This window comes from Pantoea sp. B9002, from assembly GCF_013385945.1.
In the GTDB taxonomy this organism is placed as follows: domain Bacteria; phylum Pseudomonadota; class Gammaproteobacteria; order Enterobacterales; family Enterobacteriaceae; genus Pantoea.
This window is the reverse complement of record NZ_JACAPA010000011.1, coordinates 57,672-115,342: the sequence shown is the minus strand read 5'-3', so window position 1 is coordinate 115,342 and position 57,671 is coordinate 57,672. Positions and strand designations below refer to the sequence as shown.

At 55.2% G+C, this 57,671-nt stretch carries 52 protein-coding genes (2 of these 52 cut by a window edge); 24 read left to right on the top strand and 28 right to left on the bottom strand.

Annotated features, from left to right (window positions below):
* From lon to bolA, 5 genes are all read right to left on the bottom strand, one after another.
* Nucleotides 1-758 carry the start of an endopeptidase La gene (gene lon / locus HX773_RS09150; protein WP_101762422.1) on the bottom strand. It extends 1,597 nt beyond the left edge of the window, so 758 of the gene's 2,355 nt are visible here — the first part of the coding sequence; its start codon is at nt 756-758; its stop codon lies off the left edge, out of view.
* 188 nt (nt 759-946) lie between these two features.
* Nucleotides 947-2,218 carry an ATP-dependent protease ATP-binding subunit ClpX gene (gene clpX, locus HX773_RS09145; protein ID WP_008103932.1) on the bottom strand — a complete coding sequence of 424 codons (1,272 nt, stop codon included), beginning with the start codon at nt 2,216-2,218 and terminating at the stop codon, nt 947-949.
* A 129-nt stretch (nt 2,219-2,347) separates the two neighbouring features.
* Nucleotides 2,348-2,971: an ATP-dependent Clp endopeptidase proteolytic subunit ClpP gene (gene clpP, locus HX773_RS09140; RefSeq protein ID WP_007886971.1), complete on the bottom strand. Its 624-nt coding sequence runs from the start codon at nt 2,969-2,971 to the stop codon at nt 2,348-2,350.
* Nucleotides 2,972-3,306: 335 nt separating this feature from the next.
* The gene (gene tig, locus HX773_RS09135; RefSeq protein WP_008103935.1) at nt 3,307-4,611 is read right to left on the bottom strand and encodes a trigger factor; all 1,305 of its coding nucleotides are present in this window, start codon (nt 4,609-4,611) and stop codon (nt 3,307-3,309) included.
* Nucleotides 4,612-4,913: 302 nt separating this feature from the next.
* Nucleotides 4,914-5,228, bottom strand: a complete 315-nt coding sequence (gene bolA, locus HX773_RS09130) for a transcriptional regulator BolA (RefSeq protein WP_008103937.1) — start codon at nt 5,226-5,228, stop codon at nt 4,914-4,916.
* Between the two features lie 267 nt (nt 5,229-5,495).
* Here bolA and HX773_RS09125 point away from each other — a divergent pair, with 267 nt between their 5' ends.
* From HX773_RS09125 to HX773_RS09090, 8 genes are all read left to right on the top strand, one after another.
* Nucleotides 5,496-6,074 (top strand): lipoprotein, encoded by a 579-nt coding sequence (locus HX773_RS09125; protein ID WP_007886975.1) that lies wholly within the window; start codon nt 5,496-5,498, stop codon nt 6,072-6,074.
* Nucleotides 6,075-6,128: 54 nt separating this feature from the next.
* Nucleotides 6,129-7,619, top strand: coding sequence for a muropeptide MFS transporter AmpG (ampG, locus tag HX773_RS09120; RefSeq protein WP_176971268.1), 1,491 nt, complete (start codon nt 6,129-6,131; stop codon nt 7,617-7,619).
* 431 nt (nt 7,620-8,050) lie between these two features.
* Complete coding sequence (gene cyoA / locus HX773_RS09115) at nt 8,051-8,977, top strand: cytochrome o ubiquinol oxidase subunit II (RefSeq protein ID WP_008103941.1); 927 nt, start codon at nt 8,051-8,053, stop codon at nt 8,975-8,977.
* A 4-nt stretch (nt 8,978-8,981) separates the two neighbouring features.
* The gene (cyoB, locus tag HX773_RS09110; protein ID WP_176971267.1) at nt 8,982-10,964 is read left to right on the top strand and encodes a cytochrome o ubiquinol oxidase subunit I; all 1,983 of its coding nucleotides are present in this window, start codon (nt 8,982-8,984) and stop codon (nt 10,962-10,964) included.
* Nucleotides 10,964-11,578, top strand: coding sequence for a cytochrome o ubiquinol oxidase subunit III (locus HX773_RS09105; RefSeq protein WP_007886985.1), 615 nt, complete (start codon nt 10,964-10,966; stop codon nt 11,576-11,578). The genes cyoB and HX773_RS09105 overlap by 1 nt, the downstream gene beginning before the upstream one ends.
* A complete protein-coding gene (locus tag HX773_RS09100; RefSeq protein WP_007886986.1) occupies nt 11,578-11,907 on the top strand; it encodes a cytochrome o ubiquinol oxidase subunit IV in 330 nt (109 codons plus the stop codon). The genes HX773_RS09105 and HX773_RS09100 overlap by 1 nt, the downstream gene beginning before the upstream one ends.
* 11 nt (nt 11,908-11,918) lie before the next feature.
* Nucleotides 11,919-12,806 carry a heme o synthase gene (gene cyoE / locus HX773_RS09095; RefSeq protein WP_008103945.1) on the top strand — a complete coding sequence of 296 codons (888 nt, stop codon included), beginning with the start codon at nt 11,919-11,921 and terminating at the stop codon, nt 12,804-12,806.
* Between the two features lie 130 nt (nt 12,807-12,936).
* Complete coding sequence (locus tag HX773_RS09090; RefSeq protein WP_176971266.1) at nt 12,937-14,301, top strand: MFS transporter; 1,365 nt, start codon at nt 12,937-12,939, stop codon at nt 14,299-14,301.
* A gap of 33 nt (nt 14,302-14,334) precedes the next feature.
* Here the strand turns inward: HX773_RS09090 and adhP are convergent, their stop codons facing one another.
* Together adhP and HX773_RS09080 are read right to left on the bottom strand one after the other, a co-directional pair.
* Complete coding sequence (gene adhP, locus HX773_RS09085) at nt 14,335-15,375, bottom strand: alcohol dehydrogenase AdhP (RefSeq protein WP_370463593.1); 1,041 nt, start codon at nt 15,373-15,375, stop codon at nt 14,335-14,337.
* Between the two features lie 30 nt (nt 15,376-15,405).
* Nucleotides 15,406-16,926, bottom strand: coding sequence for an aldehyde dehydrogenase family protein (locus HX773_RS09080; RefSeq protein WP_176971265.1), 1,521 nt, complete (start codon nt 16,924-16,926; stop codon nt 15,406-15,408).
* A gap of 275 nt (nt 16,927-17,201) precedes the next feature.
* On the opposite strand from HX773_RS09080, the gene HX773_RS09075 reads away from it, so the two are divergent.
* A complete protein-coding gene (locus HX773_RS09075) occupies nt 17,202-18,974 on the top strand; it encodes a sigma-54-dependent Fis family transcriptional regulator (protein ID WP_176971264.1) in 1,773 nt (590 codons plus the stop codon).
* On the opposite strand, the gene HX773_RS09070 is transcribed toward HX773_RS09075, so the two are convergent.
* Nucleotides 18,971-19,462, bottom strand: coding sequence for a YajQ family cyclic di-GMP-binding protein (locus tag HX773_RS09070; RefSeq protein ID WP_008103954.1), 492 nt, complete (start codon nt 19,460-19,462; stop codon nt 18,971-18,973). The genes HX773_RS09075 and HX773_RS09070 overlap by 4 nt on opposite strands.
* Nucleotides 19,463-19,587: 125 nt before the next feature.
* On the opposite strand from HX773_RS09070, the gene panE reads away from it, so the two are divergent.
* Both panE and yajL read left to right on the top strand, forming a co-directional pair.
* On the top strand, nt 19,588-20,508 hold the full coding sequence (gene panE / locus HX773_RS09065; RefSeq protein ID WP_176971263.1) for a 2-dehydropantoate 2-reductase: 921 nt from the start codon (nt 19,588-19,590) through the stop codon (nt 20,506-20,508).
* Nucleotides 20,462-21,070 carry a protein deglycase YajL gene (gene yajL / locus HX773_RS09060; protein ID WP_154191751.1) on the top strand — a complete coding sequence of 203 codons (609 nt, stop codon included), beginning with the start codon at nt 20,462-20,464 and terminating at the stop codon, nt 21,068-21,070. Before panE ends, yajL begins: the two co-directional genes overlap by 47 nt.
* A 114-nt stretch (nt 21,071-21,184) precedes the next feature.
* Here the strand turns inward: yajL and thiI are convergent, their stop codons facing one another.
* Nucleotides 21,185-22,633: a tRNA uracil 4-sulfurtransferase ThiI gene (gene thiI, locus HX773_RS09055; RefSeq protein WP_176971262.1), complete on the bottom strand. Its 1,449-nt coding sequence runs from the start codon at nt 22,631-22,633 to the stop codon at nt 21,185-21,187.
* Between the two features lie 236 nt (nt 22,634-22,869).
* Here thiI and xseB point away from each other — a divergent pair, with 236 nt between their 5' ends.
* The 4 genes from xseB (at nt 22,870) to HX773_RS09035 (ending at nt 26,962) form a co-directional block, all read left to right on the top strand.
* The gene (gene xseB / locus HX773_RS09050; protein WP_176971261.1) at nt 22,870-23,112 is read left to right on the top strand and encodes an exodeoxyribonuclease VII small subunit; all 243 of its coding nucleotides are present in this window, start codon (nt 22,870-22,872) and stop codon (nt 23,110-23,112) included.
* A complete protein-coding gene (gene ispA, locus HX773_RS09045) occupies nt 23,112-24,011 on the top strand; it encodes a (2E,6E)-farnesyl diphosphate synthase (protein WP_176971260.1) in 900 nt (299 codons plus the stop codon). Before xseB ends, ispA begins: the two co-directional genes overlap by 1 nt.
* A 19-nt stretch (nt 24,012-24,030) precedes the next feature.
* Nucleotides 24,031-25,896: a 1-deoxy-D-xylulose-5-phosphate synthase gene (gene dxs / locus HX773_RS09040; RefSeq protein ID WP_176971259.1), complete on the top strand. Its 1,866-nt coding sequence runs from the start codon at nt 24,031-24,033 to the stop codon at nt 25,894-25,896.
* A 91-nt stretch (nt 25,897-25,987) separates the two neighbouring features.
* Nucleotides 25,988-26,962 carry an aldo/keto reductase gene (locus HX773_RS09035; protein WP_176971258.1) on the top strand — a complete coding sequence of 325 codons (975 nt, stop codon included), beginning with the start codon at nt 25,988-25,990 and terminating at the stop codon, nt 26,960-26,962.
* 71 nt (nt 26,963-27,033) lie between these two features.
* Here HX773_RS09035 and thiL read toward each other — a convergent pair whose 3' ends face one another.
* From thiL to nrdR, 5 genes are all read right to left on the bottom strand, one after another.
* The gene (gene thiL, locus HX773_RS09030; RefSeq protein WP_061717466.1) at nt 27,034-28,011 is read right to left on the bottom strand and encodes a thiamine-phosphate kinase; all 978 of its coding nucleotides are present in this window, start codon (nt 28,009-28,011) and stop codon (nt 27,034-27,036) included.
* A 46-nt stretch (nt 28,012-28,057) separates the two neighbouring features.
* A complete protein-coding gene (gene nusB, locus HX773_RS09025; protein WP_007887007.1) occupies nt 28,058-28,477 on the bottom strand; it encodes a transcription antitermination factor NusB in 420 nt (139 codons plus the stop codon).
* A gap of 19 nt (nt 28,478-28,496) precedes the next feature.
* A complete protein-coding gene (ribE, locus tag HX773_RS09020) occupies nt 28,497-28,967 on the bottom strand; it encodes a 6,7-dimethyl-8-ribityllumazine synthase (protein ID WP_007887008.1) in 471 nt (156 codons plus the stop codon).
* Nucleotides 28,968-29,057: 90 nt separating this feature from the next.
* Entirely contained in the window at nt 29,058-30,161 is a 1,104-nt protein-coding gene (gene ribD / locus HX773_RS09015) for a bifunctional diaminohydroxyphosphoribosylaminopyrimidine deaminase/5-amino-6-(5-phosphoribosylamino)uracil reductase RibD (RefSeq protein WP_176971257.1), read from the bottom strand.
* A 3-nt stretch (nt 30,162-30,164) separates the two neighbouring features.
* Entirely contained in the window at nt 30,165-30,614 is a 450-nt protein-coding gene (nrdR, locus tag HX773_RS09010) for a transcriptional regulator NrdR (protein WP_008103978.1), read from the bottom strand.
* Nucleotides 30,615-30,821: 207 nt separating this feature from the next.
* On the opposite strand from nrdR, the gene lysM reads away from it, so the two are divergent.
* Together lysM and HX773_RS09000 are read left to right on the top strand one after the other, a co-directional pair.
* The gene (gene lysM / locus HX773_RS09005) at nt 30,822-31,262 is read left to right on the top strand and encodes a peptidoglycan-binding protein LysM (RefSeq protein WP_176971256.1); all 441 of its coding nucleotides are present in this window, start codon (nt 30,822-30,824) and stop codon (nt 31,260-31,262) included.
* Between the two features lie 14 nt (nt 31,263-31,276).
* Nucleotides 31,277-31,840, top strand: a complete 564-nt coding sequence (locus HX773_RS09000; RefSeq protein ID WP_176971255.1) for a DUF3251 domain-containing protein — start codon at nt 31,277-31,279, stop codon at nt 31,838-31,840.
* Between the two features lie 122 nt (nt 31,841-31,962).
* On the opposite strand, the gene secF is transcribed toward HX773_RS09000, so the two are convergent.
* Genes secF through queA form a run of 5 tightly spaced genes read right to left on the bottom strand, consistent with a single transcriptional unit; the run spans nt 31,963 to nt 37,401 of the window.
* Nucleotides 31,963-32,931, bottom strand: coding sequence for a protein translocase subunit SecF (gene secF / locus HX773_RS08995; RefSeq protein WP_176971254.1), 969 nt, complete (start codon nt 32,929-32,931; stop codon nt 31,963-31,965).
* Between the two features lie 10 nt (nt 32,932-32,941).
* Nucleotides 32,942-34,789, bottom strand: coding sequence for a protein translocase subunit SecD (gene secD / locus HX773_RS08990; RefSeq protein WP_176971253.1), 1,848 nt, complete (start codon nt 34,787-34,789; stop codon nt 32,942-32,944).
* Between the two features lie 25 nt (nt 34,790-34,814).
* Nucleotides 34,815-35,147: a preprotein translocase subunit YajC gene (yajC, locus tag HX773_RS08985; protein ID WP_008103990.1), complete on the bottom strand. Its 333-nt coding sequence runs from the start codon at nt 35,145-35,147 to the stop codon at nt 34,815-34,817.
* Between the two features lie 24 nt (nt 35,148-35,171).
* Nucleotides 35,172-36,296: a tRNA guanosine(34) transglycosylase Tgt gene (gene tgt, locus HX773_RS08980; RefSeq protein ID WP_176971252.1), complete on the bottom strand. Its 1,125-nt coding sequence runs from the start codon at nt 36,294-36,296 to the stop codon at nt 35,172-35,174.
* A 34-nt stretch (nt 36,297-36,330) separates the two neighbouring features.
* A complete protein-coding gene (gene queA / locus HX773_RS08975; RefSeq protein WP_176971251.1) occupies nt 36,331-37,401 on the bottom strand; it encodes a tRNA preQ1(34) S-adenosylmethionine ribosyltransferase-isomerase QueA in 1,071 nt (356 codons plus the stop codon).
* Nucleotides 37,402-37,584: 183 nt separating this feature from the next.
* Between queA and HX773_RS08970 the strand changes: the two genes are divergently transcribed.
* The 4 genes from HX773_RS08970 to HX773_RS08955 all read left to right on the top strand — a co-directional run bounded on the left by HX773_RS08970 (nt 37,585) and on the right by HX773_RS08955 (nt 42,731).
* The gene (locus HX773_RS08970; RefSeq protein WP_176971250.1) at nt 37,585-38,166 is read left to right on the top strand and encodes an ACP phosphodiesterase; all 582 of its coding nucleotides are present in this window, start codon (nt 37,585-37,587) and stop codon (nt 38,164-38,166) included.
* A gap of 84 nt (nt 38,167-38,250) precedes the next feature.
* Nucleotides 38,251-39,501, top strand: coding sequence for a mechanosensitive ion channel family protein (locus tag HX773_RS08965; protein ID WP_176971249.1), 1,251 nt, complete (start codon nt 38,251-38,253; stop codon nt 39,499-39,501).
* 190 nt (nt 39,502-39,691) lie between these two features.
* Nucleotides 39,692-40,501: an inositol monophosphatase gene (locus HX773_RS08960; RefSeq protein WP_176971248.1), complete on the top strand. Its 810-nt coding sequence runs from the start codon at nt 39,692-39,694 to the stop codon at nt 40,499-40,501.
* A 283-nt stretch (nt 40,502-40,784) separates the two neighbouring features.
* Nucleotides 40,785-42,731, top strand: a complete 1,947-nt coding sequence (locus HX773_RS08955) for an acyltransferase family protein (protein WP_176971247.1) — start codon at nt 40,785-40,787, stop codon at nt 42,729-42,731.
* A 46-nt stretch (nt 42,732-42,777) separates the two neighbouring features.
* Here HX773_RS08955 and proY read toward each other — a convergent pair whose 3' ends face one another.
* The 6 genes from proY to phoB all read right to left on the bottom strand — a co-directional run bounded on the left by proY (nt 42,778) and on the right by phoB (nt 50,411).
* A complete protein-coding gene (proY, locus tag HX773_RS08950; RefSeq protein ID WP_176971246.1) occupies nt 42,778-44,133 on the bottom strand; it encodes a proline-specific permease ProY in 1,356 nt (451 codons plus the stop codon).
* 67 nt (nt 44,134-44,200) lie between these two features.
* A complete protein-coding gene (gene brnQ / locus HX773_RS08945) occupies nt 44,201-45,520 on the bottom strand; it encodes a branched-chain amino acid transporter carrier protein BrnQ (protein ID WP_061717476.1) in 1,320 nt (439 codons plus the stop codon).
* A gap of 402 nt (nt 45,521-45,922) precedes the next feature.
* On the bottom strand, nt 45,923-47,026 hold the full coding sequence (locus HX773_RS08940; protein ID WP_176971245.1) for a cobalamin-independent methionine synthase II family protein: 1,104 nt from the start codon (nt 47,024-47,026) through the stop codon (nt 45,923-45,925).
* Between the two features lie 166 nt (nt 47,027-47,192).
* On the bottom strand, nt 47,193-48,119 hold the full coding sequence (locus tag HX773_RS08935) for a PstS family phosphate ABC transporter substrate-binding protein (RefSeq protein WP_176971244.1): 927 nt from the start codon (nt 48,117-48,119) through the stop codon (nt 47,193-47,195).
* A gap of 271 nt (nt 48,120-48,390) precedes the next feature.
* Nucleotides 48,391-49,701, bottom strand: coding sequence for a phosphate regulon sensor histidine kinase PhoR (phoR, locus tag HX773_RS08930; protein ID WP_176971243.1), 1,311 nt, complete (start codon nt 49,699-49,701; stop codon nt 48,391-48,393).
* A gap of 20 nt (nt 49,702-49,721) precedes the next feature.
* Complete coding sequence (phoB, locus tag HX773_RS08925; protein ID WP_007887040.1) at nt 49,722-50,411, bottom strand: phosphate response regulator transcription factor PhoB; 690 nt, start codon at nt 50,409-50,411, stop codon at nt 49,722-49,724.
* Between the two features lie 197 nt (nt 50,412-50,608).
* Between phoB and sbcD the strand changes: the two genes are divergently transcribed.
* Together sbcD and HX773_RS08915 are read left to right on the top strand one after the other, a co-directional pair.
* Nucleotides 50,609-51,826, top strand: coding sequence for an exonuclease subunit SbcD (gene sbcD / locus HX773_RS08920; RefSeq protein WP_176971242.1), 1,218 nt, complete (start codon nt 50,609-50,611; stop codon nt 51,824-51,826).
* The gene (locus tag HX773_RS08915; protein WP_176971241.1) at nt 51,823-55,506 is read left to right on the top strand and encodes an AAA family ATPase; all 3,684 of its coding nucleotides are present in this window, start codon (nt 51,823-51,825) and stop codon (nt 55,504-55,506) included. The genes sbcD and HX773_RS08915 overlap by 4 nt, the downstream gene beginning before the upstream one ends.
* Before the next feature lie 101 nt (nt 55,507-55,607).
* Here HX773_RS08915 and HX773_RS08910 read toward each other — a convergent pair whose 3' ends face one another.
* The 3 genes from HX773_RS08910 to HX773_RS08900 are packed head-to-tail and all read right to left on the bottom strand — an operon-like array spanning nt 55,608 to nt 57,306.
* Complete coding sequence (locus tag HX773_RS08910) at nt 55,608-56,261, bottom strand: DUF799 domain-containing protein (protein WP_176971240.1); 654 nt, start codon at nt 56,259-56,261, stop codon at nt 55,608-55,610.
* Complete coding sequence (locus tag HX773_RS08905; RefSeq protein ID WP_176971239.1) at nt 56,258-56,617, bottom strand: DUF4810 domain-containing protein; 360 nt, start codon at nt 56,615-56,617, stop codon at nt 56,258-56,260. The genes HX773_RS08910 and HX773_RS08905 overlap by 4 nt, the downstream gene beginning before the upstream one ends.
* Nucleotides 56,618-56,628: 11 nt before the next feature.
* The gene (locus HX773_RS08900; RefSeq protein WP_101762459.1) at nt 56,629-57,306 is read right to left on the bottom strand and encodes a CsgG/HfaB family protein; all 678 of its coding nucleotides are present in this window, start codon (nt 57,304-57,306) and stop codon (nt 56,629-56,631) included.
* A 154-nt stretch (nt 57,307-57,460) separates the two neighbouring features.
* On the opposite strand from HX773_RS08900, the gene HX773_RS08895 reads away from it, so the two are divergent.
* On the top strand, nt 57,461-57,671 hold the 5' portion of the coding sequence (locus HX773_RS08895) for a cell envelope integrity TolA C-terminal domain-containing protein (protein ID WP_176971238.1). The gene runs 209 nt beyond the window's last position; the window shows 211 of its 420 coding nt (coding positions 1-211); its start codon is at nt 57,461-57,463; its stop codon lies beyond the right edge, outside the window.

Below are 57,671 nucleotides of genomic sequence, written 5' to 3'. Positions count from 1 at the left end.
GCCTCGTACTCATCCGGCGCATCATCCATTTCGCCCAGCTCTTTCTGAATGGCTTTCATTTGCTCGTTCAGATAGTACTCACGCTGGCTTTTCTCCATCTGCTTTTTAACGCGATTGCGAATACGCTTCTCAACCTGCAGCAGATCGATTTCTGATTCCATCATCGCCATCAGATATTCCAGACGTTCGTTGACGTCGGACATCTCCAGCACGGACTGTTTATCAGCCAGTTTCAGCGGCATATGCGCTGCGACGGTATCGGCCAGGCGGGCCGCATCGTCGATGCTGTTGAGGGAGGTTAAGACCTCAGGTGGGATTTTTTTATTGAGCTTGATGTAGCCTTCAAACTGGTTGATGGCCGTGCGCACCAGCACTTCCTGCTCGCGCTCTTCAATTTCTGGCGAGACAAGGTATTCGGCTTGGGCAACAAAATGGTCGCCATTATCAGCCAGCGTGGTGATGTGTGCGCGTTGTAAACCTTCAACCAGCACTTTTACCGTGCCGTCTGGAAGTTTCAGCATCTGCAATACAGAAGCGACGGTCCCTACTGAGAAGAGATCGTTAATGCCAGGTTCATCCGTTGAAGCCTCTTTCTGTGCAACCAGCATGATCTTTTTATCATGATCCATCGCGGCTTCGAGGCACCGAATCGATTTTTCCCGACCAACAAACAACGGAATTACCATGTGCGGATAAACCACCACGTCGCGCAACGGCAACACGGGGATTTCAATGCGTTCAGAACGCTCAGGATTCATAGAGCTCTCTCTTAGTTTAATGTCCGCCAGGTGATGGGTACCGCGCAATAGAGGTTTTGCAGTTAAACCCACAGGATATTGAGTATATGGGGATGCTTGTACGACATTCAATGTCACTGGCGAGAGAAAAACAAAAGGGGAAAGATTTTTCCCCTTTTTTAAGATAACAACGTGGTGCGATTGTTTATTTATTCACCAGAAGCCTGGGCTTCATGCTTTCCATAAATCAACATCGGCTCGGATTGACCTTCAATCACTGACTCATCAATCACTACTTTTTCAACGTCATCCATTGAAGGCAGGTCATACATGGTTTCAAGTAACGCACCTTCAACGATAGAACGCAGACCGCGCGCACCAGTTTTACGTGACATCGCTTTTTTAGCGATCGCCGTTAAGGCTTCGTCACGGAATTCCAGTTCTACGCCTTCCAGATTGAACAGCGCCTGATACTGTTTGGTCAGCGCGTTCTTCGGCTCACGCAGGATCTGAATCAGCGCTTCTTCACTCAGTTCGCTCAGCGTTGCCACAACCGGCAGACGACCGATGAACTCAGGAATCAGGCCAAACTTGATCAAATCTTCCGGCTCAACCTGCGACAGCAATTCGCCTTCGCTCGCCTTCTGGGATTTGCCCTTCACGGTTGCGCCGAAGCCGATGCCGGAGCCGGTTTCAACACGCTGGGAAATCACCTTATCGAGACCGGCGAATGCGCCACCACAGATGAACAGAATCTTGGAGGTATCAACCTGCAAGAACTCCTGCTGAGGATGTTTACGTCCGCCCTGCGGCGGTACGGCAGCAACGGTGCCTTCAATCAGTTTCAACAGCGCTTGCTGTACGCCTTCGCCCGATACGTCACGGGTGATCGACGGGTTGTCAGACTTACGAGAAATCTTGTCGATTTCATCGATGTAGACTATACCGCGCTGCGCTTTCTGCACGTCGTAATCACACTTCTGCAGCAGCTTCTGGATGATGTTTTCAACGTCTTCACCCACGTAACCGGCTTCGGTCAGCGTGGTGGCATCCGCCATCGTGAAGGGCACATCCAGCAAGCGCGCCAGCGTTTCTGCCAGTAGTGTTTTACCGCTACCGGTTGGACCGATCAGCAAAATGTTACTTTTGCCCAGTTCAATGCCGTTGCTGGTATCGCCATTGCGCAAGCGTTTGTAGTGGTTATACACCGCTACTGCCAGCACTTTCTTCGCCCTTTCCTGACCAATAACATAGTCATCAAGGTGATGGCGGATTTCATGCGGCGTCGGCAGTGAGCTACGCTCGCGATGCGGCGCAACTTCCTTAATCTCTTCGCGAATGATGTCGTTGCAAAGATCAACGCACTCATCGCAAATGTACACTGACGGCCCGGCAATTAGCTTACGGACTTCATGCTGGCTTTTGCCGCAGAAAGAGCAGTACAGCAACTTACCTGAACCGTCTTTGCGCTTATCTGTCATCAGCTAACCTCTTTTCTTTCTCAGACCAAATTTGTTGTACGGCGCTGGCCGTACATCAACGGCCGATATGCATTCAACCCATCTGCCTGCTCCCCGTTAACTATAGCGTAAGGGGCAGACAGATGTGTCTTATTGGCGATGCGTCAGGATTGAGTCAACCAAACCGTACTCAACCGCTTCGCCCGCAGAGAGGAAACGATCGCGCTCGGTGTCGCGTTCAATCTCTTCCAGCGATTTGCCGGTGTGCTCAGCCATCAACTCATTCATGCGCTGCTTCACTTTCAGAATTTCGCGCGCATGGATTTCGATATCCGTCGCCTGGCCCTGATAGCCGCCCAACGGCTGATGAATCATCACACGTGAATTAGGCAGGCAGAAGCGTTTGCCTTTGGTGCCTGCTGTCAGCAGGAACGCACCCATTGAACAAGCCTGACCCATACAGATGGTGCTGACATCCGGCTTGATAAACTTCATTGTGTCATAAATCGACATCCCAGCAGTAATCACGCCGCCTGGCGAGTTAATGTAGAGGTAAATGTCTTTTTCAGGATTCTCAGCTTCCAGAAACAGCATCTGCGCCACGATCAGGTTAGCCATATGATCTTCAACCTGACCGGTCAGGAAGATCACACGCTCTTTGAGCAGGCGAGAGTAGATGTCGTAAGAACGCTCGCCGCGCGAGGTTTGTTCGACCACCATTGGCACCAGCGCCATGTGCGGTGCAGTAAATTCACGATCGCCACTGTATGACATTACCGTCTCCTGATAAATTTCATTGGCAACATTCTGTACCGATTTTACGTAAGCCGAGGCGCAAACACTACGCGCCACGGTCTCAAACCGAAATAACAACCCGGTTAATCAGTCAGTCTCACTGTTTTCATGCATTCTCCCTGTATCTGGGGATGCTGCCCAGTTGTTTCAAGCATAACAACCTTTTGCCCATTCGCTAACACGGAAAAAGAGCTTAGCGGATAATTTGCCGATTAATTAAGCAAATAGAGGACAAATCTGTGTACTTCGCGCCAGAAACGAAAAAGCCCGCGACTTTTCAGTCACGGGCTTAGCACTAACGGTTAACGAATGAATCAGGCCGCAGAGGTCTGGTTCATCAGTTCCTGGAAGTTAGTGGCTTTATCGGTCACTTTCGCTTTCGCCAGAACCGCTTCAACCGCTTGCTCTTCCAGAGCCACGTTGCGCATGTTGTTCATCAGCTCGCTGTTCTTGCTGTAGAACTCGATCACTTCCTGCGGATCTTCGTACGCAGAAGCCATCTCTTCGATCAGCGTTTTAACGCGATCTTCGTCAGCCTGCAGTTCGTTGATGCGAATCACTTCGCCCAACAGCAGACCCACAACTACGCGACGTTTAGCCTGTTCTTCGAACAGTTCACGTGGCAGTTCCAGCGCTTGCTTCTCGTTGCCACCAAAACGCTGTGCAGCCTGACGACGCAGAACGTCGATTTCGCTGTCGATCAGCGCAACCGGAACGTCGATGTCGTTGGCATTAACCAGACCGTCGATTGCCTGGGTCTTCACGCGGTTACGGATAGCACCTTTCAGCTCGCGATCCATGTTCTTACGCACTTCTGCACGCAGACCGGCAACTGAACCATCTTCCACGCCAAAGCGCTTGATGAACTCTTCAGTCAGCTCTGGCAGCTCGCGAGTTTCAACTTTCTTCAGTACGATTTCGAACTTCGCATCTTTCCCTTTCAGGTTTTCTGCGTGGTAATCGTCTGGGAATTTCACGTCGATAGTGAAGGTTTCGCCGGCTTTGTGGCCAACAACGCCCTCTTCGAAGCCTGGGATCATACGACCCTGGCCCATTGCCAGCACGAAGTCAGAGGCTTTGCCGCCTTCAAACTCTTCGCCGTCAACAGAACCGCTGAAGTCGATGGTCGCGCGATCTTCAGCCGTCGCAGCAGCATCGCTCTCTTTCCAGGTCGCCTGCTGCTTCTGCAGGGTTTCCAGCATGGTATCGACGTCAGCGTCAGTCACTTCTACTACTGGCTTCTCAACTTCGATTGCGTCCAGGCCTTTCAGCTCAACTTCTGGATACACTTCGAACTCAACCGCGTAGGTGAAGTCTTCGCCTTCTTTATATTCGCCCGGCACATAGTTTGGTGCGCCAGCCGGATTGATTTTCTCTTTGATGATGGCGTCAACGAAGTTGCGCGTCATCAGTTCGCCCAGCACGTCCTGGCGAACAGAAGCACCGTAGCGCTGAGAAATGATGTGTGCCGGCACTTTGCCTTTACGGAAACCGTCGATACGGACTTTCTTAGCCACTTCCACCAGTTCTTTCTTCACTGCGCTTTCGATACTGTCAGCTGCAACAGTAATCGAAATGCGACGGCCCAGACCCTGAGTGGTTTCTACTGAAACTGTCATCTTGTTACCTCAAAAAATCACGTGCTCGGTCAACTTCAGACACCACACATAAAATGCGCCGTATCCAACAACCGGGACGGCCTCTGCAGGCAGAACCTAATCCCTGTCACCAGAAGCGTCCCGAAGACATTCCGGAAAAATAGACGCAGCATTATAGCGGCATCGCTGGAATGAGTCGAGGCTGCAAACTCACCACTTTTTAGCGGTTTTGCTGCTTTTTTGCGCCGTAGATCGCGTTTGAGTGTAATAAATGAAAAGAAAACGGCCCGCAGGCCGTTTTTGAGGATAAGGAAGAGGGGAATTCAGGCGAGCGTTCCCGCACCGCGACAATTCGGGGAGGCCAAAACCGTATCCTGCAATCCATCCCACTCTTTTTGCGTGTAAGTATGCAGTGCCAGCGCGTGTACGCTGCCCGCTAATTCGGTTGCCAGTTCGCCATAAATAGCGCGATGACGTTGCAGAAAGCGCTGACCGGTAAATCGATCGCTGACAATCACCACTTTAAAGTGACTTTCAGAACCGGCGGGCACGTTATGACGGTAGCTTTCGTCATGCACTTCAAGATGTGCAGGCTCGAAAGCGTTACGCAACTTTTCTTCTATTTGTTCGCGAATCATGATTAACACTCCTTTCCGGCGAGCGCTGTGCCCATCTGTTTAAATATTAGTAGGTTTTTCACCGCTTCCGCAGGTTGGCCGTAAATAAATCCGCCAGCGCTGCGCATAGTAACTCGCTTATCTCTCAGGTCAACTGGCTGGCGTTTCATCCTGTCCGAAAAAAGCCTTTACAATCAATTTCCATTGGCCCGGGGCTTTTTTCACCGCTGCGCAATGCTATGATGGCCGCAGTTTTGCAAACCAACCCATATGCTAACGAGAATGAGTATGTTGAAAAAACTGTTATTCCCTCTGCTGGCTGCTTTTATTTTGGCCGGCTGTGCCAGCAACAACACCACGTTGGATATTCAACCGAAGATTCAACTACCGCAGCAAGATCCAAGCCTGATGGGCGTCACCATCAGCGTTAACGGTGCCGATCAACGTTCCGATCAGGCGCTGGCCAAAGTAAACCGCGATGGTCAGTTGATCACGCTGACACCATCACGCGATCTGCGTTTCCTGCTGCAGGAAGTGTTAGAGAAGCAGATGACATCACGCGGCTACATGATCGGCCCGAGCGGTGCCGTTGATCTGCAGATCGTGGTGAATGGTCTGTATGCGGATGTGACACAAGGCAACGTGCGCTACAGCATTACCACCAAGGCGGATATCTCCATTATCGCCACCGCGAAAAACGGTAACAAGCAGGTGAAAAACTATCGCCAGACTTACAGCGTAGAAGGCGCGTTCACCGCCACTAACGCGAAGATCACCAACGCGGTTAACTCAACTCTGAGTGACGTGATTGCTGATATGGCGCAGGACACCAGCGTTCACAACTTCATCAAGCAGAACGCCCGCTAATTTCCGCAGTAATTTGCCCGGCTACTCTCAGCCGGGCTTCATTTCAGGTTGGCTATGACATCTCACTATCTACGTATTTTTACCCAACGTAATGCGGCGGTATTGCTGCTGCTGGGTTTTGCCTCAGGCTTACCGCTGGCGTTAACTGCGGGGACGTTACAGGCGTGGATGACGGTAGAGAATGTTGACCTGAAAACCATCGGTTTCTTCTCCCTTGTCGGTCAGGCTTACGTGTTTAAGTTCCTGTGGTCGCCGATGATGGATCGCTATACGCCACCGTTTCTTGGCCGCCGTCGCGGCTGGCTGCTGGTCACGCAGCTGGCGCTGATTGGTGGCATTATCGCCATGGGTTTTATGCAGCCTTCGCGTGACTTAACGCTGCTGGCCGCGCTTGCAGTGTTAGTTGCCTTTTGCTCGGCTTCGCAGGACATCGTGTTTGATGCCTGGAAAACCGATGTGCTGCCGCCGGAAGAGCGCGGCAGCGGCGCGGCGATCACCGTGCTGGGCTATCGTCTGGCGATGTTGATTTCAGGCGGACTGGCGCTGTGGATAGCGGATCGCTATCTCGGCTGGCAAGCCACTTACTGGCTGATGGCGCTGCTGATGGTGCCGGGCCTGATCGCCACGTTGCTGGCGAAAGAACCGGTGACGCCGGCGCGCGAACCGCACTCGCTTCGCCAGGCCGTGACATTCCCGCTGAAAGACTTCTTCCAGCGTAACAATGCCTGGCTGCTGATCACGCTGATTATCCTTTATAAGCTTGGCGATGCATTTGCCGCCTCGCTCACCACCACCTTCCTGATTCGCGGCGTCGGCTTTAGCGCGGGCGATGTCGGCCTGGTGAACAAAACGCTCGGTTTGTTAGCGACCATTATTGGTGCGCTGTATGGCGGCGTGCTGATGCAGCGCCTGAGTTTGTTCCGCGCTTTGATGATTTTCGGCGTGCTGCAAGCGGTGTCGAATTTTGCTTACTGGTTGCTGGCGGTAACGCCACCGCACTTGTGGAGCATGGCCAGCGCGGTCTTCATTGAAAACCTGTGCGGTGGTATGGGCACCGCGGCCTTTGTCGCGTTGTTGATGACGCTGTGCAACAAATCCTTCTCGGCGACGCAGTTCGCACTGCTCTCTGCCCTCTCCGCCGTGGGCCGCGTTTACGTCGGTCCCGCAGCCGGTTGGCTGGTTGAAATGTGGGGCTGGCCGACCTTCTATGCCTTCACCGTGTTTGCTGGCGTACCGGGATTACTGCTGTTGTGGCTGTGTCGCGGCACTTTGCATAGCATGCAGCAAAGCGGGGAGTTTGTGATGCGCAGCTTGTGGCCGCAAGGTTACCGCTGGACGGTGCGTCTGTTCAGCATCGGCTGCGGCTTGCTGGCTTTGTGGCTGCTGGCATTAGCACTCAACGCCAGCGGAGTTGTGCAGATCAGTGCGCTGCTTACGCCAATGTTTGAAGCCGGAATGGCATTTGCGCTGTTGGCTGTCGCACTGGGTGTAATTTTGGATAGTTTGGCATTAAAAAAAGCGGCGCGGGAAAATCAGGGTAAGTAAGCCAATTCTCATGACGAAATAATGGGCTAAAAAATATCAGTCGCTCATTTTACCAATAGCATTTTTTTTAAAGCGAATTAGAAACATTAAATTAACAACTGCGGGCGAATATTTAAATCCGGTGCGCAATTACTTTGTATAAAAGTCATCGCCGAAATGATGCAGAAATGTTAAATAAATGAGTATTAAGAGTACGGTTTATACTTTCCCTGATTTTTCTGCGGTTTCTACCATTGGTTTTTGTTATATTGATGCCAACTGCTTGTCGCAGTTAATAATTTGTCACCCTGCGTAACATCTGTGACACCCTTAGCAAAAGGTGTCAACAGCCTTCTGACACATCCCTAAGCTGGTTTACACTGCATAAACCTTCCCGTAAAATGCGCGCACACTTAAACGACAATAGAGCCCTTTGTCATTGAGGTCGTTAAATGAGACTCAGTAAATACAATAAAAGTTTGGGGATTTTGTCATTAATTGCAGGCGCTGTATTACTCAGTGGCTGCGATAGTGCGTTGTTAAATCCCAAAGGACAGATTGCACTGGAGCAACGTTCGTTGATTCTGACAGCTTTCGGCTTGATGATGATCGTAGTTATCCCGGCAGTCTTCATGGCAGTATTCTTTGCCTGGAAATATCGGGCAACCAATACTAACGCAACATATAGCCCTAACTGGTCACACTCGAACAAAGTGGAAGCCGTGGTCTGGACCATTCCGATCCTGATCATTATCTTCCTCGGCGTTTTGACCTGGAAATCAACCCACGCGCTGGAGCCGAGCAAACCGCTGGTTTCTGACGTTAAACCGGTTGAGATCGACGTAGTGGCACTGGACTGGAAATGGCTGTTCATTTACCCGGAACAGGGTATTGCAACCGTTAACCAGATTGCCTTCCCGGCAAACACTCCGGTGAACTTCAAGATCACCTCCAACTCCGTGATGAACTCCTTCTTTATTCCTACTCTCGGCAGCCAGATCTATGCGATGGCCGGTATGCAGACCAAACTGCATCTGATCGCCAACGAGCCAGGAACATTTGACGGTATCTCTGCGAACTTCAGTGGTCGTGGTTTCTCTGGCATGAAGTTCAAAGCCATTGCAACTAAAGACGATGCGGAATTCCAGCAGTGGGTTGCCAAAGTTAAAGCGGCACCTAACGCGCTGAACACCATGGATGATTTCGAGAAACTGGCTACGCCAAGCGAAAATCACCCGGTGGAATATTTCTCTACGACGAATCCAGAACTGTTCAAGCAAGTTATTGATAAGTTCAAGATGAGCCACGGGAAGATGGACATGCCAGAACATAAAGGCATGGACATGAGTCACGCCGCTTCCGCGGGAGCCGAGGAATAATACGATGTTCGGAAAATTAACACTGGATGCAGTGCCATACCACGAACCCATTATCGTGGTTACGGTCGCCGCTATCATCTTAGGTGGTCTGGCACTGGTTGCTGCGATTACCTATTTTGGTAAGTGGCAGTACCTGTGGTCAGAATGGTTCACCTCCATCGACCACAAAAAACTGGGTATCATGTACATCATCATGGCTTTCGTCATGTTGCTGCGCGGCTTTGCCGATGCGGTAATGATGCGTACCCAACAAGTGATGGCTTCCGCTGGGGAAGCCGGCATACTACCGCCGCACCACTACGACCAGATCTTCACCGCTCACGGCGTGATCATGATCTTCTTCGTGGCGATGCCATTCGTGGTAGGTCTGATGAACATCGCGGTACCGCTGCAAATCGGTGCTCGTGACGTTGCCTTCCCGTTCCTGAACAACCTGAGCTTCTGGTTTACCGCGATCGGTGTGATCCTGGTGAACATCTCTCTGGGTGTGGGCGAGTTCGCGCAGACTGGCTGGTTGGCTTATCCGCCGCTTTCGGGTGCGGAGTACAGTCCTGGCGTCGGGGTCGATTACTGGATCTGGAGTCTCCAGCTGTCCGGTATCGGTACGACACTGACCGGTATCAACTTCTTCGTTACCATTCTGAAGATGCGTGCGCCGGGCATGGACCTGTTCAAAATGCCTGTATTCACCTGGGCATCACTGTGTACTAACGTCCTGATCATCGCTGCGTTCCCGGTACTGACCGTTACGCTGGCACTGTTGACGCTTGACCGTTACCTTGGCTTCCATTTCTTCACCAATGAAATGGGCGGTAACATGATGATGTACGTCAACCTGATTTGGGTCTGGGGTCACCCGGAAGTGTACATCCTGGTTCTGCCGGTGTTTGGTGTCTTCGCTGAAGTCACGGCTACCTTCTCTAAAAAGCGTCTGTTCGGTTACACCTCTCTGGTGTGGGCGACCATCGCGATTACCGTTCTGTCGTTCATCGTTTGGCTGCACCACTTCTTCACCATGGGTGCGGGCGCGAACGTAAACGCCTTCTTCGGTATCATGACGATGATCATCGCTATCCCGACCGGCGTGAAAATCTTCAACTGGCTGTTCACCATGTATCAGGGTCGCGTTGAGTTCCACTCAGCGATGCTGTGGACCATCGGCTTCCTGGTGACCTTCTCTATTGGTGGTATGACAGGTGTTCTGCTGGCGGTTCCGGGTGCGGACTTCATTCTGCACAACAGCCTGTTCCTGATCGCGCACTTCCATAACGTCATTATCGGTGGTGTGGTGTTCGGTTGTATGGCTGGCGTGACCTACTGGTTCCCGAAAGCATTCGGCTTCACGCTGAATGAAAAATGGGGTATCCGCGCGTTCTGGTTCTGGATCATCGGCTTCTTCGTGGCATTCATGCCGCTGTATGCGCTGGGCTTCATGGGTATGACGCGTCGTATCAGCCAGGACATCGATCCTCAGTTCCACTCACTGCTGGTGGTTGCAGCAGGCGGTGCGGCGCTGATCGCTTGCGGTATCCTGTGCCAGATTACCCAGTTCTACGTTTCTGTGCGTGACCGCGACCAGAACCGTGACCTGACCGGTGACCCGTGGGGTGGACGTACGCTGGAGTGGGCAACCTCTTCACCGCCGCCGTTCTACAACTTTGCTGTTATCCCGCATATCCACGAGCGCGATGCGTTCTGGGAAATGAAAGAGAAAGGCGAAGCGTACAAGCAGCCAGAAAAATATGAAGAAATTCATATGCCGAAAAACAGCGGCGCAGCCATTGTTATCGCGGCCCTGATGACTGTGTTCGGTTTCGCCATGATCTGGCATATCTGGTGGCTGGCTGGCCTCACCTTCGTGGGCACCATCATCACCTGGATTGTGAAGAGCTTCGATGAAGACGTGGATTACTACGTACCGGTTGCTGAAGTCGAGCAGATCGAGAAGAAGCACTTTGACGAAATCAGCAAAGCAGGTCTGAAATAATGTCAACTGAAACTGCAAAACACCACCACGACGCCCATGCGGAGCATGGGCATCACGATGCAGGAGCCAATAAAGTCTTTGGCTTCTGGATCTACCTGATGAGTGACTGCATTATCTTCGCAACCCTGTTTGCGACCTATGCAGTTATGGTCAATAACACTGCCGGTGGCCCGGCAGGTAAAGACATCTTCGAACTGCCGTTCGTTCTGGTCGAAACCGCGCTCCTGCTGCTCAGCTCCATTACCTATGGTATGGCAGTGATCGCGATGAACAACCAGAATAAGGGCTCGGTCATCAGCTGGTTAGCCTTGACCTTCCTGTTCGGTGCTGGCTTTATCGGCATGGAAATCTATGAATTCCATCACCTGATCAAAGAAGGCTTCGGTCCTGATCGCAGCGGCTTCCTGTCAGCGTTCTTTACGCTGGTCGGCACGCACGGTCTGCACGTGACCTCTGGTCTGATCTGGATGGCAGTGATGATGTTCCAGATTTCTAAACGTGGTCTGACTGCAACCAACCGCACCCGTATCATGTGCCTCAGCTTGTTCTGGCACTTCCTGGATGTGGTTTGGATCTGCGTATTCACCGTTGTCTACCTGATGGGAGCCATGTAATGAGTCATTCTGTTAACGAACATGGCGCTTCTCACGGTAGCGTGAAGTCTTACATGATCGGCTTCGTCCTCTCTATCATCCTGACCGGTATTCCGTTCTGGATGGTAATGGATGGCGGCGCTTCACACGGCACTATTCTGGGTGTGGTTCTGGTGTGTGCGGTAGTTCAGGTGCTGGTTCACCTGGTCTACTTCCTGCACTTAGACAGCAAATCAGAAGGTGGCTGGAACATGGTGGCCATTGTCTTCTCAGCACTCATCATCTTGATTGTTGTCGTAGGCTCACTGTGGATTATGTGGAACCTCAACTACAACATGATGGCCCACTAAAGAGTCGCGTAATGATTAAGCAATACCTGCAAGTAACAAAACCAGGAATTATTTTCGGCAATTTAATTTCTGTGATCGGTGGATTCCTGCTGGCTTCGAAAGGCAGCATTGATTACACCCTGTTTCTCGCCTCGCTGGTTGGCGTATCGCTGGTTGTCGCATCAGGTTGTGTTTTCAACAACGTGATTGACCGTGATATCGACATCAAAATGGAGAGAACGCGGAACCGTGTTCTGGTCAAAGGCCTGATCTCGGCGAAAGTAAGCCTGGTTTATGCAACCGCATTGGGTATTGCTGGCTTTGCGTTGCTGTATTTCGGCGCTAATCCGCTGGCCATGTGGCTGGCGGTGATGGGCTTCGTGGTTTACGTAGGCGTTTACAGCCTCTATATGAAGCGTAACTCTGTCTACGGCACGCTGATTGGTAGTCTCTCTGGCGCTGCGCCGCCGGTGATTGGCTACTGCGCAGTGACCAACCAGTTTGATGCTGGCGCGTTGATTTTACTGGCTATCTTTAGCCTGTGGCAGATGCCGCACTCCTATGCGATTGCCATCTTCCGCTTTAAAGATTACCAGGCTGCCAACATTCCGGTTCTGCCGGTAGTGAAAGGCATCTCGGTGGCAAAAAATCATATTACGCTGTATATCCTGGCGTTCATGATTGCCACGCTGATGCTGACCCTCGGCGGTTACGCGGGCTACAAATATCTGGTGGTGGCTGCGGCCGTTAGCGTGTGGTGGCTCGGCATGGCGCTTTCAGGTTACAAAACCTCAAACGATAAAGTTTGGGCGCGTAAACTGTTTGTGTTCTCGATTGTCGCTATCACCGCTCTGAGCGTGATGATGTCCGTTGATTTCATGACACCAGCGTCGAAAGATTTGCTGACTTACGTCTGGTAATTCAGCTCCGCAAAACCAGAAAGGGCGCGAATTTCGCGCCCTTTCTTTTTGTTACCACTGCTTAAGAACAAATGTTTTACCCGCCCTGCCCTGCTGCCTAAAATGGGCGCAGTATAATTTTGAGGTAAACATGAACGACAATAAAATGACGCCAGTAGAGCTTCGCGCTACATGGGGTTTAGGTACCGTTTTTTCCCTGCGCATGCTGGGAATGTTTATGGTCTTGCCGGTACTCACCACGTACGGCATGGCGTTACAGGGCGCCAGTGAAACACTGATTGGTTTCGCAATCGGTATCTATGGTTTGGCACAAGCCATCTTCCAGATTCCTTTTGGTCTGCTCTCCGATCGCGTGGGTCGTAAGCCGCTGATCGTTGGCGGGCTGCTGCTGTTTGTTTTCGGCAGCGTTATCGCCGCCACGTCTGACACGATTTGGGGCGTAATTTTAGGCCGCGCATTACAAGGCTCCGGTGCGATTGCCGCCGCGGTAATGGCGTTGCTGTCGGATTTAACCCGCGAACAGAACCGTACCAAAGCGATGGCGTTTATCGGCATCAGCTTTGGCGTCACCTTTGCCATTGCGATGGTGGTTGGCCCAATTGTCACCCACGCGCTGGGCTTGCACGCGCTGTTCTGGATGATCGCCATCCTCGCGACGCTTGGCATCGTCATCACTTTGTTAGTGGTGCCCAATGCACCAAACCATGTATTGAACCGCGAATCCGGCATGGTGAAAGGCAGCATCCGCGCGGTGCTGACCAATCCAAAACTGTTAAAACTGAACATCGGCATTCTCTGTCTGCACATTCTGCTGATGTCGAGCTTCGTGGCGCTGCCAGGACAGTTTGAACAAGCCGGTTTACCGGCGGCGGAACACTGGAAAGTCTATCTGGTGACGATGCTGGTAGCCTTTGTTGCTGTGGTGCCTTTCATCATTTATGCCGAAGTGAAGCGCCGCATGAAACGCGTGTTTGTCAGTTGCGTGGCGATCATCATCATTGCGGAAATCGTATTGTGGGGTGCGGCAGGCCACTTCTGGACGCTGGTGATTGGCGTGCAGCTGTTCTTCCTCGCCTTCAACCTGATGGAAGCAATTCTGCCGTCGCTGATCAGCAAAGAGTCGCCGCCGGGCTACAAAGGCACTGCGATGGGCATCTACTCCACCAGCCAGTTCATTGGCGTGGCGATTGGCGGCAGCATGGGCGGTTGGATCTTTGGTCACGTTGACGCACAAACCGTCTTCCTGGTGGGTGCGATTGTCGCAGCAGCATGGCTGTTTGTGGCGATGTCGATGCAGGAACCGCCTTACGTCAGCAGCCTGCGCATTATGCTCAGCGATGCGGTACTGGCGGTGCCGAACCTTGAGAAGCGTTTGAAAGCGCAGCCCGGAGTGGCATCAGTGTTCATCGTGCCAGAAGAGAAAAGTGCCTACATCAAAATCGACAGTAAAGTGACGAGCCGCGTCGAACTCGAAGCGCTGCTCGCCAGCTGCTAAATGACAAGCCCGACCATCGCGTCGGGCTTTTTGTTACAGCGACATATCCACCACGATGCGCCCTTCAATCTTGCCAGCGTGCATCCGCGCGAAGATATCGTTGATGTTAGTCAGCGGCTCTACCGCCACGGTGGCTTTCACCTTGTGACGACCGGCGAAATCCAGCGCTTCCTGCAGATCTTTGCGCGTACCCACAATGGAACCGCGCACCGTAATGCCGTCCAACACCATATCGAAAATCGACAGATCGAATTTGCCCGGCGGCAAACCGTTCAGCACCATGGTGCCGCCACGACGCAGCGTACCAATCGCCTGTTCAAACGCTTTCGGTGAAACCGCCGTGACCAGCACGCCATGCGCGCCGCCAAAACTCTCCTGGAATACTTTGGCCGGGTCGACATTTTTCGCATTCGCCACCACGCTGGCACCGAGACGTTTAGCGAACGCCAGCTTGTCATCATCGATATCCACCGCCGCCACGTTCAGGCCCATGGCAACCGCGTACTGCACCGCCATATGCCCTAAACCGCCGATACCGGAAATCACCACCCAATCGCCGGGTTTGGTGTCGGTCATTTTCAGCCCTTTATACACGGTGACGCCGGCACAGAGGATCGGTGCGATTTCGTTGTAATCGACGTTATCCGGAATGATGCCGACATAGTTGGCATCGGCGAGGCAATATTCCGCGAAGCTGCCATTCACTGAATAACCGGCATTCTGCTGCGACAGACACAGCGTTTCCCAGCTATCCAGACAGTGTTCGCAGTGACCGCACGCCGAATAGAGCCAAGGTACACCGACGCGATCGCCCATTTTCAGGTGCTTAACGCCCTCGCCCAGCGCCACAATCTGGCCCACACCTTCGTGGCCCGGAATAAACGGTGGATTGGGTTTAATCGGCCAGTCGCCTTCGGCTGCGTGGAGATCGGTATGGCACACGCCGGTAGCCGCGATTTTCACTAAAATCTGCCCCGGCCCGACCTGCGGCACCGGCACCTGCTCAATCACTAACGGTTCACCAAAAGACTTCACAACGGCGGCTTTCATGGTGGTTTTGATTTGCATATTCATCTTTCACTCTCCATTTGATCGGATGCGGACTTAGAACAGGCCCAAAGGCGCGGTGCCATAGCTAACCAGCAGATTTTTGGTTTGTTGATAGGCGTTAAGCGCCATTTTGTGCGTCTCACGGCCGACACCCGATTGCTTGTAGCCGCCGAATGCCGCGTGAGCGGGATAGATATGATAGCAGTTGGTCCAGACGCGCCCGGCTTTGATGCCGCGTCCCATGCGATAAGCCAGATTGGTATCGCGCGTCCATACGCCCGCGCCAAGGCCAAACTGGGTTTCGTTGGCGATGGCGAGCGCTTCTGCCTCATCCTTAAAGGTGGTGACACCAATCACCGGCCCAAAAATCTCCTCCTGGAAACAGCGCATCTGGTTAGTTCCTTTGATTAAGGTCGGCTGAATGTAGAATCCATCATTCAGTTCAGTGGCCATGCTGGCGCGATCGCCACCGGTGAGAATCTGCCCGCCTTCGTCGCGTGCGATGTTGATATACGACAGGATTTTATCGAATTGCTGGCGTGAAGCCTGCGCACCAATCATGGTGTCAGTATCGAGCGGATCGCCGCGACGGATGTTCGCCACCTTAGTCATCACGCGATCCATAAAGGGTTGATAGATCGATTCATGGATCAAGGCACGCGACGGACAGGTACAGACTTCGCCCTGATTGAAGAAGCCGAGCACTAAACCTTCCACCGCCTTCTCAATAAACTCATCCTCGCCGTCCATCACATCAGCAAAGTAGATATTCGGTGACTTGCCGCCCAGCTCAACGGTGCAGGGAATAATATTTTCAGCAGCGCAGGCCATGATGTGACGCCCCACCGGCGTTGAACCGGTGAAGGCGATTTTGGCGATGCGTTTGCTGGTCGCCAGCGCTTCACCCGCTTCACGACCAAAGCCCTGCACCACATTCAACACGCCCGCCGGGAACAGATCGCCAATCACCTCCATCAGCAGCGTAATGCCGAGCGGTGTCTGTTCCGCCGGTTTCAGCACCACACAGTTGCCCGCAGCTAACGCTGGCGCCAGTTTCCACGCCGCCATTAACAGCGGGAAGTTCCACGGAATGATCTGCCCAACCACGCCGAGCGGTTCATGGAAGTGATACGCCACGGTGGTTTCATCGATCTCCGCGGTGCTGCCCTCTTGCGCACGCAGGCAACCGGCGAAGTAACGGAAGTGATCCACCGCCAGCGGCAGATCGGCGTTCAGAGTTTCGCGGATCGGTTTACCGTTATCCCAGCTCTCCGCCACCGCCAGTTTTTCGAGATTGGCCTCAATGCGATCCGCCACCTGCAACAGGATGTTGGCACGATGCTGCACGCTGGTTTTTCCCCAGGCATCGGCCGCCTGATGCGCCGCATCCAGCGCTAAATCGATATCGCGCGCATCCGAACGCGGGAATTGCGCGATATCGCTGCCATTCACAGGCGAAGTGTTAGTGAAGTATTGGCCGTTGAGCGGCTCGACGAATTTGCCCGCAATGTAGTTGCCGTAAGTCGCCTGAAATGAAACCAAAGCGCCGGGCGTGCCGGGATGTGCATAACGCATCGCAAACTCCTTTATGTAGGGTCAGATAATCTGAAGGCTCAGTTGCCATCCAGAGAACGTGCTGTCAAAGGAGCTATTGCAGCGGACGTGCCAGCTTTTTCCATCAGCCGATTATTTGTTAAAAAACCAATATTATCATTAAGTTAAAAAACGTTGCACGGCATGACCTGCGCATGTTGTGCAGAAAAGTTCACCATCTGTGTTGCGTATCGCAACAGTACAGAAACCGACCCGCTACAATGTCGCAACACTTTCACTTGGGCATGAGGTCATCAATGCAGGGAAATCCATCCGCGTCTGCCGTTAACGCCAATCCGCTGTTAAGCGACTCCTGGTTTCGTAGCCAGCTGTATGGCCTCGATCGCACCGCCGATGATTTTCCGCGTGTTCGCCAGGGTGAACTGGCCGATGTACTCGCCAGCAATGCCGGGCTGCAGCAGTTCGCGCAGCCGGTAATCAAACAACTGGCGCAGAAACTGGCCGAGAAGCAATCGGTGGTGATTCTGTCGGATGCCACCGGTTTGGTGCTCAATACCTTTGGCGATATGCCTTCGATGGAAAAAGCCCAACGTTATGCGCTGGCACCAGGCAATTTGTGGAGTGAATGCGGGCGCGGCACCAATGCGATTGGCACCGCGCTGGCGATTGATGATGGCTGCGAGATTCAAGGTCATCAGCACTTCCTGACGCTTAATCAAGGTTTGTACTGTGCGGCGATGCCGCTGCAAATGCCGAACGGCCAAATTGCGGGCGTGCTGGATATTTCCGGCCCGGCGCACTTCCCGCATCCGCAAACCTTTAGCTGGGTGAAAGCGGCGGCGAAACAGATCGAATATCTGTGGGTGAAGCAAAGCCTGCATCCGCAGCAATGGTTGATGAGCCTGCATCTGCAGCCGCAGGGCATCGATACCAGCGATGAACTGCTGCTGGTGTTCTCGGATAACGTTCTGACCGCCGCCAATCGTCTGGCGATGCGCGAACTGGCGCTGAGCGTCGGGCAACTCGGCAGCGTGACTTTTCAACAACTGTTCCCGCAACAGCAGCAGCACGCCAACACCATTCCGGTTCCGCTCGATTACGCCACGCAGCGCTACTATTTTCGCCTGCGGGCACCGCAGCGCAGCCATTTTGCCACGCCGAGCGAACCCGCCAGCGATCTGCCTTTCTCGCTGGGCCGCGATGGCGAGAAGATGGTACGGCTGCTCAATGCCGGCGTTTCACTGTGCATTCACGGCGAAACCGGCAGCGGCAAAGAGTATGTCAGCCGCGCCCTGCATCAGCAGAGCCGCTGGCGCGAAGGCAAATTCGTCGCCATTAACTGCGCGGCCATCCCCGAAGCGCTGATTGAATCTGAGCTGTTTGGCTATCAACCCGGCGCGTTCACCGGCGCGAGCAAGAATGGCTATATCGGCAAAATCCGTGAAGCGGATGGCGGCGTGCTGTTTCTCGATGAAATTGGCGATATGCCGCTGGCGCTGCAAACCCGCTTGCTGCGCGTATTGCAGGAGAAAGAGGTCGCGCCGCTCGGATCCAGCCGCAGCTGGCCGGTGAATTTCGCGGTGATCAGCGCCACGCACCGCGATTTGGCACAGCGCGTCGCCGAAGGCGAATTCCGCGAAGATTTGCTCTATCGCCTGCAGGAATTTTCGATGACCATTCCGCCGCTGCGCGACTGGCCGGAAGTAGAGGGTTTTATCAGCCGTTTATGGTTGGAGCTGGGCGGCGCGGATCGCGACATTCAACTCTCACCGGCGCTGCTGACGGCTCTGGCGCAGCTGCCGTGGCCGGGCAATGTGCGGCAGTTGCGCAGCTTGTTACGCGTGCTGCTGGCGCTGGCGGATGAAGGTGAGGAAGTGACAGAGGTGCATTTACCGGCAGAGTATCGTCGTGCGGCAGTGCAGCCACAGCCCGATCGGCAGAGTCATGATGAGCGGTTGATCAGCGAAACGCTGCAGCGCTTCAAGGGCAATATTAGTAAAACGGCGGAAGCCTTAGGCGTCGCGCGCAGCACGCTTTATCGTCGTGCGGCGCGCGACAAACGCGATTAGTCGCGGAAGTTTTTGAACTGGAAAGGCTGACCGAGGTTGCCACCGCGCACCAGCGCCATCGCACCTTGCAGGTCGTCGCGTGACTTACCGGTTACGCGCAGTTCTTCACCCTGAATCTGCGTCTGTACTTTCAGCTTGCTGTCTTTAATCAGCTTCACCAGCTTTTTCGCGATATCGCTTTCGATACCTTTCTTCAGCTTGGCTTCCACCGACCAGCTTTTACCGCTGTGCACGATCTCTTCTGGCACTTCAATCGCCGCGCCTTCAATGCCACGCTTCAGCAGCTTTTCGCGCAGAATATCCACCAGCTGTTTGACCTGGAAATCAGATTCGCTGCTGAGTTTGATGGTCTCGTTCTTTTCGTTGAGCTCAATGGTTGCACTCACGTTACGGAAATCGAAACGGGTTGAGATCTCGCGGCTCGCATTCTCCACGGCATTTCGCACTTCCGACAATTCGACTTCGGAAACGATATCGAAAGATGGCATCTTTTCTTCTCCTGATACTAAAGTGACATGCATAATACGCGTCTTGTGGCGCTAATAAAACACGATACGCGGAAAGCTATACTTACTCGTAACGTGAAAACAGGAACCCGCCCACGGGAGGCAAAATGAAAATTACCGTGTTGGGGTGTGGCGCCTTAGGTCAAATTTGGCTCGCCGCTCTCGCCCGTCAGGGACATGAGGTGCAGGGTTGGTTACGTGTGCCGCAGCCGTATTGCTCCGCCAACGTGGTCGATCCGCAAGGCCAGGTGAGCAATCACACCTTCATTGCCAACGATCCGCTGTTCCTCGCCGAAAGCCAGCTGTTACTGGTGACGCTCAAAGCGCCACAGGTTTCACCTGCGGTGAAAAACCTGCAAAGCGTGCTGCCGCCACATGCGCCAATTCTGCTGCTGCATAACGGCATGGGAACGCTGGAAGAGCTGAAAGATCTGCGTCAGCCGCTGCTACGCGGCATCACCACGCACGCCGCAATGCGCGACGGCACGGTGATCAAGCATATCGCGCACGGCATCACCCATATCGGTCCTGCCAATCGTGAGAGCGCCGCGCTGAGCGATATCGCCGATATTCTGCATCAGGCGCTGCCGGATGTGGCCTGGCATGACAACATCGCCGCCGCCAGCTGGCGCAAGCTGGCAATCAACTGCGTGATCAATCCAATGACCGTTGAGCACGATTGCCAGAACGGTGCACTGCGCGCCTGGCCGGAACAAGTCGCGCTGCTGTGCGAAGAGATCGCCTGGGTGATGGAGCGCGAAGGCCAGCACATGGCGGTGGATAATCTGCGCGACATCATTTACGACGTGATCGATAGCACCGCCGCCAATACCTCATCAATGCTGCAGGATGTGCGGGCGCAACGTCTGACCGAAATTGATTACATCACCGGCTACCTGCTGCGTCGCGCCCGCGCGCAGGGCATTTCACTGCCGGAAAATACCCGTTTGTACGATCTGATTAAACGTAAGGAGTCCCATTATGAGCGCGAACGCATCGGTTCTGGTTTGCCTGGCACATGGAAGTGAAGAGACCGAAGCGGTCACCACTATCGATTTGCTGGTACGCGGCGGATTAAGCGTCACCACCGCCAGCGTGGAGAGCGATGGCACGCGCGAGATCGTCTGTTCGCGCGGTGTGCGGCTGCTGGCGGATGCGCCTTTGGTTGAGGTGGCGGATAACGACTACGATGCGATTGTGCTGCCCGGCGGTTTGAAAGGCGCGGAAACCTTCCGCGACAGCCCGCTGCTGGTGGAAACCGTGCGCCAGTTCCATCTCTCCAGCAAGATTGTGGCGGCGATTTGTGCCGCGCCGGGTACGGTTTTGGTCCCGCACGATCTGTTTCCGGTCGGTAATATGACCGGTTTTCCCGGCCTGCGTGACACCATTCCCGACAGCAAATGGATGGAACGCCGCGTGGTGTGGGATCCGCGCGTTAACCTGCTGACCAGCCAGGGACCGGGCACCGCAATTGATTTTGCGTTGAAGCTGATTGATTTGCTGGTGGATAAAGAGACCGCGCGTGAAGTGGCTTCACAGCTGGTGCTGGCGGCGGGAATTTATAATTATCAGGAGTTTGAAGAGCGGTAACGTTGTTACAACAAGCTGCACATGATTGTAGCGGCGCAATTTATTGCGCATTTCACTGCAACACTGATGTCGCATGAAATACGCGCGATTAATCGCTCCGCTACGGTTTATCGCTTATGGACGATAAACCTTCACGTTTTTGAAGCCCTGCTCATGCAGATAGAGCGCCTGCAGACGACTCATCACACCGCGATCGCAATACAGCAGCCAGGTTTTACTCTGGTCCAGATCGCCAAACTGGGTGCTGAGTTTGTAGAACGCCAACGTTTTCACTTCAACGCCTTCGACGATCAGCGGATTCGCGTCCTGCTCATCGGCCGAACGGATATCCAGCACCACGTCGTTGCGGGTGAAAGAGTCAACGGTTTCAACTTCCACCACTTCTTCTTCCGTCTGCTCGGCGATTTCACGGATATCGACGTTGCTGGCTTCCTGCACAACGCGATTAAGGATCTCGAAATCGAAGTTCTGCTCTTCCGCTTCGATCTTGCCCTTCACCGCTTTAACGGTTGGGCTTTTCGAAATCACGCCGCAATATTCTGGCATGGTGCGGGCAAAATCTTCGGTGCCGATCTTACGCGCCACATCGATGATGTGCTCTTTGTCATGGGAGATCAGCGGACGCAGAATCAGCGTATCGGAGGCGTTATCGATCAAACGCAGGTTGGTCAGCGTCTGGCTGGAAACCTGGCCCAGCGCTTCGCCGGTCACCAGCGCCTGCACGCCGTAACGTTCCGCCACCATCGACGCCGCACGCACCATCATGCGCTTCAGCACCACGCCCATTTGGCCGTCGTCCACTTTTTCCAGAATCTCACCGACTACCGGCTCGAAGTTGATCGCCACGAAACGTACGCGGTGTGAGCGACCAAAGCGCTGCCAAAGGTAATGCGCAACCTGACGCACGCCAATCTCGTGTGCCGCACCGCCAAGGTTGAAGAAGCAGTAATGCACGCGGCAGCCGCGACGCATCAGCATGTAGCTCGACACGCCGGAGTCGAAACCGCCGGAAATCAGTGACAGAACATCTTCCTGGGTACCAATCGGGAAACCGCCTAAGCCTTCATAGCGTGCGGTGATCAGCAGCAGGCGATCGTCGTCGATCTCCAGATTAACCGTTTCATCCGGGCGATTGAGCTGCACGCGCGCGCTGGCGATGTGCTGATTAAGGCCGCCGCCAACGTAGCGTTCCACATCCTGCGAGCTGAAGCTGTGCTTGCCGCGACGCTTCACGCGCACGCAGAAGCTTTTGCCTTCCAGACGCTCGCGGTTCAGCACCAGCGTCTGCTCGAAGATGTCGTGCATATCGGTGTAGGCGCGATCTTCCACCGCCAGCACATGGTGAATACCCGGAATGCGCGTTAATTCGGTAACGATGGTTTCACGCAGCGACTCATTTTTGGAACGCAATTCGATGTGGTCCCAGTGACGCACCACTTTAATGTCTTCATCGACGGTGCGCAGGATATTACGAATGCTGCTGGTAAGAATTTTGATAAAGCGCAGACGCACCGACTGACTTTTGATGGTGATTTCTGGGAACAGCTTGATGATAAACTTCATGGCGACAGGGGTTCGTTTGGGCAAATAAGTGCTAAAAGCATCGGCACTTAGCTGTTAAAATCATATAATTGCGGGTTGATTCAGGAGCCCCCGCATCCGAGGCGCAAAAGTATATCACCTTTGATGGGTGACTGCTTCTGCAACCGCAGTCACATTCATTATTTTGCTAATTAATCCCTGTCGGCTACCATGACCGATTGCAAGATAATGTCCTAACCTGTGAGTCGACACTGATTATGCCGAAAAAAGCCGAAGCGCCCGCCAGTTTTGAAAGCGCATTGCAGCAGCTGGAACAGATTGTCAGCCGCCTGGAAAGTGGCGAGCTGCCGCTGGAGCAGGCGCTGAACGAATTCGAACGCGGCGTACAATTGGCACGTACCGGTCAGCAAACCCTGCAGCAGGCGGAGCAGCGCGTGCAAATCCTGCTCAGCGACGAGAAAGATGCCGCCCTCGCCCCTTTTACCCCGGAAAATGAGTAATGGATTTCGCTAAACTGCTGAGCGCGTACCATCAACGCGTCAATCAGGCATTGACGCGCTTAATAGATCCACTTCCTTTTCAGAGTTCTCCTCTGGTTAATGCCATGGAGTATGGGGCATTATTAGGCGGTAAGCGTCTGCGTCCCTTTCTGGTGTACGCAACAGGCGAAATGCTAAAGGCCGATGCGGCCAGCCTCGATGTGCCGGCTGCGGCCGTGGAATGCATCCATGCTTATTCCCTGATTCATGACGATCTGCCGGCGATGGATGACGATGCGTTACGCCGCGGGCAGCCAACCTGCCATATTAAATATGGTGAAGACACGGCGATTCTCGCCGGCGATGCTCTGCAAACTCTGGCCTTTTCGATTCTGGCCGATCAGCCAATGCCCGGCGTCAGCGCCGACGCGCGTATTGCGATGATTTCCGAACTGGCGCAGGCCAGCGGCGTGGCAGGCATGTGCGGCGGTCAGGCACTGGATTTGGCAGCTGAAGGTAAAAGCATCGATCTGGCGCAGCTGGAACAGATTCACCGTCATAAAACCGGCGCGTTAATTCGTGCCGCGGTACGTCTTGGCGCATTAGCCGCCGGCGATCGTGGCCGCGCTGCGCTGCCGGTGCTGGATACCTACGCCAATGCCATCGGACTGGCGTTTCAGGTGCAGGACGACATCCTCGATGTGGTCGGCGATACCGCCGTGTTAGGGAAAACACAGGGCGCGGATCAGGCATTGGGTAAAAGCACCTATCCTGCATTGATGGGGCTGGAAAACGCCCGCAGTAAAGCATGGGATCTTTATCAAGAGGCGCTCGGCGCGCTCGATATTCTGGCGGCACAGTCTTACAACACAATCGCCTTACAAGCGCTGGCAAGCTTCATAATTGAACGCGATAAATAACTTTCATAATGAGTCTCTGATGAGTTTTGATATTGCAAAATACCCGACACTGGCGTTAGCCAACACGGTTCAGGAATTACGTTTACTACCGAAAGAAAAACTTCCGGAGCTGTGTGACGAACTGCGTCAGTATCTGCTGGATAGCGTGAGCCGATCTTCCGGCCACTTTGCATCGGGTCTGGGCGTCGTCGAGCTAACAGTGGCGCTGCATTATGTTTATAACACCCCCTTTGATCATCTGGTGTGGGACGTAGGCCATCAGGCCTATCCGCACAAAATTCTGACCGGACGCCGCGATCGCATCGGCACCATCCGCCAGAAAAATGGCCTGCATCCGTTCCCGTGGCGCGGTGAGAGTGAGTACGACGTGCTGAGCGTGGGTCACTCCTCCACCTCGATCAGCGCCGGGCTTGGCATGGCGGTTGCCGCCGAACGTGAAGGCAAAGGCCGCCGCACCGCCTGTATTATTGGTGATGGCGCGATCACCGCCGGCATGGCGTTTGAAGCCATGAACCACGCCGGTGACATCAAGCCGGATATGCTGGTGATCCTCAACGATAACGAGATGTCGATCTCCGAGAACGTGGGTGCACTCAACAATCGCCTGGCACAGATTCTCTCCGGGAAAACCTATTCACGCCTGCGCGAAGGCGGCAAGCGTGTATTGGGCGGTTTGCCGCCGATTAAAGAGCTGGTGAAGCGCACCGAAGAGCACCTGAAAGGCATGGTGGTGCCGGGCACGCTGTTTGAAGAGCTGGGCTTTAACTATATCGGTCCGGTGGATGGCCACGACGTACTGACGCTGGTGAGCACCTTGAAGAACATGCGCGATCTGAAAGGTCCGCAGTTCCTGCACATCATGACCAAAAAGGGCAAAGGTTATGCCCCGGCGGAAGAAGATCCGATCACCTGGCATGCGGTACCGAAATTCGATCCCGCCAGCTTAGCGCTGCCGAAAAGCGTGCCGGGCTTGCCAAGCTACTCGAAGATTTTCGGCAACTGGCTGAGCGAAATGGCGGCTGACGATGCTCGCCTGATGGCGGTCACGCCAGCGATGCGCGAAGGTTCGGGCATGGTGAGCTACTCACGCGATTATCCGCAGCAATATTTTGATGTGGCGATTGCCGAACAGCACGCCGTGACGTTCGCGGCGGGTATGGCGATTGGTGGTTACAAACCGGTTGTGGCGATCTACTCAACCTTCCTGCAGCGCGCCTACGATCAGCTGATCCACGACGTCGCCATCCAGAAATTGCCGGTGCTGTTTGCTATCGATCGCGGCGGCATTGTCGGCGCGGACGGTCAAACTCATCAGGGCGCATTTGATATCGCGTTCTTACGCTGCGTGCCAGAGATGGTGATCATGACGCCAAGCGACGAAAACGAATGTCGTCTGATGCTGTACACCGGATATCACTATCAGGCTGGCCCAAGTGCGGTGCGTTACCCGCGCGGCACCGGCACCGGCGCTACGCTGGAACCGCTGGCGAGCTTGCCGCTGGGCAAAGGTATTGTGAAGCGCCGCGGCGAAAAGCTGGCGATCCTTAACTTCGGTACTTTACTGCCAGAAGCCGCTGCCGCTGCGGAAGCGCTGAATGCCACGCTGGTGGACATGCGTTTTGTGAAGCCACTCGATGAAGCATTGATTGCCGAGCTGGCGGCCAGCCACGATTCGCTGGTTACGCTGGAAGAAGGCGCCATCAAAGGCGGCGCCGGTAGCGGCGTCAACGAGTATGTGATGGCAAAACGCCTGCGCGTGCCGGTTCTCAACCTCGGCCTGCCGGATGAGTTCATCCCGCAAGGTACCCAGGAAGAAGTCCGTCAGGATTATCAGCTGGATGCCGCCGGTATTCAGCAGCAAATCGCTGACTGGCTCGCCCAGTAATCTGCCCGACTCGCTCACCGCCCGGTGAGCGAGCCTGCTGCTATGCTTAGGGAACGATTTCCCTCAAGCATAAGAGCAGGAGCCCAAATACATGAAAACCATTCCCTTAGGCCAGACCGACTTACAGGTTTCGCGTCTCTGTTTAGGCTGCATGACTTACGGCGATCCCACGCGCGGCAATCACGCGTGGACGCTGCCCGAAGAGAGCAGCCGACCGTTGATCAAGCAGGCTCTGGAAGCCGGCATCAACTTCTTCGATACCGCCAACAGCTATTCCGATGGCAGCAGCGAAGAGATCGTGGGCCGCGCGCTGAAAGATTTTGCCCGCCGCGATCAAGTTGTGGTCGCCACTAAGGTCTATTTCCCGCTGAGCAATCTGTCACAAGGCTTGTCGCGTCAGAATATCCTGCAATCGATTGATGACAGCCTGTCACGCCTTGGCATGGAGTATGTCGATCTGCTGCAGATTCACCGCTGGGATTACGACACGCCGATTGAAGAGACGCTGGAAGCGCTGCATGAAGTGGTGAAATCCGGCAAGGCGCGTTACATCGGCGCATCATCAATGCACGCATCGCAGTTTGCTCAGGCGCTGGATCTGCAGAAGCAAAATAACTGGGCACGCTTTGTCAGCATGCAGGATCAGTACAACCTGATTCAGCGTGAAGAAGAGAATGACATGCATCCGCTGTGTCAGCGCGAAGGGATCGCGGTGCTGCCGTGGAGCCCGCTGGCGCGCGGTAAACTTACGCGTCCGTGGGGCGAAACCACCGCGCGTTCGGTATCGGATAATGTGATGGAGAAGCTGTATACCGGCACCGAAGAGAACGATGCGGCGATTGCCGAGCGTCTGGCTAACGTTGCCGCCGATAAAGGCGTGACGCGCGCGCAGGTGGCGCTGGCGTGGCTATTACATAAACCGGCGGTCACCGCGCCGATCATTGGTGCCTCGCGCGAGCAGCAGTTCGCCGAGCTGGTGAAAGCAGTGGATGTGGAGTTGAGTGAGAATGAGATTGCCGAGCTGGAAACGGTATATCAACCGCATCCGGTGGTGGGATTTGAGTGATTCAGGAACCAGGTCGCCATAAATGGCGACCCTACGGGTTTTGTAGAGTGGCCATTTATGGCCACCGCTTCTCACTTAACACCGAAGTGATCAAACCCTTTCACATCTACACTGCGCGGCTTGCCGTTCTCCAGCAAACTCAGCCCTTCCGATTCCGGTGCAATCTGCCCAATACAGGTATAAGGCACACCAAAATGGCCGAGCGCCACGTCGAGCGCGCCGCGGTTCACTTCTGGCACGGTAAAGCACAGCTCGTAATCTTCGCCGCCGCTCAACGCCCATTTCAGCACCAGCTCAGGCTCGAAGTGATCGCGCAGGGCCGCTGAAAGCGGTAACGCGTCGAGATTGATGCGAGCGCCAACGCGGCTGGCGGTCAGCACATGGCCGAGATCGGAAATCAGACCATCAGAGATGTCGATCGCCGAGGTCGCCAGACCACGCAGCGCCTGGCCTTGCAGCACACGCGGCATCGGACGCAAATGGCGTTTGATCAACGCTTCGTGCACCGCCGGATCGTTCAGGCGATGGCGATGCTGCAGCAGCGATAAACCGGCCGCGCTGTCACCCAGGGTGCCGGTGACGAAAATCCAGTCGCCTGGCTTCGCACCCGAACGTTTCAGCGCCCTTCCCACCGGCACTAAACCGTGAATACCGAGCGTCATGCTCAGCGGTCCGCGCGTGGTATCGCCGCCAATCAGCTGCATATCGTAATAATCCAGCAGCTCAAACAGGCTGTCGCTAAAGGCCGCCACCCACTCTTCATCGATTTCAGGCAGCGTTAATGCCAGCGTCAGCCAGGCCGGATCGGCGCCCATGGCGGCTAAATCGCTGAGATTAACGGCGACAGCTTTGTAGCCGAGATCGGCGGGATGGATATCACGTAAGAAGTGGACGCCCGCAACCAGCGTGTCGGTGCTGATGGCAAGTGTCTGTTTTTCTGGCACATTGAGTAACGCGCAGTCGTCACCAATTCCTTTCTCCACATCGCGGCGGGAGCTGGTGACGCGGTTAAAGTAACGTGCGATCAGTTCGAATTCACCACAAGACATAAGTCAGGTCTCAATGAGAAAAAGGCCGGAAAACCGGCCTTTAAAACTATTTTTTATTGGGTCGAATTTGCGGGGCAGCTTTGTCGAGGACACCGTTGACGAATTTGTGGCTGTCTTCAGCACCAAACACTTTTGCCAACTCGATGCCTTCGTTGATGGCCACTTTATAAGGCACATCAGAACGCTTGCTCAGCTCATACAGCGAAATACGCAGGATGGCTTTTTCTACCTGGCCCAGCTCTTCCAGCTGACGCGACAGGTAAGGCTTCATCAGACCGTCCAGGTACGCGCTGTTAGTCGCCACACCGGCCAGCAATTCGCGGAAATAGCTAATATCGACGTCTTTGACGTCTTGTTCCGCCAGAAACTGGTATTCCACATCGGCAATGTCGTTCTTAGACAGCTGCCAGGAGTAAAGCGCCTGGACAGCGCACTCACGGGCGCGACGACGAGCAGCAGGTTTCACAAAATTCCCCTTACAAAAATCAGGCTTTGATGGCTTTCAATACGTTGATCATTTCGAGTGCAGTCAGGGCCGCTTCGGCACCTTTATTACCTGCTTTCGTGCCGGCGCGTTCAATCGCCTGCTCGATATTTTCAGTGGTCAACACGCCGAAGGTCACCGGGATTTCGCTGGTCATCGCGACGTGCGCAATGCCCGAGCTGGCTTCACCGGCCACATATTCGAAATGTGCGGTGCCGCCACGGATGACAGTGCCCAACGCAACAATGGCGTCGTGCTTACCGGCTTTCGCCAGTGCGCGTGCTGCCAGCGGCAGTTCGTATGCACCTGGAACCCAGACAACGGTGATGTTATCTGCTTTCACCTGGCCGATGCGCTTAAGTGCGTCAATCGCGCCGTCCAGCAGGCTGTCATTAATGAAGTTGTTAAAACGCGCAATTACGATGGCAATGTTTGCATCAGGCGTGGCAACAGGAGCTTCGATAACTTTCATACATATCCTTTGGGTTGTTTTATGGCCCCGCAGAAGGGGGCGGATTCTATCATACTCTTTGGCGACGCGCTCAGGCTTTTCCGCGCCCTTTCAGCGCGGCGTCAGCGTCAGTCGCAGGTCCTCGCCGACCAGGCGCACATCGCTAAAATTCAGGGTCGGCGCATCGGCCAGCTGTTCCAGTCCCGGCAGCGTGCACAGGCCGCGTGCGGCATTCCCTAACAGCTTCGGTGCCATGTAAACGATCAGCTCATCCACCAAGCCCGCTTGCAGCAAAGCGCCCGCTAATCCGGCACCCGCTTCTACCCACACGCTGTTGATCTGCCGCTGGCCGAGCAACATCATCATCGCCACCAGATCAAGCTGTTCACCACGCTGCGGCACCGCAATCTGGGTGACGCTGGCGGGCCACGCTTGTTGATCGGGCTCGCTGCGCATCAGCCAGGTTTCGCCTGGCTGGTCAATCAAACGGTGTTGCGGCGTGACGCGCTGTTGGCTGTCAATCACCACGCGCACCGGCTGACGCAGCTGTCTTTCGTCGAGCTGCGCACGCACCTCTTCATTCAATTCACTCCAGCGCACCGTGAGCGACGGATTGTCCGCCAACACCGTGGCGCTGGTGCTAAGAATAGCTGAACTCTGGGCGCGCAAACGTTGCACATCGCGCCTTGCGGCCGCGGAGGTGATCCACTGACTTTCGCCACTCGCCATCGCGGTGCGGCCATCAAGCGATGCGCCGAGTTTCAACTGGATCCACGGAAATCCGGTGCGCATGCGTTTCAGAAAACCCCGGTTCAGCGCTTCCGCTTCGTTCATCATCAGGCCATGACTGACGTCGATGCCCGCCTGCTGTAAACGGTAAAGTCCACGTCCCGCCACCTGCGGATTGGGATCCTGCATCGCGGCGACCACGCGCGTCACGCCTGCGGCAATCAGCGCATCGCAGCACGGCGGCGTGCGTCCATGATGACTACAAGGTTCCAGCGTGACATACGCGGTTGCACCCGCGGCACGTTCGCCCGCCATACGCAGCGCATGCACTTCGGCATGCGGTTCGCCGGCGCGCTGATGCCAGCCTTCGCCGACAATCTCGCCTTCGCGCACAATCACACAGCCGACGTTGGGATTAGGTGTGGTGGTAAAGCGTCCGCGGCGCGCCAGTTCCAGCGCGCGCGCCATATAGCGTTCGTCAGTCATGGATTAGTCCTGTAGGCGGGCGATCTCTTCACCAAAATCGCGAATATCTTCGAAGCTGCGATAAACCGAGGCAAAGCGAATGTAGGCGACTTTATCGAGTTTTTTCAGCTCATCCATCACCAGATTGCCGATTAGCGCGCTTGGCACTTCGCGTTCGCCAGTGGCACGCAGCTGGGTTTTAATATGATTGACCGCGCTTTCAACTGCATCGGCGCTGACGGGGCGTTTTTCCAGCGCCTTAATCATGCCGCTGCTGAGCTTGTCTTCATTGAAGGGTTCACGCACATCGTTGCTTTTTACCACGCGCGGCATCACCAGCTCCGCCACTTCAAAGGTGGTAAAACGCTCATGACACACCAGACACTGACGACGGCGACGCACCGACGATCCTTCACTAACCAGACGAGAATCAATCACTTTGGTGTCCACAGCGGAGCAGAATGGGCAATGCATGAGGCTTCCTGATGCGAGATAAATAGGCCACACAGTGTAGCGCGATCGCGCCACAAAATGTATGTGTGTGGCACATAATGTGTGAATCCCAGTTTGTGACGTTAAGCCAAATGCAAGACATCTCCCTCATGTTCCCTCGTCAAAAAACCACTACGCTTAGAGAGCCGCCAGCAAGGCTGGCCAACATCATAAAAATCTGGAGGATGTATGGGTCTGTTTGATTTCGTGAAAGATGCTGGAGAAAAACTGTGGGATGCCGTCAGTGGCGGTGGCGACGATGCCAGCAAGAAATTGCAGGATCACATCAACAAACTCGGTTTGCCCGACAGCGATAAGGTGAAGGTGGATGTCAAAGGCGATACCGTTACCGTGACCGGTGATGGCATCTCTCAGGAGTTAAAAGAGAAGATTCTGGTGGCAGCCGGTAACGTCGCGGGCATCACCAAGGTGGATGATAAAGTCACCACCAGCGATGCCGCTACGCCCGCGCAGTTCTACACCGTGAAAAAAGGCGATACCTTGAGTGCGGTATCGAAAGAGGTCTACGGAAATCCTAATCAATACAACAAGATTTTCGAGGCGAACAAGCCAATGCTGACGCATCCTGATAAGATCTACCCTGGCCAGGTTTTACGAATTCCCGAATAAAGAAAGGACATTGCATGACGATCAGGACGTTTTGGGCTCCGGCAGCACTCTCTTTGCTGGTTCTCAGTGGTTGCAGTTCAACGCCGGTTTCACCGCAGGTCAAAGAGTTGCATCAGGAAGTGAGTCAGCTTAATCAGCAGATGCGCAAGCTGACCAATCAGGCAACGGCGCTGGAGATTCAGGGACAGCTGAACAGCCAATCTACCCAGGGCGCGTGGCTGTTGCCGCAAGCCAATACGCCGGTGGAGTTGCAGACGCAGCTGGGTAAATTGCGTTTGTCGCTCTCGCAGGTGGCGGGTGAAGCCAGCGGCAGTCGCGCCAACCTGAATATCCGCTCAACCGATGACCAGCCGATTCCGGCACTGCGCGCGACCGTGGTATGGGGCGAAATGGATCCGGCCAGCGGCAAACCGCTTAACGCGGGCAGCCTGAGCCAGACCATCGAGGTTCCCGCAGAGTTAATGCCACGCAGTTCCGTTAGCGTGCCGCTGCGACTCAGCGGGTTAACCCCGGAGCAACTCGGCTACGTGCGCGTGCACGATGTGGAAGGAACCGCTGTCAACAAAACCGGACCTTGAATATGCACGCTACTCGCATTTGTAGGGTCGCCATTTATGGTGACCGCTGTGCACGATGTCCTGATCGACAGGCATAAAAAAACGGGCTGCCAATGGCAGCCCGTTTACTTTCTGACTCCGCGTTACGGCAGAATCGAAGGCTGATCTGCGCCCTCTTTTTCTACTTTCTGCACCAGCATATGTTCACGCTTCATGCCGAGTTTCAACGCCAGCGCTGAAGAGACATAAATCGATGAAATGGTACCGATGGTGACACCGATCAGCATGGTCAGTGAGAAGCCTTTCAGCAACGCACCACCAAACACGAACAGGATCATGATCATCGCCAGCGTAGTGATGGAGGTGATCAAGGTACGGCTCAGCGTTTGGGTCAGCGACACGTTGGTGATGTCGTAAGAAGAACCGCGGCGAATCTTGCGGAAGTTCTCACGAATACGGTCGGAGACTACGATCTTATCGTTAAGCGAGTAACCAATGACCGACATCAGTGAAGCGACAATGGTCAGATCGATTTCGACGTGCGCCAGCGACAAGATGCCGCAGGTGATGATCACATCGTGCGCCAGCGCCAGTACGGTGCCGAGCGCTAAACGCCACTCAAAGCGGAAGCCGATGTAGATCAAAATCGCAATCAGCGCTGACAGCAGCGCCATCGCACCGGCCTGCGCCAGATCGCTACCCACGCTTGGGCCAACGAACTCGATACGTTTCACGGTGGCGTTTTGCTGTGTGGTCTGGTTGATAGACGCCAGCACTTTGTTGCCCAATTCGGTACCGGCATTGCCGGTGGCCGGAGGCATACGCACCATCACATCACGGCTGCTACCAAAGTTCTGCACCAGCGGCTCTTCAAAGCCCGCTTTCACCAAACCTTCGCGCAGCGCGTCGAGATCCGCCGGTTTTTCCAGGTTAATCTCAATCACCGTTCCGCCGGTAAAGTCGAGGCCCCAGTTGAAGCCTCGCACACCGATAATGGCGATAGACGCCACAATCAGCAAACCGGAGATGATGAAAGCCAGCCGATCCCAGCGCATAAAGTCGACGACTTTACGCCCGTGATTTAGCTGCTCAATACTATATTCCTGTGCCACAACGCACTCCTCAGATAGACAGCTTGTTGATGCGTTTGCCGCCGTACACCAGGTTAACGATGGCACGGGTGCCGACGATAGCGGTAAACATTGAGGTTGCGATACCGATAGCCGTGGTAATCGCAAAGCCTTTGATTGAACCGGTACCGACCGCATAAAGAATGATAACTTTGATCAGCGTAGTGACGTTGGCGTCGACGATACTGGAGAAGGCGCCTTTATAGCCTTCATGAATCGCCTGCTGTACCGAGCGTCCGTTACGCAACTCTTCTTTAATACGTTCGTTAATCAACACGTTAGCATCGACCGCAACCGCCAGCGTCAACACGATACCGGCAATACCCGGCATGGTGAGCGTCGCGCCTGGCAGCAGTGACATGATGCCGACAATCAGCACCAGGTTACACAGCAGTGCGCTGGTCGCGATAAGACCAAACTTCTTGTAGAACACCACCATGAACAGGATCGAGGCAATCAAACCCCACAGGCAGGCTTCGAGGCCTTGTGTGATGTTCTGCTGACCCATGGTTGGGCCGATAGTACGCTCTTCTACAATCTGGATTGGCGCAATCAACGCACCCGCGCGCAGCAGCAGCGACAGCTGACGTGCTTCGTTTGGATTGTTGATGCCGGTGATACGGAAGCTGTTACCGAGGCGCGACTGAATGTTCGCCACGTTAATCACTTCTTCCTGTTTCACCAGAATCGAACGGCCGTTGGCATCTTTCTTCCCGCTGTCTTTGTACTCCACAAACAGGGTCGCCATCGGCTTACCGATGTTGTCCTTGGTGAAGTTCGACATCATGTTGCCGCCGGCGCCATCCAGTGAAATGTTCACCTGCGGCTGGTTGTACTCATCCATGCTCGACGTGGAATCGGTAATGTGATCACCGGTCAGAATCACACGCTTGTACAGCACCACTGGCTGCCCTTCGCGGGTTTTCTTCACTTCCGAATCGCCTGGCACACGGCCGCTGGCCGCTGCGGTTGGATCCACGCTGGTGTTCACCAGACGGAATTCCAGCGTGGCAGTTGCGCCCAGAATCTCTTTGGCGCGCGCGGTGTCCTGAATACCCGGCAGTTCCACCACGATGCGGTCAGAACCCTGACGCTGCACAAGCGGTTCGGCAACGCCAAGTTGGTTTACACGGTTACGCAGAATGGTGATGTTTTGCTGCACCGCATATTCACGCGCTTCGCTCAGGCGCGCATCGCTCATCACCGCACGCAACGCATCGCTGCCCTGGCTTGAGATCACCAGATCGCGGTGGCGAGTAGACAAGTAGCTGATTGCCGCGTCACGGCTGGCGCCGTCACGGAAACGCACTTCTACGCCGTAGTTCGCGATTTTATTAACGGTGGTATACGGAATGCTTTTGTCGCGCAGATCGCTGCGCAGGCTGTCGGCGTTCTGCTCTTGCAGTTTGCCCAGAGCCGTATCCATATCCACTTCCATCAGGAAGTGAACGCCGCCGCGCAGATCAAGACCGAGTTTCATCGGTTCCGCGGCCAGCATGCTCAGCCAGCGAGGCGTTGCCGGCGCGAGGTTGAGTGCCACAATGTAGTCTTCGCCCAGCGCGTTGGTGAGTGCATCACGCGCGCGCAGCTGCACATCCTGAGTCGCAAAGCGGGCCAGAATGGCACCATTTTCCAGAGCGAGGGATTTGCTCTCGATATTGTCTTGTTTTAATACGGTCTGGATCTGATCCAACGTTTGCTCACTGGCGGCGCCACCGCGCGCACCAGTGATCTGAACGGCCGGATCCTCACCATAAAGGTTAGGAAGCGCATAGAGCAGGCCGACGAGAATCACGACGACCAGCATGATGTACTTCCACAAAGGATAACGGTTTAACACGGCAGTTCCCTTCGGGAAGAAAAAATTACAGCGCCTTCAAAGTACCTTTCGGCAGAACGGCGGCCACGAAATCACGTTTAACAACTACTTCAGTGGTGTCGTTCAGGGCAATAGAAACATAGCCAGTTTCTGCCACTTTGGTCACACGGCCAACTAAACCACCGCTGGTCAGCACTTCATCACCTTTAGAGATGGAATCCATCAGCTTCTTGTGATCTTTAGTACGCTTCTGCTGCGGACGCAGAATCATGAAGTAGAAGATCAGACCAAATACCACCAGCATGATCACCAGAGAATACGGACTTCCCTGAGACGGTGCGCCTGCTGCGGCTACGGCGTCAGAAATGAAAAAGCTCATTAAATTTCCCTCATTGATGAATTATCAGACGTTCAGCGGAGGAACCGCCTTCCCCGTCCGTTGGTAGAACTCGCTAACAAAGTGCTCTAATTTACCCTCTTCGATAGCATTACGTAAACCGGCCATCAAACGCTGGTAATAGCGCAGATTGTGAATCGTATTCAGGCGTGCGCCCAGTATTTCGTTACAGCGATCAAGATGATGCAAGTAGGCGCGGCTATAATTGCGACAGGTGTAACAATCACACTCTGCATCCAGCGTTGCGGTGTCATCTTTATACCGGGCATTACGAATTTTCACCACGCCATCGGTAACAAACAGATGACCATTGCGCGCATTGCGCGTTGGCATAACGCAGTCAAACATATCGATACCGCGGCGAACGCCTTCCACCAGATCTTCTGGCTTGCCGACGCCCATCAAATAACGCGGTTTGTCTTGCGGAATTTGCGGACAGACGTGCTCCAGGATTCGGTGCATGTCCTCTTTAGGTTCACCCACCGCCAGGCCGCCCACAGCGTACCCATCAAAGCCAATCTCTACCAGACCTTTAACCGAGACATCTCGTAAATCTTCGTAAACACCGCCCTGAATAATGCCGAATAATGCATTTTTATTGCCGAGCGAATCGAAGCGGTCACGGCTGCGTTGTGCCCAGCGTAACGACATCTCCATTGAACGTTTGGCATAATCCCAATCCGCCGGATAAGGCGTACATTCGTCGAAGATCATCACCACGTCAGAGCCGAGATCGAACTGAATCTCCATCGACTTTTCCGGATCGAGGAAAATCGGGTCGCCGTTGATCGGGTTACGGAAGTGCACGCCCGCTTCGGTGATCTTACGGATATCGCCAAGGCTGAACACCTGGAAGCCGCCGGAATCGGTAAGGATCGGCCCTTGCCAGTTCATGAAATCGTGCAGGTCGCCGTGCAGCTTCATGATCTCCTGACCTGGGCGCAGCCACAGGTGGAAGGTGTTGCCAAGCAGGATCTGCGCGCCGGTCTCTTTCACTTCTTCCGGCGTCATGCCTTTCACCGTGCCGTAGGTGCCCACCGGCATAAATGCCGGGGTTTCAACAACGCCACGATCAAAGACCAGACGGCCACGGCGCGCGCGCCCGTCGGTAGTATCTAATTCAAATTTCACATTAACCTCTGATCAGAGAAACAGTCTGATTCAATTATGCGCCGACGCTTTCGTCAGGCGCTTGTGGATTACGGGTGATGTACATCGCATCCCCGTAGCTAAAGAAACGGTACTGCTCAGCCACCGCGCTGTGATAAGCCGCCATGGTGTGCTGATAACCGGCAAAGGCCGAAACCAGCATAATCAGGGTCGATTCCGGCAGGTGGAAGTTGGTGATCAGCGCATCGATCACCTGATAGTGATAGCCGGGATAGATGAAAATCTGCGTGTCATCGAAGAACGGTGCAATCAGCGCGTCCTGGCTGGCCTTCGCGGCGCTCTCCAGCGAACGCACTGAGGTGGTGCCCACGGCGACCACTTTGTTGCCGCGTGCTTTACACGCCAGCACCGCATCCACCACATCCTGCGGCACTTCGGCGTATTCGGCGTGCATGATGTGATCTTCGATGGTTTCCACCCGCACCGGCTGGAAAGTCCCCGCACCGACGTGCAGCGTGACAAATGCCATCTCCACGCCTTTGGCTTTCAGCGCTTCCAGCAGCGGCTCGTCAAAGTGCAAACCGGCGGTCGGCGCGGCGACGGCGCCGGGACGCACGCCGTACACGGTTTGGTACAGCTCACGGTCAGCATCTTCATCCGGACGATCGATATACGGCGGCAACGGCATGTGGCCGACGCTGTTGAGAATATCAAGCACCGCGCGGTCGTCTTCGAAGGCGATCTCAAACAGCGTGTCATGGCGCGCCACCATCGTCGCTTTGACGCTTTCGTCATCGCCCAACAGCAGCTCTGCGCCCGGCTTTGGCGCTTTGGAGGCGCGCACGTGCGCCAGCACGCGCTTATCGTCCAGCATGCGCTCAACCAGCATCTCGATTTTGCCGCCGCTGGCTTTGCGGCCAAAGACGCGCGCCGGAATCACGCGGGTGTTGTTGAACACCAGCAGATCGCCCGGATTGAGCTTATCCATCACGTCTGTAAATACGCCGTGGCTTAACGCGCCGCTTGGGCCATCCAGCGACAGCAAGCGGCAACCGCTTCGCTGCGCCTGCGGATAGTGGGCGATTAAGGATTCTGGCAACTCAAAGGTAAAATCGGCTACGCGCATGCTTCACTTCTTCAGGACTTAAAATCAGGCGGCATAGTTTAGCGGAAAAGCGGCAAATTCTGAACAACTGGCTGCGCTTCTGTGATTCTGCGAATACACAAAATAATTCGAGGTACAGGAAGGCGGCAAACGAGAGCAGCCATCACACCTGTAACTTGAAGTATGACGTGTATATAATGCGCCATGAACTTTCTCGCTCACCTTCACCTGGCGCAGCTGGCTAACAGCTCTCTGCTGGGCAATCTCATGGCCGATTTCGTGCGCGGCAACGTGCAATCACAATGGCCTGCGCCGGTGGTGGATGGCATTGCCATGCATCGTCGCCTCGACGTCCTGACCGATAACCTGCCCGAAGTGCGGATTGCGCGTGCGCTGTTTCGTCCGGAAACGCGCCGCGTGGCGCCCATCACGCTCGACGTGATTTGGGACCATTTCCTCGCGCTGCACTGGGATAAATTCCACCCGACGCAATCGCTGGTGGCGTTTACCGCTGCGGCTGAACAAGACATCGTGCCACAGCTGGCGGGCACGCCGGAAGGTTTCATCGAGCTGAATGCGGTGATGTGGCGCGAGCGCTGGTTTGAGCACTATGCCGAACCGACGCGGCTGGCGCGCGTGCTAAATGGCATGGCGCATCGCCGTCCGCGCTTAGCCGCGCTGCGTGATTCCTATCAGGATTTTGTCGATCACTATGATCAACTCGAACCGCTGTTCTTCCAGTTCTATCCGCGCCTGATGGACGACGCGCGCGCGCAGCGTCTGTAGAATTCAAGACCCGTCTGTTGGACGGGAAATTTCCCATCACCTACCCTGCGTGACCTTAATCTTCGTCACACTCAGGGAAATCTCATGCAGCATCTTATTGCAAACCGGCTCGCAGAAGCCGGTCTTAGTTACACGCACATCATGGCGTTGGGGATAGTGATTGCCATTATCTTTGCCATCTCACTGATCACTCACGCCATTCTGCACCGCGCTATCTTGCCGCTGCTGCGTCGTTACACCGAAAAAAGCAGCCGTCAGTGGCCAAAAGCGCTGATCAACAGCCGCCTGTTCAGCCGCAGCGTTTGGCTGATGCAAGGTGTGTTATTCAAATTACAGACCGAACTCTTCCTGCACGACAGTTCTCAGATCTATGCAGCGCTGCTGATTTTCGCCCAGCTGTGGATGATGATCTTCGCCCTGCTAATGCTGTTCTCCTTGCTGGATTTACTGCAGCAGCTCAGCGCGAACAGCATGCTGGCGCAGCAATTGCCGCTGCGCGGTATTATCCAGAGCGTGAAATTGATCGCCGCCATTTTAATGGTGATCATGATTATTTCGCTGCTGTTGGGTAAATCGCCTGGCGTATTGATCACCGGACTCGGTGCTATGACCGCGGTGCTGATGCTGGTATTTAAAGATCCGATTCTGGGTCTGGTGGCCGGCATTCAGTTAGCCGCCAATAATATGTTGAAAATGAATGACTGGCTGGAAATGCCGAAATATGGCGCGGACGGCGCGGTCATCGATATTTCCCTGACCACGGTGAAAGTGCGCAACTGGGATAACACCATTGTTACCATTCCCGCTTACGCCTTAATTTCCGATTCCTTTAAAAACTGGCGCGGCATGTCGGAATCCGGTGGACGTCGCATTAAGCGCAGCATTCATATTGATACCACCAGCATCGGCTTCCTTGATGACGCCATGATGCAGCAGTTGAAAAGCGCGCATCTGCTGGCACCGTATCTGGATAGCAAAAGCGAAGAAGTGGCGGCGTGGAATGCGCAGCTGGGCTGTGATTTGGATTCGCCACTCAACGGTCGCCGTCTGACTAATGTCGGAACCTTCCGCATCTGGCTGCAAAGCTGGCTGGAGCAGCATCCGCACATTCATAAAGAGATGACGTTAATGGTGCGTCAGTTAGCGCCAGGCGAAAACGGCTTGCCGCTGGAAGTGTATGTGTTCACCAACACCACGGTGTGGAAAGAGTACGAGAATATTCAATCGGATATCTTCGACCATATCTACGCGGTATTGCCTACTTTCGACCTGCGCGTCCATCAATCGCCAACCGGGAATGACATGCGTCAAATCGGCGTAAGAACCCGTCACTAAGGCTTCATCCTGCATTAACCGTCAGTGAGAATAAAAATTTCACTGGCGGGCTTTCCCCCCTCTTGTCACGCGCAGTCTTCTACGGCTTAATGAAACCTTTCTTAACTTTTGTTAAGTCCGTCACACAGCCAAAACGCCGTTTTAGGCGTCTGTTGTTGCTTCGCCAGCCTAAAAATCATAAGAGGGAAAGATGTCATCAGCTTCGCTTACCGAACTCGACGCACGTTATCATTTCGCCTGTGATGTTGCCAAAACCGCCGCCAGCCGGGCTTTATCCTGGTATCAGCAACGTCATCAATTAGTGGTTGAGCACAAGAAAGATCTGCAGGATGTGGTCAGCGAAGCCGATCGCAACGTTGAGGAATTGGTCAAGCATCTGATCCATGAACGCTTTCCTGACGATGCGGTGCTGGGCGAAGAGAGCGGCGGCAATACTGCTGGCGCACGCTTTATCTGGGTGATCGATCCGATTGATGGCACCAGCAGCTTCCTTAACGGCTTGCATAACTGGTGCGTATCGCTGGCGATCGTTTGTGAAAACGAAGCGGTGATTGGCGTGGTGTGCGATCCCAATCATCATGAAACCTTTCACGCCTGCCGCGGCAAAGGTGCGTGGGTTAATGATAAGCGCATCCAGGCGCACAGCGCGCAGCAGCTCGATCAGGGATTGCTTGGTCTGAGCAGCTCCAACAGCCAATCGATTGAACCGCTAACCACTTTTATTGGCGCATTACTGGCGCAGGGCGGCATGTTTATCCGCAACGGTTCGGGTGCGTTAATGAGTGCGTGGGCGGCGGCCGGTCGATTAATTGGTTACTACGAAGCGCATATGAATCCGTGGGATGGCTTGCCAGGCATTGTGCTAATGCGTGAAGCGGGCGGCATTACCAACGATTATCTGGCTAATCACGGCTTGCAGAATGGCAATCCGGTGCTGCTGGCTAATGCAGTGATTTATCCGCAGCTGAAAGCGCTGCTGCCTGCACACGCTTCGATATAAATTTTCTTATTAAGTTAAGCTCGATAAATAATTCGGGCTTAACATTCATATTTATTCACTTAAGATAAGCGCAAGTAATTTCTGAACATCGATGAGAATTCTCTCTTTTTTCCCTTGACCATCCCACTCTAAATAAAAATGAGATATGCTTCTTCGGTCAAACATCCCTTAGTTATACTTAATTTCTCCTTTTGAAGTCTTTTCGGCGACAGGACGCGCCGAATTATTTTTTTCTAAACGCTATTCGTCCCCCCTAAAATTAATATCAATATGGATTTTGATTATGACTGCCTCTCACCGCTATCGTGCGGACATTGACGGCCTGCGCGCCGTTGCCATTATTCTGGTTGTGTTATTCCATTCCGGTGTTTCCGCGCTAAACGGCGGTTTTATTGGCGTAGACCTGTTCTTTGTTATTTCTGGTTTTCTGATTGGTGGAATCATTAGCAAAGAAATATCTGAAGGACATTTCTCGTTTTATCAATTCTATTTACGCCGTATTCGCCGCATTGCGCCCGCGCTGTTCTTTATGATGTCGATATTGCTGCTGCTCGGGTTTATTCTGCTTTCACCGCTGGAGTTCAGCCAGCTGGCGAAATACAGCGTGGCGGTATTTATCTCCGTGCCCAATATGTTATTGCTGAAAAGTGGTGACTATTTTAGCAGCGATGCCGATCTCAATCCGCTGTTGATGACCTGGTCGCTTGGCGTCGAAGAACAATTCTATATCGTACTGCCGTTTATTCTCCTGCTGGCGGCACGCCTTAAACGCTCAATGGCGGGTGTGGTGCTGGTGCTGAGCGCGCTATCGCTGGCGGCCTGTATCTGGCTGACGCCGCTTGCCAGCACCCATGCGTTCTACCTGTTGCCGACGCGCGCGTGGGAAATGGGCGCAGGCGTGCTGCTGGCCTTGTGGAAGCCAAAACCGCTGGAAGGTCGAGCGGCTAACCTGCTCAATCTGCTCGGCTGGCTGCTGATCGTGGCCGCCAGCCTGTTTCTGACGAAACAAGACCGCTTCCCCGGCTGGCTGGCGCTAATCCCGGTACTGGCGGCGTGCCTGATGATTGGCGCACGCGGTGAGCTGAATAAACGCTTACTGGAGAATGCGCCGATGCGCTTTATCGGCAAGGTTTCCTTTTCCTGGTATCTGTGGCACTGGCCACTGCTCAGCCTGGCGCGCATCTGCAGCGATCATCCGCTCAGCGTCTGGCAAGGATTGACCATCAGCGGCATAGCATTGGGCATCGCCTGGCTGTCATGGCGTTTCGTCGAGCAGCCGTTCCGTCAGGCAGGCAATCGCACACGTTGGGTCATTCCCGGTTATTGCGCCTCTTCGATTGTTGCTGCCGCTGCGATGGTGGTGTTGTGGCAAACCGGCGGCATGAAGTCGCGCGTGAGTGATGTGGTGGTGAATGGCGAATCATGGAAGATTTCGGCGCAGCGCAATCCCTGTCTGCTGGATTACGGCGCCAATCTCCCATCACAACACGCGGAGTGCCAGCCGGTCAGCGATCGTCCGGGCATCGCGTTGATCGGTGATAGCCACGCCGCCGCCCTGCGCAGCTCGGTAACAAGCTATGCATTGCGCCAGGATAAGCCGCTTTTCCAGCTCACTAAAGCCTCGTGCCCTTTCCTGCTTGACGCCACGCGCGTGGTCAGCCAAATGCCAAAACACGCGCAGCAGTGCATCAACTTCAATCAGGAGGTACTGAAGCTGGTGCTGAGCGACAAGATTGATGAAGTAGTGATCAGCGCTTATTGGGCGGCCGGCATGAGCCTGTTGCCGGGCGAAGGTTTCAGCGCCATCGGCGATGCGCAGCAAAGTAATCTGGACGCGCTCAAACTAGGCATGGATGGCGTAATAGCGCAGCTGCGTCAGGCCGGAAAAAAAGTCACCGTGATTGAGGGAGCGCCAACAGTAGAGATCGATCCCTTGCGCTTCAGTCATAACCGCAACATGCCGATTCGCCGTGAACTGAGCGCCTGGCTGGGCAAATGGGAAGCACCGCCGCTACTAAGCGAACGCACCACACTCTTCCAGTTACCTGAAGCAGCGGTCGAGAGATTATTGCAAAGCTATCAGCAGCATGAGGTGCGCGTACTGTCGCTGCGCGACAAACTGTGCAATGAGCAGGGTTGTATGATTACCCATGAAGGATTGCCGCTCTATTACGACCACAATCATCTGAGTCCATTGGGTGGCGAGATTGCGTTAGGAAAGAATTGGTAAATCAGGATAAACGGGGCGCCGTAAAAAGCGCCCCGTTCACATGTGATTAGCGCTTATGCTTTTTCACCAGCGGCCATGCCAGCAACAGCAGCGCAATCCAGCCGAAACCAACGTACAGCGACACTCGCGTAGCCGGGAAGTAACCAATCAGCCCAATGATAAATGCCAGGAACAGCACGCCGAACCATGCGGTGGCGCTACCGCCCGGCATGGCAAAATCCAGCTTCCCGGCTTGCTCTTTGCCAATCTTGCGGCGGAAGGCGATCTGCGACAGCAGAATCATGATCCACACCCAAACGGTAGCAAAGGTCGCCAGCGAGGCGATCACCAGGAACACTTTCTCTGGCATCAGGTAGTTGAGATACACCGCGATCAGCATCGCCAGCATCATCACCAAAACCGTCACCCACGGAATCCCACGATTCGAAACCTTCTGGAACACCTTCGGTGCGTGGCCCTGTTGCGCCATACCGTGCAGCATTCGCCCCACGCCAAACACATCGCTGTTAATCGCCGATAGCGACGCCGTCAGCACCACGAAGTTAAGAATTGATGCCGCCGCCGCAATACCCAAATGCTGGAAGGTCAGCACGAACGGACTGCCAGAAGTGCCCACCTGATTCCACGGATAAATCGACATGATGACGAACAGCGTACCAACGTAGAACACCAGAATACGCATCGGTACGGAGTTGATGGCGCGCGGAATCGAGGTCTTCGGATCTTCCGCTTCACCGGCGGTAATCCCGATAATCTCAATGCCGCCGTAGGCAAACATCACCATCTGCAGTGACAGCAGCATGCCGACGATGCCGTGCGCGAAGAAGCCGCCATTAGTCCACAGATTGTGAATGCCGGTCGGTTGGCCGCCGTTGCCGATGCCCCAGAAAATCATGCCGAAGCCGGCGATGATCATGATGATAATGGTGGCGACTTTGAAGAAAGAGAACCAGAACTCCACTTCGCCAAACACTTTCACGCTCATCAGGTTGATGGCGCCGATAATCAGCACCACGCTCAGCACCCAAATCCAGTGCGGCACATCGGGGAACCACACGCCCATGTAGATACCAAAAGCCGTTACGTCGGCAATCGCCACAATCAGGATTTCAAAACAGTAGGTCCAGCCGGTGATGTAACCGGCCAGCGGGCCGAGGTAATCCTGCGCATAGCGCGAGAATGAGCTGGCCTGTGGGTTGTTGACCGACATTTCACCCAACGCACGCATGATGATGTACGCCACCGCACCGCCGATGATGTACGCCAGCAGCACGCTTGGGCCCGCCATTTTGATGGCATCCGCCGAGCCGTAAAACAGCCCGGTGCCAATCGCCGATCCCAGCGCCATAAAGCGAATGTGGCGCGTGCTCAGTCCGCGTTTGAGCTTATTGGTTTCTTGCATAACACTCAGTACCTTGAAAATGAAAAACCACGGGCAAGCCCGTGGTTGGAATTAACAGCAATGTCGCTTACTGATGAACCGCGACCTGCTCACGTCCTTTTGCCCGATCAACTACCGCGGCAATCACCAGCATCGCCAGCGATGGCGGCAACCAGGAAAGTCCCTGATCGGCCAGCGGCAGATGCTGACTGAACAGCGGCAACACATCTTTAAAGCTGGTGGTTTTGATGGCATCAACAATACCGAACAGCAGGCTTACCAGCATGGTCGGCGCGATGATACGCGAACTTTTGTTCCAGAACTTCAGCGTGAAGCTCAGAACCACCAGCACGATGCATGGCGGATAAATCGCCGTCAGCACCGGAATCGAGATCTGAATCAGATGGCTCAGGCCGAGATTCGACACCACCATCGAGAACAGGCCCAGAATAAATACCAGCGTTTTATACGACAGCGGAACGTATTGCGCAAAGAATTCTGCACAGGCGCAGGTCAGGCCAACCGCCGTCACCATGCAGGCGACGAAGATCAGCGCCGCGAGGAAGAAGCTGCCCATGCCGCCGAAGGTCTGCTGCACGTAAGCATGCAGAATTTCAGCACCGTTGGCGCTCTGCGCCACTAATGCGCCGCTATCGTTACCGAGTTTGAACAGCGTCAGGTAAATCAGCGTCAGACCGATACCGGCGATGATGCCCGCCAGCATGGTGTAGCGCGTCAGCAGTTTGGCATCTTCAACACCGCGTGAACGCGCCGCATTGACGATAACGATACCGAACACCAGCGCTCCCAGCGTATCCATGGTCAGATAACCATTAACGAAACCGCTGGAGAAGGCAGCGCGCTGATACTCTTCGGTGCCCGGCGAAACGCCACCGGCCGGCCAAATCAGCACGGCAACGCCGAGCACAATCAGCGCCAGAATTTTCAGCGGTGCGAGGAAGTGGCCGACGGTATCCAGCAGTTTGCCCGGATACAGCGAGATGCCAATCACCAGCGCGAAGTAAATCAGGCTATAGATGAACAGCGGCAGCGCGCCATCGCCGGTCAGCGGTGCAATACCCACGGCAAAGGAGACGGTGGCGGTACGCGGCGTGGCGAACAGCGGGCCAACAGCCAGGTAGCAAACGGTCGCAAGCAGCAAGCCTGCCGCTTTACCAATCGGCGAACTCAGCGCATCAATGCCGCCGCCCACGCGCGCCAGCGCGATAACGGTGATCACCGGTAAGCCAACAGCCGTAATCAGGAAGCCGAATGCCGCAATCCAAACGTGTTCGCCAGACTGAATCCCCACCATCGGTGGGAAGATGATATTTCCTGCGCCAACGAACAGGGCAAACGTCATGAAGCCCAGCGCCAGGATATCCTTGGAGGTTAAACGATGTGTCATAAACTTCTGTACTGCCTGTAGCTGATGTTGCGGTGGAAGTTGAGTTCGTGTTGTCCTCTGGATGCGCTAAAACAAGGGCTTATCAGGCAAGACCAGCGTGTTATGCGGGTCTAATCGTTAAAGCGCAGGTGATTTAATCTACTTTTCTTCTGTTCGCAGAGGGATAAATCGACAACGGCGCAAATTAGAACGTTTATAGCGAAGAAAGGCAATACGGGATCGAAAAACCAGAACGATATAACAAGATAGCGGGAGAAAGCAGTGAATCACGGTGGAATAGCGGCAAAACACCTCAGATGATTTGCTAAATGTTTCCTCAGCGCGGGAGATCTCTTTGCATAAATCAGCCTCTTGATGCACAAAAGGCGCGATTTACGCGCCTGTTTGGCTAACTTTACAGAATTACCAGACTGTTCTTGCTATATCGACCACCAGACGAATCTTCTGCCACTGCTGCTCTTCACTCAGGCTGTTGCCCTCTTCGGTTGAGGCAAAGCCACACTGCGGGCTGAGGCAGATTTGATCGAGGCTCACGAACTGTGACGCTTCCTGCAGACGCGCTTTCACCTGCTGCGCATCTTCCAGCTCGCCGGTTTTGGTGGTGATCAAACCCAGCACCACTTGCTGATGGCCAGGCTTGAGGAAGCGAAGCGGCTCGAAGCCACCTGAACGTTCGTTGTCATACTCAAGGTAGAAAGCATCGATATTCACACCGCCAAACAGCACTTCGGCGACCGGCTCATAGCCGCCTTCCGAGATCCAGGTTGAGCGGAAGTTACCGCGACACACATGCAGCCCGACGGTCAGATCCTCTGGCTTGCCTTCCAGCGCGGTGTTCAGCACTTCAGCATAGATGCGCGCCAGTTCCTGCGGATCTTCACCACGTTCGCGGATCTGCTGCTGCTGTTCGGTAGAGCACAGATACGCCCACACCGTGTCATCCAGCTGCAGATAACGGCAGCCCGCCGCGTAAAAGGCTTTAATCGCGTCTTTATAGGTCTGCGCCAGATCGGCGAAGTACTCTTTCAGATCGGGATACACCGTGGCATCGATCACCTTACGGCCACCGCGGAAGTGCAGCACGCTTGGGCTGGGAATGGTCATCTTGGCAACCGCATCGCCCGCCACGCTTTGCAGGAAGCGGAAGTGATCCAGCATCGGGTGTTGAGGATTAAAGGCCACTTTACCGGTGACTTTCACGCCGTGCGCTTTGGTCTGCACGCCATTGAACTGAATGCCCTGCTCCGCTTCGAACAGCTCGACGCCGTGCAGATCGCCGAAGAAATCGAAGTGCCACCATGCGCGACGGAATTCACCATCAGTAACGATCTGCAGGCCGTTGGCACGCTGCTGCTCTACAACGTGGCGGATTTCGCGATTTTCAACCTGACGCAGTTGCTCAGCATTGATTTCGCCATTGGCAAACTGCACACGCGCCTGCTTGATGGCAGCGGGACGCAGAAAACTGCCGACGGTATCGGCGCGGAACGGGTTATGACGTGGCATCTTCTCTCCTGGCTGAGCGCATAGTTGCGTCAGGGTATAATTTCGCTGGGTTATTTCAGCCATCTGGACGGCTATATGTCCAGGAAGAATGCCACGCTGTTACCCTTTCGGCAACGGAAGAAAATTCAGCTTACATGAAACTATTTCATGTTCAGATGCACGTTCTTCAATTTCCCTCAATTGCCGCGCGCGCTTGCGCCATCTGGCTATCGGACAACGGCAGATAACCGGCTTCGCTCACCCGACGCTGACCTTGTGGCGATAACACCTGATGCAGAAAGGCATTGACCAGCGGCGGCAGCGGTTTGCCGGGCGCTTTGTTGACGTAGATATAGAGCGGGCGCGACCACGGATAGCGGCCGCTGCGTATCGATTCGGCATCCGGCATCACGCTGTCGCCGTTCGCCGTAACCACCGGCAGCATTTTCACGCCGCTGAGATGAAAGCCAAAACTGGCGTAACCAATGCTGTTGGGCGTGGCGGCAACGGCTTGCACCACCGCCGCGGAACCGGGGAATTCAGCGACGTCAGCACGAAAATCGCCTTTACATAGCGCCTGCTGCTTGAAGAAGCCCCATGTGCCCGACGCCGAGTTGCGGCCATAGCGCTGGATGCTGCGCGTGGCCCACTGACTGTCGCTCAAGCCGAGATCGCCCCAGCGCTGCGGCACTTGCTGCCCACCGCACAGGCGAGTGATGGAGAACAGCGCGTCGAGTTGTTGCGGCGCGATGCGCGGCAGCGGATTGTCCTGATTGACCACCACCACCAGCGCATCCATCGCCACCGGCACCGCCAGCGGCGGATAACCGTAGCGCGCGGTAAAGAGTTGACGTTCGTCGATCTGCATCGGGCGGCTCATCGCGCCCAGCTGGGCAGCACCCGCCGCCAGCGCGGTCGGCGCAGTAGAAGATCCCGCCGCCTGCACCTGAACGTTCACGCCCGGCGACTGGCGGCTGAAATCCTCGCCCCACAAGGTCATCAGATAACCCAGCGTATCCGATCCAACGCTGCTCAGATTGCCGGTTAGCATGGTTTGTTGGCCGTGTGCCAAAGCAGAGCAGAGCAGCAAGAAGGAGATCAACAGCGATTTCATTGGCGATTCCGCAATTCAGTAAGACGCCTATTCTGGAGCGGCGTGATTTATCGCGCAATACATTGCGTATAGGTTGTTAATGAGGCGGGAATTGGTCGCCATGAATGACGTAATGCTTGTCAGTTAAGACATGAAAACCCTAAATTACCGAGAGCACACATTGTAGCGGCGCAATTCATTGCGCGATAAATCGCGCCGCTACGGAATGTGCGATGATTTGATACGGCGCTTAACTGATCGGCATTACGCCATGAATGGCGACCCTACGGCTTTAATTAACACGCTCTTCAAGAGCGCTAGCCACAATCAAGCGCGGTGGCAGCAGGAAGCTGAAACAGGTTTCCTGATGCGGCACGCTGGTGATCTCCAGCCGTGCGTTGTGATGGCCCAGCGCGTGCTTCACGATCGCCAGCCCCAATCCGCTGCCGCCGGTGGCGCGCGAACGTGCTTTATCCACGCGGTAGAAACGCTCAGTGAGGCGTGGCAGATGCTGCTCGCTGATGCCCGGCCCGTCATCGCACACCTTAAACTGCGCGCCTTGTTTGGTGCGCAGCCAGCTGATGTCGATGCGTGTGCCATCCGGCGTGTGATTTACCGCGTTGTAAACCAGGTTGGAAATGGCGCTACGCAGCTGCTCATCATTGCCGAACACTTTCAGATGCGGATCGGTATGAAAATGGATGGTGTGACGTCCCTGACTCAGCGTTTCCGCTTCACGCTGCAACAGCATCAGCATGCCCGGCACATCCACCGTCTCTTTAAGATCGATGGCTGGCGCCGCTTCGATACGCGACAAGGTCAGCAGCTGCTTTACCAGGCTGTCCATGCGGCGCGTCTGCTCTTGCATGGTATGCAACGCCTTGCTGCGCGTGCGCTCGTTCATCACCGAGTCATCCATCATTTCCAGATAACCCTGCAACACCGTTAACGGCGTGCGCAGTTCATGACTGACGTTGGCAAAGAAGTTGCGTCGCGCGCCTTCCAGCTGGTGCATCTGGGTGACATCACGCGCCACCATCAGCCACTGACCTTCGCTGTAAGGCATCACGCGGAATTCCATATGATGCTGATTATTGAGGATCTGCGTCAGCGGCATATCGAATTTGCGCTGGCGGATATAGCGGGAAAATTCAGGATAACGCAGTAAATTGAGGATGTTCTGACCGTTATCTTCCGGCCAGCGCAAGCCAAGATGCTGCTGCGCCAAACCGTTGCACCAGAAAATGGTGCCCTCTTCGGTGGTCAGCACCACCGCATCCGGCAGCGATTCTGCCCCGCTGCGGAAACGTTTGATCAGATTGCCCAGCTCGCGGCGGCGACGCCGGTTGCGCAACTGCATCTGATACAGGCCGTAAAACAGCGGTTCCCAGCTGCCGCGTCCGGTGGGCGGCGTCATTGAACGATCGACCCACAGCCAGTGCGACAGACGCATCAGATTTCTGAAGTGCCAGAACATCACGCCGGTCACCGCAATCAGCAGCAGCCACGGCAGATATCCGAACAACAGACCCAACACCAGCGCAGGTAAACAGACCAGCGCCAGCTCGGTCAACAATCTCTTCCAGGAGAGTCGTTCCAGCACGGTAAAAACTCCGTTTACGTTTAGTAGCGGGCAGAGAAACGATACCCTGTTCCGCGCACGGTTTGAACCATGCGATCGTGGCCGGTCAATTCCAGCGCTTTACGTAAACGGCGAATATGCACATCGACGGTGCGATCTTCGACATACACATTGGTGCCCCAAACGTGGTTCAGCAGCTGCTCGCGGCTGTACACGCGTTCCGGGTGCGTCATAAAGAAGTGCAGCAGTTTGTACTCGGTCGGCCCCATCTCCAGCGGCGTGGTTTCCGACATCACGCGATGTGAGGAAGGATCCAGGCTCAGGCCCTGCATCTCAATCACCTCTTCCACCGCCATCGGTGAAATACGGCGCATCACCGCTTTGATGCGCGCCATCAGCTCTTTCGGTGAGAATGGCTTGGTGATGTAATCATCCGCGCCCACTTCCAGACCGCGCACGCGATCCTCCTCTTCACCGCGCGCCGTCAGCATCATCACCGGGATGTCGCGCGTCATGGCTTCACGCTTCAAATGCTTAATAAACTGAATCCCGCTGCCGCCGGGCAACATCCAGTCCAGCAGAATCAAATCAGGCCAGGGTTCGATCAGCTTACCAATCGCGCTGTCATAATCTTCCGCCTCAATAGGCTGGTAATCATTCTGTTCCAGCACGAAACATAACATTTCACGGATGGGAGCTTCGTCTTCCACAACCAAAATGCGCTTAGCCATTGTAACTCCTGCTAGTGTGACACCGTGTCACTGGGATTTGCGGCGCCATTATGCGTCAGTTTTGTGACACTTTTATGAAAACACCGCCCTAAGATAGATAGATAAAAAACAGAAATGTGACAATAAAAATCTGCTTTTTTTCTTTGTGATCTTAAGTGGTTATAATTCGCCTTCGCTAAACAGAGCACGGAGCAAACATGCGCATCATTCACACCGCTGACTGGCATCTCGGTCAGTTCTTTTACAGCAAAAGTCGCGCACGGGAACATCAGGCGTTTCTCGACTGGCTGCTGGATCAGATTGTGCAGCATCAGGTGGATGCGCTGATTATCGCAGGCGACCTGTTTGATACCGGTTCGCCGCCGAGCTACGCGCGTGAAATGTTTAACCGTTTTGTGGTGGCGCTGCAGCCAAGCGGCTGCCAATTGGTGGTGCTGGCGGGCAATCACGACTCGGTGGCGACGCTGAATGAATCGCGCGAGCTGCTGGCCTGCCTGAATACGCAGGTAATCACCAGCGCCACGCCGCAGGGCGAACAGCAGGTATTAACCCTGAAGCAGCGCGATGGCGCGCCGGGTGCGCTGCTGTGCGCCATTCCTTATCTGCGTCCGCGCGACATTCTGCGCAGCCAGGCCGGACAATCCGGCCGCGAGAAGCAGATCTCGCTGCTGGAGGCGATCGAACAGCATTATCAGCACTGTTTTGCTGCCGCGCAGGCGCAGCGCGATGCGCAGCAAAACACGCTGCCGATCATCGCCACCGGCCATCTCACCACCGTTGGCGTGACTAAAAGCGATTCGGTGCGCGACATCTATATCGGCACGCTGGATGCCTTCCCGGCGCAGGCGTTTCCGCCCGCCGATTACATCGCGCTCGGTCACATCCATCGCGCCCAGCGCATCGCCAACAGCGAGCACATTCGTTACAGCGGCTCGCCGATTCCGCTCAGTTTTGATGAGCTTGGCCGCGAGAAAAGCGTCTTCCTGCTGGAATTCAGCGCCACGCTCGAAACCGTTACGCCGCTGACCATTCCGCACTTCCAGCCGATGCAGATGCTGAAAGGCTCGATGGCGGAGATTGAACATCAGCTGGCGCAGTTCAGCGAAAGTGCCAGCGAGCAGCCAACCTGGCTGGATATTGAGATCACCACGCAGGAATACCTCAGCGATCTGCAACGCCGCATTGAAGCGCTCACCGAAAACCTGCCGGTCGAAGTGCTGCTGGTGCGCCGCAGTCGTGAACAGCGCCAGCGCAGCCTCGAACGGCTGGAGAACGAAACTCTAAGCGAATTAAAAGTGGAAGAAGTGTTTGCCCGCCGACTGGCGCAGGAAGATCAGCTGGATGCCGAGCAAGCCGAGCAGTTAACGCAGCTGTTCCGCACCCAGCTTGCCGCGCTGGAGAATCCATCCGCATGAAAATTTTGACGCTACGTTTTAAAAACCTCAATGCGCTGCGTGGGGAATGGTTTATCGATTTCCGTCGTGAGCCCTTTGCCAGCAACGGCTTGTTTGCCATTACCGGCGCCACCGGCGCGGGCAAAACCACCTTACTCGATGCTATTTGTCTGGCGCTCTATCACCAGACGCCGCGCCTCGGCACGCTGTCGCAAACCCAGAATGAGCTGATCACCCGCGATACCGCCGAGTGTCTGGCGGAAGTGGAGTTTGAGATCAAAGGCGAAGCCTGGCGCGCCTTCTGGAGCCAGAACCGCGCGCGTGGTCAGGCCGACGGCAAGCTACAAGCACCGCGCGTCGAGCTGGCGCGCGTCGCGGATAATCAGATCATCGCCGATAAAGTTAGCGACAAGCTGAAAGCGATTGAAACCCTCTCGGGACTCGATTTCGCCCGCTTTACCCGCTCGATGATGCTGTCACAAGGCCAGTTTGCCGCCTTTCTGAATGCCAAACCCGGCGAACGCGCCGAGCTGCTGGAAGAGCTGACCGGCACCGAGATCTACGGACAAATCTCGGTGCAGATCTACGAACGCTGGCGCACCGCGCGCAGCGAGCTGGATACGCTGCGCGCCCGCGCCGGTGGCATGTCGCTGCTCGATGAAGCGCGCCGCGCAGAGCTGACGCAGCAGCTGGCGGAACTTGGTGCGCAGGAGAAAATTCTCAGCGAACAGCTGACGCTGGCGCAGCATCAGCAGCAATGGCTGGTGCAGCAGCAACAGCTAACGCAGGAACAGCAGCAGGCCGAACAGACGCTGCTTGCCGCGCAACAAGCCTGGCAGCAGGCGGATGGCGATCGTCAGCGGCTGGCGCGCGCCGAACCGGCAGAAAAACTGCGCGAGAAGTTGCAGCAGCGCGAACAGTTGCAGGGCGATCTCGGTACGCTGGAACAGCAATCGCAGCAGCTGCAGGCGCAACTGCTGCAAGCCAAAACCGCGCTGCAACAGGGCGAAAACCAATATCAGGCCGCACAGCAGGCGCGCGAGCAGGCGTTACAGCAACAGCAGCAGCTTGAAACGCTGCTCACCGAGCAGGTTATCCCGCTCGATCAACAGATCACCACCACCTCGCAGCAACTGGATGAACAGCAGCGGCTGCATCTGCAGCAGCAACAGGCGCTGCAAAGCAGCCAAACCGCGCTGAGCCAGCAACAGCAGGTAAGTGAACGTTTACAACAACAGCTGGCGCAGCAGCAGGAATTCCGCACCCGCGAAGCCGCTGTCGCCCATTGGGGCGCTGAACTGACGCGCTGGCAGGCGGAAATTGCCCGGCTGGATGAGCGCGAGCAGACGCTGACGCAGCTCATCGCACAGCACCAACAGCAGCGCAGCCAGCTAGAGCAGCATCAACAGGCGCAGACTCAGCGTGAACAGGCGGCGCAACCGTTGCAGCAAGCCGAAGCGCAGGCCGCGCAGCAGCGTCTGCAAGCGGAGCAAGCACTGACTTCGCTTGAGGCGGAGATCGGCAGCGCGCAACTGCGCGAAGCCCTGACGCAGCATCAAACCCAACGCCCTGCGCGCCAACAGCTCAGCCTGCTCGCCGCGCAGTGGCGCGCGTTGCAGCCACAACGGTTGCAGCGTCAGCAGAAACTGGCGCTGCTTCAGCAGCAGCATCAGGACGCTGAACAGGCGTTGCAGGCGCTGCGCGAAGAGTACAAACGGGAACATCAGGCGCTGCTCGATGTGCGCAAAATCTGCGAGCTGGAGCGCACCATCGCCCAACTGGCCGACGAGCGCGCCAAATTGCAGCCAGATCAGCCCTGCCCGCTGTGCGGCTCGTGCCAGCATCCGGCGATCGCGCAATATCAGCAGCTTGAGCCCGGCGCCAATCAGCAGCGTCTGGCCGCGCTGGAAATGCGCGTGGCGCAGCTGAAAGAGTCCGGCACCGCCAAAGGCGAGCAGCAGAAACTGTCGCTGCAACAGCAGCAGGCGTTGCAGCAGGAAATCAGCGATTACGATCAGCAGCTGGCGGCGGTGAACACCCAATGGCAAGCGCTGAGCGGTGAGCTGGCACTTACCTGCACGCTGGAGCAGCAGGACGATTTTGCGCTGTGGCAACAGCAGCAGGATGCGCAGGAACAGTTGCAGCAACAGCAGCTGCAGACGCGGGAAAACGCCGCGCGTGCGCTGCAGCAGGCAAAGGACGCGCATCTGCAACAGCAGCAGCTGTGGCAGCAGCATCAGAATCAGCAGCAGCTGGCGCAGCAGCAGATTGCCAGCACGCAGCAGACGCTGGATGAAATCAACCAGCGCGAAGCCAGCGAGCGAAGCGCCATGCAGCAACTGGCGCAGCAGCTGCAACAACAGCTGGCGCAGCATCAGCTCGTCCTGCCAGATGTGGCTGAGCGGGAAAGCTGGCTACGCGCGTTACAACAGCGCTGGACCGCATGGCAGGAAAATGAGCGGTTACACGGCGAGTTGCAGCCGCAGCTGGCAAAAGCCGAAAGCGAGCGCAGCAGCCTGCAGCAGAATCTGGCGCGTGAACAGCAGCGGCTCGATGAGCTGCAGCAGACGCTCAGCGCTTTGCAGCAGCAACGCCAGCAGCAGCAACAACAGCGTCAGCAGCTGTTTGGCGATCGTCTGGTGGCGGAAGCCCGGCAGCAGCAGCACGCCGCGCTGCAACAGTGCGAACAGGCGCTGGCGCAGCAGCTCCAACAGTGGCAACAGGCGCAAAGCTCGCTACACAGCCTGAATGGGCAGTGCGAGCAGATCGCGGCGCAGCAGCACACCTTGCGTGAGCGCGCTGCTGCCGCAGAAAGCGCCTTCCTCGCTGCGCTGCAGCAAAGTGATTTTGCCGATGAAAGCGCGCTGCGTGCCGCCCTGCTGGAGGAGCGCGAGGTGCAGCAGCTGCGCCAGCAGTTGCAAACGCTCGATCAGCAGCGCCAGCAGCAACTCACCCTCAGCGAACAGCTCACGCAGCGCTGGACGGCGCATCAGCAGCAGCGGCCAGTGGATCTGAGCGACGAGATCGCCGCCACGATTCAGCAGCAGCTGGAACAGCTGCGCGTGACCTTGCGTGATAATGCCCGTCAACAGGGCGAAGCGCAGCAGCAGTTGCACAGCGATGCTCAACAGCGTTTGCAGCAGCAATCGTTGCTGACGCAAATCGCCACCGATGAAGTGGAGCTGGCGCAGTTGGGCCGTCTGAACGATCTGGTGGGTTCAGCCAAAGGCGATAAATTCCGCCGCTTTGCACAAGGCCTGACGCTCGATCATCTGGTGTGGCTGGCGAACCGTCAGCTCGATCGCCTACACGGCCGCTATCTTCTGCAGCGCCGCATCAGTGAGGAGCTGGAGCTGGAAGTGGTTGATACCTGGCAGGCCGACGCCACGCGCGACACGCGCACGCTGTCGGGCGGCGAGAGTTTCCTCGTCAGCCTGGCGCTGGCGTTAGCGCTGTCGGATTTGGTGAGTCACAAAACGCGCATCGAATCGCTGTTCCTTGACGAAGGCTTCGGCACGCTGGATGCCGAGACGCTGGATACCGCGCTGGATGCGCTCGACGCCCTGAACGCCAGCGGCAAAACCATCGGCGTGATCAGCCATGTGGAAGCGATGAAGGAGCGTATTCCGGTGCAGATCCGCGTCCGCAAGATGAATGGCCTGGGTTACAGCAAGCTGGAGCTGCCGGGCGATCTAGCTTAAAAACGCACAATTCGTAGCGGCGCAATTTATTGCGCTTGTTAAGGCGGTGCCCATCCGAAAAGAGCGCGATAAATCGCGCCGCTACGATTTACTGCGTTCTTTTATCGCGTACTCGCCAACTTATAACGCGGGCCGACCAGCAAACCGCCCTGCTCGTTCTGCGCGAGCAGACGGGCGCTGGTCACACCGGCGATGGTGTGTGCCTTATCCGACACATTGCTGGCAATCTGCTTGATTGCCGCTGACACCAACATGCCAATGATGCCGCCGTTATTGTTGTTGCCATCTTCCGCGTCACTGGCGGTGGCAATGCCTTGCCACAGCTCTTTACCGCTGCGCAAATCCACCAGACGCGCCGTCGCCGACACCTTGGTCACGCTCTGGATCACCTGATAGCTGCTGCCGTAATCGGTCACTGAAATGTACAGTGCGCTGTCCGCGTGGAAGATGTCATGCAGACGCTGCGGACTAACAGCCTGAATTTCATGGCCGTTGGTTAAACCGTTCTGCTGGAAGGTTTCATCCACCACCGCCACCGGGAACACATAATAGCCCGCTTCCGCCAGCGGACGCGTCACCAGCGAGGTGAAGCTGTTCGCCGCGTTCACATCCGGCGCGCGGTTATCCGCAGGTAACACCAGAATTGAGGCCGGCTTGCTGGCGCGGAAGGCGCTGTAGTCGTACGGTTTTTTGTGCGCGCAGCCGGTCAGCAACAGCACGGCCAGCACGCCTAAAGAAACAATCAGCTTCTTCACTGGGCAACTCCTTGTTTTTTCTTCATCAGAAAGTCCATGTATGGCGCCGATTCCGGGAACAGCTGCTTCTCGGTGGCAAACTGGCCGAAGGCTTTATCGGTATCACCGGTTTTGGCGTACAGCAGGCCGAGCTGCGCATGCAGGCCCGGCGCGACCGGTTTGTTGACCGATTTGGCTTTTTCAATATCCAGATTCAACACTTCGATCTGCTTCTGCGGATCGCTATCTTTTTTGTAGTAGCTGTAGATCTGCTGCTGGTAATCGCCCCAGTAATAGATCGGTTCCGGCCCTTTTGGCGCACAGCCTGCCAGCACACCCGCAGCGATCAGCGCCGCACTCAGTTGCAACAATTTCATGCTCAATATCCTTATTTCGCCGGACGCCATGCGCCGCTGTTAATACCATCCACTAAATGATCCACCGCTTCACGAATCGCCAGATCCATCACTTTACCGTTGAGGGTTGAGTCATAGCTGGCGGTGCCGCCGAAGCCGACGATCTCACGCGCTGACAGCTTGAATTCACCCGCGCCCTGCGCGCTGTACACCACTTCTGAGGTGGTGACATCCACCACATTCAGGTTCACTTTGGCATAGGCGATCTGGTTCTTACCGCGCCCCAAAATGCCCCACAGCTGCTGATCGCCCACTTCTTTGCGACCAAATTCGGTGATATCGCCGGTGATGATGTAAGTCGCACCTTTGATGTTCTGCTCGCTCTTCTTAAAGCCCGCTTCCTGCTGCAACTCTTTCAGGTTGCTGCGATCCAGCACGTTGAAGCGATTGGTCTGCTGCAGGTGCGTGACCAGAATGGTTTTCGACTGATTGCCAAGACGATCCACGCCATCGGAGAAGATGCCGTTCATGTACGAGGAGCGGTTATCAAACTGGCCAACCGCAATCGGGCTGCGCACGCCCTGATACGCGGGCTGGCTGGCCGCACGCACCTGTGGCGCTTCAATGGCGCGTGACGATTCGGTCGCGCAGCCGCTGAGCAGCGTGGCGCTTAACAAGGAGAGTGCCGCAAGGGCATATTTTTTCTGCATTTCTAATCCATGAATCAAAAGGGGATAAAGCCGCGAGGCTGCGGCAAATTCTGGTTCTGCCGACAGTCAGAGTAATGCCATAGCATTGGTTGAGTCGGTCTGTAGACTGTCGGCAGTGAGGGAGAGGAACTTTAGTGAAAATACAGGCATATTAATGAATTTAATTAATCGAATGGCGGGATTATTGGGCGGGTTAATGATTGTTGCGGCGCTCAGCGCTTGTCAGCATTCTCAGCCAAAGCAACAGGATAGCATCGCCAATCTGTGCCAGCCGCAGAGCGCGCCGGGGAGCGCATCCTGCAAATGGACTGATGAGATGCAGCATCAGCTCAACCAGCATTTCCGCGATGCGCGGCGTTATGCCG

Excerpts from the sequence above, each read along its gene's own strand:
- clpX (WP_008103932.1), bottom strand. The coding sequence starts at position 2,218 with ATGACAGATAAGCGCAAAGACGGTTCAGGTAAGTTGCTGTACTGCTCT.
- clpP (WP_007886971.1), bottom strand. The coding sequence starts at position 2,971 with ATGTCATACAGTGGCGATCGTGAATTTACTGCACCGCACATGGCGCTG.
- tig (WP_008103935.1), bottom strand. The coding sequence starts at position 4,611 with ATGACAGTTTCAGTAGAAACCACTCAGGGTCTGGGCCGTCGCATTTCG.
- bolA (WP_008103937.1), bottom strand. The coding sequence starts at position 5,228 with ATGATTCGCGAACAAATAGAAGAAAAGTTGCGTAACGCTTTCGAGCCT.
- HX773_RS09125 (WP_007886975.1), top strand. The coding sequence starts at position 5,496 with ATGTTGAAAAAACTGTTATTCCCTCTGCTGGCTGCTTTTATTTTGGCC.
- ampG (WP_176971268.1), top strand. The coding sequence starts at position 6,129 with ATGACATCTCACTATCTACGTATTTTTACCCAACGTAATGCGGCGGTA.
- cyoA (WP_008103941.1), top strand. The coding sequence starts at position 8,051 with ATGAGACTCAGTAAATACAATAAAAGTTTGGGGATTTTGTCATTAATT.
- cyoB (WP_176971267.1), top strand. The coding sequence starts at position 8,982 with ATGTTCGGAAAATTAACACTGGATGCAGTGCCATACCACGAACCCATT.
- HX773_RS09105 (WP_007886985.1), top strand. The coding sequence starts at position 10,964 with ATGTCAACTGAAACTGCAAAACACCACCACGACGCCCATGCGGAGCAT.
- HX773_RS09100 (WP_007886986.1), top strand. The coding sequence starts at position 11,578 with ATGAGTCATTCTGTTAACGAACATGGCGCTTCTCACGGTAGCGTGAAG.
- cyoE (WP_008103945.1), top strand. The coding sequence starts at position 11,919 with ATGATTAAGCAATACCTGCAAGTAACAAAACCAGGAATTATTTTCGGC.
- HX773_RS09090 (WP_176971266.1), top strand. The coding sequence starts at position 12,937 with ATGAACGACAATAAAATGACGCCAGTAGAGCTTCGCGCTACATGGGGT.
- adhP (WP_370463593.1), bottom strand. The coding sequence starts at position 15,375 with ATGAATATGCAAATCAAAACCACCATGAAAGCCGCCGTTGTGAAGTCT.
- HX773_RS09080 (WP_176971265.1), bottom strand. The coding sequence starts at position 16,926 with ATGCGTTATGCACATCCCGGCACGCCCGGCGCTTTGGTTTCATTTCAG.
- HX773_RS09075 (WP_176971264.1), top strand. The coding sequence starts at position 17,202 with ATGCAGGGAAATCCATCCGCGTCTGCCGTTAACGCCAATCCGCTGTTA.
- HX773_RS09070 (WP_008103954.1), bottom strand. The coding sequence starts at position 19,462 with ATGCCATCTTTCGATATCGTTTCCGAAGTCGAATTGTCGGAAGTGCGA.
- panE (WP_176971263.1), top strand. The coding sequence starts at position 19,588 with ATGAAAATTACCGTGTTGGGGTGTGGCGCCTTAGGTCAAATTTGGCTC.
- yajL (WP_154191751.1), top strand. The coding sequence starts at position 20,462 with ATGAGCGCGAACGCATCGGTTCTGGTTTGCCTGGCACATGGAAGTGAA.
- thiI (WP_176971262.1), bottom strand. The coding sequence starts at position 22,633 with ATGAAGTTTATCATCAAGCTGTTCCCAGAAATCACCATCAAAAGTCAG.
- xseB (WP_176971261.1), top strand. The coding sequence starts at position 22,870 with ATGCCGAAAAAAGCCGAAGCGCCCGCCAGTTTTGAAAGCGCATTGCAG.
- ispA (WP_176971260.1), top strand. The coding sequence starts at position 23,112 with ATGGATTTCGCTAAACTGCTGAGCGCGTACCATCAACGCGTCAATCAG.
- dxs (WP_176971259.1), top strand. The coding sequence starts at position 24,031 with ATGAGTTTTGATATTGCAAAATACCCGACACTGGCGTTAGCCAACACG.
- HX773_RS09035 (WP_176971258.1), top strand. The coding sequence starts at position 25,988 with ATGAAAACCATTCCCTTAGGCCAGACCGACTTACAGGTTTCGCGTCTC.
- thiL (WP_061717466.1), bottom strand. The coding sequence starts at position 28,011 with ATGTCTTGTGGTGAATTCGAACTGATCGCACGTTACTTTAACCGCGTC.
- ribE (WP_007887008.1), bottom strand. The coding sequence starts at position 28,967 with ATGAAAGTTATCGAAGCTCCTGTTGCCACGCCTGATGCAAACATTGCC.
- ribD (WP_176971257.1), bottom strand. The coding sequence starts at position 30,161 with ATGACTGACGAACGCTATATGGCGCGCGCGCTGGAACTGGCGCGCCGC.
- nrdR (WP_008103978.1), bottom strand. The coding sequence starts at position 30,614 with ATGCATTGCCCATTCTGCTCCGCTGTGGACACCAAAGTGATTGATTCT.
- lysM (WP_176971256.1), top strand. The coding sequence starts at position 30,822 with ATGGGTCTGTTTGATTTCGTGAAAGATGCTGGAGAAAAACTGTGGGAT.
- HX773_RS09000 (WP_176971255.1), top strand. The coding sequence starts at position 31,277 with ATGACGATCAGGACGTTTTGGGCTCCGGCAGCACTCTCTTTGCTGGTT.
- yajC (WP_008103990.1), bottom strand. The coding sequence starts at position 35,147 with ATGAGCTTTTTCATTTCTGACGCCGTAGCCGCAGCAGGCGCACCGTCT.
- queA (WP_176971251.1), bottom strand. The coding sequence starts at position 37,401 with ATGCGCGTAGCCGATTTTACCTTTGAGTTGCCAGAATCCTTAATCGCC.
- HX773_RS08970 (WP_176971250.1), top strand. The coding sequence starts at position 37,585 with ATGAACTTTCTCGCTCACCTTCACCTGGCGCAGCTGGCTAACAGCTCT.
- HX773_RS08965 (WP_176971249.1), top strand. The coding sequence starts at position 38,251 with ATGCAGCATCTTATTGCAAACCGGCTCGCAGAAGCCGGTCTTAGTTAC.
- HX773_RS08960 (WP_176971248.1), top strand. The coding sequence starts at position 39,692 with ATGTCATCAGCTTCGCTTACCGAACTCGACGCACGTTATCATTTCGCC.
- HX773_RS08955 (WP_176971247.1), top strand. The coding sequence starts at position 40,785 with ATGACTGCCTCTCACCGCTATCGTGCGGACATTGACGGCCTGCGCGCC.
- proY (WP_176971246.1), bottom strand. The coding sequence starts at position 44,133 with ATGCAAGAAACCAATAAGCTCAAACGCGGACTGAGCACGCGCCACATT.
- brnQ (WP_061717476.1), bottom strand. The coding sequence starts at position 45,520 with ATGACACATCGTTTAACCTCCAAGGATATCCTGGCGCTGGGCTTCATG.
- HX773_RS08940 (WP_176971245.1), bottom strand. The coding sequence starts at position 47,026 with ATGCCACGTCATAACCCGTTCCGCGCCGATACCGTCGGCAGTTTTCTG.
- HX773_RS08935 (WP_176971244.1), bottom strand. The coding sequence starts at position 48,119 with ATGAAATCGCTGTTGATCTCCTTCTTGCTGCTCTGCTCTGCTTTGGCA.
- phoB (WP_007887040.1), bottom strand. The coding sequence starts at position 50,411 with ATGGCTAAGCGCATTTTGGTTGTGGAAGACGAAGCTCCCATCCGTGAA.
- sbcD (WP_176971242.1), top strand. The coding sequence starts at position 50,609 with ATGCGCATCATTCACACCGCTGACTGGCATCTCGGTCAGTTCTTTTAC.
- HX773_RS08915 (WP_176971241.1), top strand. The coding sequence starts at position 51,823 with ATGAAAATTTTGACGCTACGTTTTAAAAACCTCAATGCGCTGCGTGGG.
- HX773_RS08905 (WP_176971239.1), bottom strand. The coding sequence starts at position 56,617 with ATGAAATTGTTGCAACTGAGTGCGGCGCTGATCGCTGCGGGTGTGCTG.
- HX773_RS08900 (WP_101762459.1), bottom strand. The coding sequence starts at position 57,306 with ATGCAGAAAAAATATGCCCTTGCGGCACTCTCCTTGTTAAGCGCCACG.